This is a genomic window from Providencia sp. Marseille-Q8014 (assembly GCF_965112055.1).
In genome coordinates this window covers 1960830-2018500 of the sequence record NZ_CBCOPT010000001.1, presented here as the reverse complement: position 1 = coordinate 2018500, position 57671 = coordinate 1960830, and the positions used below count along the sequence as shown (strand labels likewise).

The 57671-nt window shown below is 41.3% G+C and carries 53 protein-coding genes, 1 pseudogene and 1 riboswitch (1 of these 55 only partly in view); of the genes and pseudogenes, 35 read left to right on the top strand and 19 right to left on the bottom strand.

Annotation, left to right across the window (positions count from 1 at the left end; translation table 11 throughout):
* Positions 1-294: 294 nt before the first annotated feature.
* The gene (locus ACWPW6_RS08835; protein WP_154624983.1) at positions 295-588 is read right to left on the bottom strand and encodes a DUF7677 family protein; all 294 of its coding nucleotides are present in this window, start codon (positions 586-588) and stop codon (positions 295-297) included.
* A 9-nt stretch (positions 589-597) separates the two neighbouring features.
* Entirely contained in the window at positions 598-1488 is an 891-nt protein-coding gene (gene ypfJ, locus ACWPW6_RS08830) for a KPN_02809 family neutral zinc metallopeptidase (RefSeq protein ID WP_154624984.1), read from the bottom strand.
* A gap of 389 nt (positions 1489-1877) precedes the next feature.
* Here ypfJ and ACWPW6_RS08825 point away from each other — a divergent pair, with 389 nt between their 5' ends.
* From ACWPW6_RS08825 to ACWPW6_RS08800, 6 genes and pseudogenes are all read left to right on the top strand, one after another.
* On the top strand, positions 1878-2321 hold the full coding sequence (locus ACWPW6_RS08825) for a PPC domain-containing DNA-binding protein (protein ID WP_163861460.1): 444 nt from the start codon (positions 1878-1880) through the stop codon (positions 2319-2321).
* Between the two features lie 30 nt (positions 2322-2351).
* Entirely contained in the window at positions 2352-2933 is a 582-nt protein-coding gene (locus ACWPW6_RS08820; RefSeq protein WP_154624986.1) for an ECF transporter S component, read from the top strand.
* Between the two features lie 2 nt (positions 2934-2935).
* Positions 2936-3640: an energy-coupling factor transporter transmembrane component T gene (locus ACWPW6_RS08815; RefSeq protein WP_250000419.1), complete on the top strand. Its 705-nt coding sequence runs from the start codon at positions 2936-2938 to the stop codon at positions 3638-3640.
* The gene (locus tag ACWPW6_RS08810; RefSeq protein ID WP_250000417.1) at positions 3631-4473 is read left to right on the top strand and encodes an energy-coupling factor ABC transporter ATP-binding protein; all 843 of its coding nucleotides are present in this window, start codon (positions 3631-3633) and stop codon (positions 4471-4473) included. The genes ACWPW6_RS08815 and ACWPW6_RS08810 overlap by 10 nt, the downstream gene beginning before the upstream one ends.
* Before the next feature lie 70 nt (positions 4474-4543).
* A pseudogene (locus ACWPW6_RS08805) lies at positions 4544-5296 on the top strand (energy-coupling factor ABC transporter ATP-binding protein); the annotation flags it as partial.
* A gap of 83 nt (positions 5297-5379) precedes the next feature.
* Positions 5380-5799 carry a hypothetical protein gene (locus tag ACWPW6_RS08800; protein WP_250000413.1) on the top strand — a complete coding sequence of 140 codons (420 nt, stop codon included), beginning with the start codon at positions 5380-5382 and terminating at the stop codon, positions 5797-5799.
* Between the two features lie 60 nt (positions 5800-5859).
* Here the strand turns inward: ACWPW6_RS08800 and purC are convergent, their stop codons facing one another.
* The 3 genes from purC to dapA form a co-directional block, all read right to left on the bottom strand.
* Positions 5860-6573 carry a phosphoribosylaminoimidazolesuccinocarboxamide synthase gene (gene purC / locus ACWPW6_RS08795; protein ID WP_154624991.1) on the bottom strand — a complete coding sequence of 238 codons (714 nt, stop codon included), beginning with the start codon at positions 6571-6573 and terminating at the stop codon, positions 5860-5862.
* Positions 6574-6993: 420 nt separating this feature from the next.
* Positions 6994-8043: an outer membrane protein assembly factor BamC gene (bamC, locus tag ACWPW6_RS08790; RefSeq protein WP_154624992.1), complete on the bottom strand. Its 1050-nt coding sequence runs from the start codon at positions 8041-8043 to the stop codon at positions 6994-6996.
* A 16-nt stretch (positions 8044-8059) separates the two neighbouring features.
* A complete protein-coding gene (dapA, locus tag ACWPW6_RS08785; RefSeq protein ID WP_154624993.1) occupies positions 8060-8968 on the bottom strand; it encodes a 4-hydroxy-tetrahydrodipicolinate synthase in 909 nt (302 codons plus the stop codon).
* A gap of 273 nt (positions 8969-9241) precedes the next feature.
* Between dapA and ACWPW6_RS08780 the strand changes: the two genes are divergently transcribed.
* Together ACWPW6_RS08780 and bcp are read left to right on the top strand one after the other, a co-directional pair.
* Complete coding sequence (locus ACWPW6_RS08780) at positions 9242-9799, top strand: glycine cleavage system transcriptional repressor (RefSeq protein ID WP_154624994.1); 558 nt, start codon at positions 9242-9244, stop codon at positions 9797-9799.
* Positions 9800-9813: 14 nt separating this feature from the next.
* Entirely contained in the window at positions 9814-10284 is a 471-nt protein-coding gene (gene bcp, locus ACWPW6_RS08775) for a thioredoxin-dependent thiol peroxidase (RefSeq protein WP_154624995.1), read from the top strand.
* Between the two features lie 393 nt (positions 10285-10677).
* On the opposite strand, the gene ACWPW6_RS08770 is transcribed toward bcp, so the two are convergent.
* Together ACWPW6_RS08770 and ACWPW6_RS08765 are read right to left on the bottom strand one after the other, a co-directional pair.
* A complete protein-coding gene (locus ACWPW6_RS08770; protein ID WP_154624996.1) occupies positions 10678-11199 on the bottom strand; it encodes an O-acetyl-ADP-ribose deacetylase in 522 nt (173 codons plus the stop codon).
* A gap of 10 nt (positions 11200-11209) precedes the next feature.
* The gene (locus ACWPW6_RS08765) at positions 11210-12283 is read right to left on the bottom strand and encodes an AI-2E family transporter (RefSeq protein WP_154624997.1); all 1074 of its coding nucleotides are present in this window, start codon (positions 12281-12283) and stop codon (positions 11210-11212) included.
* A gap of 138 nt (positions 12284-12421) precedes the next feature.
* Between ACWPW6_RS08765 and bepA the strand changes: the two genes are divergently transcribed.
* Positions 12422-13885, top strand: a complete 1464-nt coding sequence (bepA, locus tag ACWPW6_RS08760) for a beta-barrel assembly-enhancing protease (protein ID WP_154624998.1) — start codon at positions 12422-12424, stop codon at positions 13883-13885.
* Positions 13886-13898: 13 nt separating this feature from the next.
* On the top strand, positions 13899-14255 hold the full coding sequence (gene arsC / locus ACWPW6_RS08755) for an arsenate reductase (glutaredoxin) (RefSeq protein WP_154624999.1): 357 nt from the start codon (positions 13899-13901) through the stop codon (positions 14253-14255).
* 33 nt (positions 14256-14288) lie between these two features.
* Here the strand turns inward: arsC and hda are convergent, their stop codons facing one another.
* From hda to upp, 3 genes are all read right to left on the bottom strand, one after another.
* Positions 14289-14996: a DnaA inactivator Hda gene (gene hda / locus ACWPW6_RS08750; RefSeq protein WP_196713477.1), complete on the bottom strand. Its 708-nt coding sequence runs from the start codon at positions 14994-14996 to the stop codon at positions 14289-14291.
* A gap of 116 nt (positions 14997-15112) precedes the next feature.
* Positions 15113-16414, bottom strand: a complete 1302-nt coding sequence (gene uraA, locus ACWPW6_RS08745; RefSeq protein WP_154625001.1) for a uracil permease — start codon at positions 16412-16414, stop codon at positions 15113-15115.
* A gap of 64 nt (positions 16415-16478) precedes the next feature.
* Entirely contained in the window at positions 16479-17105 is a 627-nt protein-coding gene (gene upp / locus ACWPW6_RS08740) for a uracil phosphoribosyltransferase (protein WP_154625002.1), read from the bottom strand.
* 438 nt (positions 17106-17543) lie between these two features.
* On the opposite strand from upp, the gene purM reads away from it, so the two are divergent.
* The 15 genes from purM to fbaB all read left to right on the top strand — a co-directional run bounded on the left by purM (position 17544) and on the right by fbaB (position 41093).
* Positions 17544-18584, top strand: coding sequence for a phosphoribosylformylglycinamidine cyclo-ligase (purM, locus tag ACWPW6_RS08735; protein ID WP_163861446.1), 1041 nt, complete (start codon positions 17544-17546; stop codon positions 18582-18584).
* On the top strand, positions 18584-19219 hold the full coding sequence (gene purN / locus ACWPW6_RS08730; RefSeq protein WP_154625004.1) for a phosphoribosylglycinamide formyltransferase: 636 nt from the start codon (positions 18584-18586) through the stop codon (positions 19217-19219). The genes purM and purN overlap by 1 nt, the downstream gene beginning before the upstream one ends.
* 269 nt (positions 19220-19488) lie before the next feature.
* Positions 19489-20076, top strand: a complete 588-nt coding sequence (speG, locus tag ACWPW6_RS08725; protein WP_154625005.1) for a spermidine N1-acetyltransferase — start codon at positions 19489-19491, stop codon at positions 20074-20076.
* A gap of 54 nt (positions 20077-20130) precedes the next feature.
* Positions 20131-22200 carry a polyphosphate kinase 1 gene (gene ppk1 / locus ACWPW6_RS08720; RefSeq protein ID WP_154625006.1) on the top strand — a complete coding sequence of 690 codons (2070 nt, stop codon included), beginning with the start codon at positions 20131-20133 and terminating at the stop codon, positions 22198-22200.
* A gap of 4 nt (positions 22201-22204) precedes the next feature.
* The gene (gene ppx, locus ACWPW6_RS08715; RefSeq protein ID WP_154625007.1) at positions 22205-23734 is read left to right on the top strand and encodes an exopolyphosphatase; all 1530 of its coding nucleotides are present in this window, start codon (positions 22205-22207) and stop codon (positions 23732-23734) included.
* 178 nt (positions 23735-23912) lie between these two features.
* Positions 23913-25373 (top strand): magnesium transporter, encoded by a 1461-nt coding sequence (mgtE, locus tag ACWPW6_RS08710; RefSeq protein ID WP_154625008.1) that lies wholly within the window; start codon positions 23913-23915, stop codon positions 25371-25373.
* Positions 25374-25968: 595 nt separating this feature from the next.
* Complete coding sequence (locus tag ACWPW6_RS08705) at positions 25969-27324, top strand: MFS transporter (RefSeq protein WP_154624051.1); 1356 nt, start codon at positions 25969-25971, stop codon at positions 27322-27324.
* A gap of 271 nt (positions 27325-27595) precedes the next feature.
* Positions 27596-28834, top strand: coding sequence for an MdtA/MuxA family multidrug efflux RND transporter periplasmic adaptor subunit (locus ACWPW6_RS08700; RefSeq protein ID WP_154624052.1), 1239 nt, complete (start codon positions 27596-27598; stop codon positions 28832-28834).
* Positions 28834-31956, top strand: a complete 3123-nt coding sequence (locus ACWPW6_RS08695) for an MdtB/MuxB family multidrug efflux RND transporter permease subunit (RefSeq protein WP_163861440.1) — start codon at positions 28834-28836, stop codon at positions 31954-31956. The genes ACWPW6_RS08700 and ACWPW6_RS08695 overlap by 1 nt, the downstream gene beginning before the upstream one ends.
* Complete coding sequence (gene mdtC, locus ACWPW6_RS08690; RefSeq protein WP_250000411.1) at positions 31956-35030, top strand: multidrug efflux RND transporter permease subunit MdtC; 3075 nt, start codon at positions 31956-31958, stop codon at positions 35028-35030. Before ACWPW6_RS08695 ends, mdtC begins: the two co-directional genes overlap by 1 nt.
* A 9-nt stretch (positions 35031-35039) precedes the next feature.
* On the top strand, positions 35040-36434 hold the full coding sequence (baeS, locus tag ACWPW6_RS08685) for an envelope stress sensor histidine kinase BaeS (protein ID WP_163861434.1): 1395 nt from the start codon (positions 35040-35042) through the stop codon (positions 36432-36434).
* Positions 36431-37126, top strand: coding sequence for an envelope stress response regulator BaeR (gene baeR, locus ACWPW6_RS08680; protein ID WP_163861431.1), 696 nt, complete (start codon positions 36431-36433; stop codon positions 37124-37126). The genes baeS and baeR overlap by 4 nt, the downstream gene beginning before the upstream one ends.
* A 146-nt stretch (positions 37127-37272) precedes the next feature.
* Positions 37273-38652, top strand: a complete 1380-nt coding sequence (gene trhP, locus ACWPW6_RS08675; RefSeq protein WP_154624056.1) for a prephenate-dependent tRNA uridine(34) hydroxylase TrhP — start codon at positions 37273-37275, stop codon at positions 38650-38652.
* A 439-nt stretch (positions 38653-39091) separates the two neighbouring features.
* A complete protein-coding gene (gene yegS / locus ACWPW6_RS08670; RefSeq protein WP_163861426.1) occupies positions 39092-39997 on the top strand; it encodes a lipid kinase YegS in 906 nt (301 codons plus the stop codon).
* 46 nt (positions 39998-40043) lie between these two features.
* Positions 40044-41093, top strand: a complete 1050-nt coding sequence (gene fbaB / locus ACWPW6_RS08665) for a class I fructose-bisphosphate aldolase (protein ID WP_154624058.1) — start codon at positions 40044-40046, stop codon at positions 41091-41093.
* Positions 41094-41300: 207 nt separating this feature from the next.
* On the opposite strand, the gene thiD is transcribed toward fbaB, so the two are convergent.
* Positions 41301-42098, bottom strand: a complete 798-nt coding sequence (thiD, locus tag ACWPW6_RS08660) for a bifunctional hydroxymethylpyrimidine kinase/phosphomethylpyrimidine kinase (protein WP_250000409.1) — start codon at positions 42096-42098, stop codon at positions 41301-41303.
* A gap of 51 nt (positions 42099-42149) precedes the next feature.
* A riboswitch (TPP riboswitch) is annotated at positions 42150-42240 on the bottom strand.
* 259 nt (positions 42241-42499) lie between these two features.
* On the opposite strand from thiD, the gene pagP reads away from it, so the two are divergent.
* Positions 42500-43075: a lipid IV(A) palmitoyltransferase PagP gene (gene pagP, locus ACWPW6_RS08655; protein ID WP_154624060.1), complete on the top strand. Its 576-nt coding sequence runs from the start codon at positions 42500-42502 to the stop codon at positions 43073-43075.
* Positions 43076-43149: 74 nt separating this feature from the next.
* Here pagP and ACWPW6_RS08650 read toward each other — a convergent pair whose 3' ends face one another.
* From ACWPW6_RS08650 to mgrB, 3 genes are all read right to left on the bottom strand, one after another.
* A complete protein-coding gene (locus tag ACWPW6_RS08650; protein WP_154624061.1) occupies positions 43150-43566 on the bottom strand; it encodes a GFA family protein in 417 nt (138 codons plus the stop codon).
* Between the two features lie 52 nt (positions 43567-43618).
* Positions 43619-45001 (bottom strand): amino acid permease, encoded by a 1383-nt coding sequence (locus ACWPW6_RS08645; protein ID WP_196713165.1) that lies wholly within the window; start codon positions 44999-45001, stop codon positions 43619-43621.
* Positions 45002-45198: 197 nt separating this feature from the next.
* Positions 45199-45309, bottom strand: a complete 111-nt coding sequence (mgrB, locus tag ACWPW6_RS08640) for a PhoP/PhoQ regulator MgrB (protein ID WP_257759835.1) — start codon at positions 45307-45309, stop codon at positions 45199-45201.
* Positions 45310-45928: 619 nt separating this feature from the next.
* On the opposite strand from mgrB, the gene ACWPW6_RS08635 reads away from it, so the two are divergent.
* The 3 genes from ACWPW6_RS08635 to brnQ all read left to right on the top strand — a co-directional run bounded on the left by ACWPW6_RS08635 (position 45929) and on the right by brnQ (position 48926).
* Positions 45929-46312: a helix-turn-helix domain-containing protein gene (locus ACWPW6_RS08635; protein WP_154624064.1), complete on the top strand. Its 384-nt coding sequence runs from the start codon at positions 45929-45931 to the stop codon at positions 46310-46312.
* A gap of 252 nt (positions 46313-46564) precedes the next feature.
* Positions 46565-47380 (top strand): sugar-phosphatase, encoded by an 816-nt coding sequence (gene yidA, locus ACWPW6_RS08630; protein ID WP_196713166.1) that lies wholly within the window; start codon positions 46565-46567, stop codon positions 47378-47380.
* A gap of 214 nt (positions 47381-47594) precedes the next feature.
* Positions 47595-48926 (top strand): branched-chain amino acid transport system II carrier protein, encoded by a 1332-nt coding sequence (brnQ, locus tag ACWPW6_RS08625; protein WP_250000407.1) that lies wholly within the window; start codon positions 47595-47597, stop codon positions 48924-48926.
* A gap of 29 nt (positions 48927-48955) precedes the next feature.
* Here the strand turns inward: brnQ and yddG are convergent, their stop codons facing one another.
* Together yddG and ACWPW6_RS08615 are read right to left on the bottom strand one after the other, a co-directional pair.
* Complete coding sequence (gene yddG, locus ACWPW6_RS08620) at positions 48956-49882, bottom strand: aromatic amino acid DMT transporter YddG (RefSeq protein WP_154624067.1); 927 nt, start codon at positions 49880-49882, stop codon at positions 48956-48958.
* Positions 49883-50031: 149 nt separating this feature from the next.
* On the bottom strand, positions 50032-51489 hold the full coding sequence (locus ACWPW6_RS08615) for an alanine/glycine:cation symporter family protein (RefSeq protein ID WP_196713168.1): 1458 nt from the start codon (positions 51487-51489) through the stop codon (positions 50032-50034).
* 647 nt (positions 51490-52136) lie between these two features.
* On the opposite strand from ACWPW6_RS08615, the gene ACWPW6_RS08610 reads away from it, so the two are divergent.
* Positions 52137-52373: a DinI-like family protein gene (locus tag ACWPW6_RS08610; RefSeq protein ID WP_154622807.1), complete on the top strand. Its 237-nt coding sequence runs from the start codon at positions 52137-52139 to the stop codon at positions 52371-52373.
* Positions 52374-52743: 370 nt separating this feature from the next.
* Positions 52744-53118, top strand: a complete 375-nt coding sequence (locus ACWPW6_RS08605; RefSeq protein ID WP_154622806.1) for a hypothetical protein — start codon at positions 52744-52746, stop codon at positions 53116-53118.
* 70 nt (positions 53119-53188) lie between these two features.
* On the opposite strand, the gene ACWPW6_RS08600 is transcribed toward ACWPW6_RS08605, so the two are convergent.
* Complete coding sequence (locus tag ACWPW6_RS08600) at positions 53189-53563, bottom strand: hypothetical protein (protein ID WP_154622805.1); 375 nt, start codon at positions 53561-53563, stop codon at positions 53189-53191.
* Between the two features lie 329 nt (positions 53564-53892).
* On the opposite strand from ACWPW6_RS08600, the gene ACWPW6_RS08595 reads away from it, so the two are divergent.
* Together ACWPW6_RS08595 and ACWPW6_RS08590 are read left to right on the top strand one after the other, a co-directional pair.
* Positions 53893-54114, top strand: coding sequence for a HEAT repeat domain-containing protein (locus ACWPW6_RS08595; RefSeq protein WP_154635549.1), 222 nt, complete (start codon positions 53893-53895; stop codon positions 54112-54114).
* A gap of 306 nt (positions 54115-54420) precedes the next feature.
* A complete protein-coding gene (locus tag ACWPW6_RS08590) occupies positions 54421-54762 on the top strand; it encodes a hypothetical protein (RefSeq protein WP_154623412.1) in 342 nt (113 codons plus the stop codon).
* Between the two features lie 57 nt (positions 54763-54819).
* Here the strand turns inward: ACWPW6_RS08590 and ACWPW6_RS08585 are convergent, their stop codons facing one another.
* Positions 54820-55323: a DUF1543 domain-containing protein gene (locus tag ACWPW6_RS08585; RefSeq protein ID WP_154623413.1), complete on the bottom strand. Its 504-nt coding sequence runs from the start codon at positions 55321-55323 to the stop codon at positions 54820-54822.
* 271 nt (positions 55324-55594) lie between these two features.
* On the opposite strand from ACWPW6_RS08585, the gene ACWPW6_RS08580 reads away from it, so the two are divergent.
* Positions 55595-56746 carry a pyridoxal phosphate-dependent aminotransferase gene (locus ACWPW6_RS08580; protein WP_163861413.1) on the top strand — a complete coding sequence of 384 codons (1152 nt, stop codon included), beginning with the start codon at positions 55595-55597 and terminating at the stop codon, positions 56744-56746.
* 331 nt (positions 56747-57077) lie between these two features.
* Here the strand turns inward: ACWPW6_RS08580 and ACWPW6_RS08575 are convergent, their stop codons facing one another.
* Positions 57078-57422, bottom strand: coding sequence for a DMT family protein (locus tag ACWPW6_RS08575; protein ID WP_154622869.1), 345 nt, complete (start codon positions 57420-57422; stop codon positions 57078-57080).
* Positions 57423-57583: 161 nt separating this feature from the next.
* On the opposite strand from ACWPW6_RS08575, the gene ACWPW6_RS08570 reads away from it, so the two are divergent.
* A protein-coding gene (locus ACWPW6_RS08570; protein ID WP_195848151.1) for an N-acetyltransferase crosses the window boundary here: on the top strand, positions 57584-57671 show its start. Its footprint extends 401 nt past the window's final position; 88 of the gene's 489 nt are visible here — the first part of the coding sequence; it begins with the start codon at positions 57584-57586; the stop codon falls past the right edge of the window.

Sequence of the window (57671 nt, the reverse complement as noted above, 5' to 3'; positions counted from 1 at the left end):
CTATCCATTCGTTATTGGTGTTTTTATTTAATAATGTACCTTAGCATTGTGGCTGACTAACCTGCGACTTTAGGCCCCAAACCTCTCCTCTAACGATGAGTTTTTGCTCATGGCCAGTTTTAGGTAAATCAATAGAAAATGTTAACATCCCCTCAGATGAAAAATCTTGCATCGTATAATGCGTTTTCGCTAACGCATGATTCAATCCTATACATAAGCAAATAGTAGTTATCGTACACTTTAGCTGTGGCACTGAAACCTCTCTCAAGGGGGTTTTAATAATCCATTCAGTGCTTAATATAAAGCGACTTCCCACTCTTCATAGGGGGGTTCCACATTAAAGGATGCATCACAATAACTGCGAATATAATCAGTTGCTCTTTTTTGTGCGTGAATAAAATTCAAAACTTCCCCTGCTTCATCAATTTCAAGGGTATTGATAAAAATAGCGTAGGCTTGTTCAATTGCACTGGGCTCTTCACCATAAAGAGATAAGTAATCAACCCCCTCAAGCATAACGTGTGAACCACTGGCCATAAAATAACTAAACGTCCTTATGGCGCTGCTAACACTTTCACTAAGTTTCATCCACTCCCCTTAAATGTTGTTTTTAGCCGAAAAGGTGTTACAACTGTTGATATCTCCCGTTTCAAACCCTTTTTTAAACCAAAAATAGCGTTGTTGAGACGTGCCATGCGTAAAGCTGTCAGGGATAACACGACCTTGACTTTGTTGTTGCAGCCTATCATCACCAATGGCTTGCGCGGCATTCAACGCCGATTGCAGATCCCCATCATCTAATATGCCTTCTTTGTCCATATTATGTCCCCAAACTCCCGCAAAACAGTCGGCCTGTAACTCAAGTTTGACAGATAATTTATTGGCTTCTTTTGTGCTCATGCCTTGCTGTAATCGTCTCACCTGCTGCTCAATACCTAATAAGTGTTGGACATGATGACCAATTTCATGAGCGACAACATACCCTTGTGCAAATTCACCACCCGCACCTAATTTAGTTTTCATGTCATTATAAAATGAGAGGTCGATATACACTTTACTGTCTGCTGGGCAATAAAATGGGCCCATAAAGGCTTTACCTTGACCACATGCTGTTGAGGTGCCGTTGCGATAAATAACGAGCTTTGGCTGCTGATACTGTTTACCTAATTTTTTGAATTCTGACTGCCATATGTCTTCAGTGGAAGCCAGCATCACTGACGTAAAATCTGCCAGCTGTTCTTCTTGTGGACTAATCGCTCTTTTTTGTGCTTGCTGAGATGATGGGTTACTAATAGGTTCACCTGTAATTAAACCTGTCAGGTCAACACCATAGTAACCGGCGACCACAATAACAATCAGGATCACAAGGCCACTTTTTCCGCGTAAAGGAATACGCATTCCACCACCAGTATTGCGATAATCACGAGGGGTATTTTCGGATCGTCTATCCTCGATATTGTTACTACGACGACGGTCTTGCCAACGCATCGTTACCTCCATAATGAGTTAATAAATTGTTAACCCGTAGTTTAAACCTAAAAATGGCATAACTTGATTAATTATTTTTATTTGCACATCGTCATCACACGCAAATAGATAAATGAGCCCACTGAATTAACACAGATATTCACGATATTAACCTTACAAATAAAATGGTTATATTACCTCTTAGACGTTTATTCTTTACTTAACATAAATTAAGCCTACTTTTAATCAAACGATCACGATAAAACACTTTGTTGCTGATATCTCATTGATTGTTACTTACAATACCAGCAGATAACTATAAAATTATTATAATTAACTTTATCACTGCGTTTCTATTAATAGAAAAACCATATCATATTCAAATTATAAGTATATTTAGGATCATAAGCATGAATGCAGCTCGGCTTCCATCTTCTGGCGCGCGTTATTTCGCCCTTCGCTTGCAGCCAGACGATGATGTCATTCCAACATTACGTAATTTTATTCAACAAAATCAATTGAAAGCCGCTTTTATTGCGGGCTGTGTTGGTAGCTTAACCCAAGTTAATCTACGTTTTGCAGGAAGAGAAGAAACCCAGCAGATCATGGGTAAGTATGAAGTCGTTTCTCTGATCGGCACCTTAGATGCGACGAGTGAACATTTGCATTTAGCTATCTCAGATGAAAATGGTCATGTTCAAGGTGGGCATATGATGAACGGTTGTACCGTGAGAACAACCTTAGAATTAGTCATTGGAGAGTTAGATAACATCACCTTCACTCGAGAATATTGTCAATTATCCGGTTATGACGAACTCGTTGTTACCCAACGCCACAACCATCATGATAAATAACGGGTTAATCCACTAAGGATCGAAATTTCCATGTCTAAATCACCTATTCTTTCAAGTCGTACTTTGGTACTTATTGTTTTTTCAATCGCCATTAATATGTTAGGTGGACAAATCAGCTCCATGATTAAGCTGCCTATCTTTCTTGATTCGATCGGCACGTTGATCTGTGCATTGTTAGCCGGACCATGGATTGCGGTATTAACAGGGTTATTAACCAATTTATTATGGGGATTGCTAAGTGGCCCTATTGCAGCAGCATTCGCACCCGTTGCTATGATGATAGGTCTTAGTGCTGGTTTGCTCGCTCATGCAGGGCTATTCCGTACATTACCGCGCGTTATTCTGTCTGGCGTGATTATTACATTGGCGTTGATGCTAGTTGCCGTACCAATTCGTACCTACCTGTTTGCTGGCACAACGGGTAGCGGTGCGGATTTCTTTGTCGCTTATTTCCATGCTGTTGGGGAAAACTTACTTGAGTCTGTCGCTATTACTGTCTTAGGTGCCAATATCGCGGATAAAATTCTTTCTGCATTAATCGCTTGGTTGTTAGTACGCCGCTTACCGTTACGTGCACAACAGAATTTTCCGCATATGGCTCGAGTCAGATAAGTATGCACCCTTTTACGTCGCTAACATTATGGCTTTGGTTGAGTATCAGCGTAGTGCTGCTGCCGTTTGGCTGGCCATTAATCACAATCAGTTTAGCCAGCTTCGCTGCTTTGCTGATTTGGCGACAGGCTCGCTATCGTTGGCGGTTTGTGTGTTGGTTTATGCTACCAATGGCGTGTGGCTTATGGTTGATCCATGGCGGATGGCTAGCCTATTGGCTGACTGGTGAATTTACAACAACACCCCAGCAACAAAAAGCGCTTACTTTATGGTTTCAACTATTCGCCATTATGAGTAGCGCACAGCTGTGGTTACAATACGTACCAACTGAAAAATTTATTCGAGCACTGTTCGCCAGCCGATTGCCCAGCAGCTTTTCATATTTATTCGCTGGGCCATTACTCTTTTTGGAACAATTACGTCAGCAATTAGCGAGCATTAAGGAAGCTCAGCTCGCAAGAGGCGTTCCCCTTGATGGTCATCTTTGGCAACGATTGATTTCATTACCTGCTTTATTATTGCCTCTCATGACTCAAACATTGAGTGAGATGGCAATTCGTGGCGCGGCATTAGATATGCGAGGCTTTCGTTCTGTCAGTCATCGCACAACTCTAGATGCCCCTAAAGACAGTACGATGCAAAGTGTTTTCCGTTATAGCCTTCTAATGGTCATTGTCATTGAAGGAGGGATCCGCTGGTGGTGGTAAATTTACAGCAATTGGTTTTCATACCTAGCAATACCGAGTTTTCTCCTCTCGGACCTGTCGACATCCAATTGTCCGCAGGTCAGTGGCTTGCGGTATTTGGTGGTAATGGTAGTGGCAAAAGCACGTTAGCTCAGCTTCTTTGCGGTTGGTTTCCTGAGCTGCTCACAGGCAAGCTTGACGGTGTCGCTGAAGTCTTATCACAACCAATATCGAATAACCATTTGGCTGCACTCAGTAGCCAAAGGCAGTTGGTTCAACAAGCACCACAACTTCAATTATCAGGATGTGGATTTAGCGTAGAACAAGAAATTGCCTTTGGCCCTGAAAACCTTGGATTACCTGAAGAACAAATTAGACAACGAGTCTATGACGCTATGCGGTTAACTCATAGTGAGAGACTTCGTGACCGCCACCCAAACTCTTTATCAGGAGGAGAAGCGCAACGTGTTGTGATTGCCTGTGCCCTTGCAATGCAACCTAAACTGCTCTTATTGGATGAAGCCTTCAGTCGTTTAACGCCAAAAGCCACACAAACCATGTTACTCAACTTAAAACAGTATTCTCAGCAAACAGGTTGCAGTGTGATTTTATTCGAACGTAACCTGCTTCCTGCGATCAGCTTTTGTGAACAATTAATGTTATTAGCGCATGGCAAGGTGATTGCTAGCCATGACAAAACGCGTGTTTTTACTGCGGCGCAACCGACTATTAATATGCCTGATGCTTGGCGTGTTTTGGGTCACTTAATGAAGCAAAACCATTGGCAAGCCGCACTCCCAACTGACGATAACGCTTTGCTGAATGCCTTTAAGGATTACCATGATAGTCGTTGATAACCTAGAATACCGTTGGCCTAATGCCATGCATGCGACGATCTCTCAATTGACACTCACGATAAATACTGGTGAAAGTGTTGCACTCGTGGGGGATAATGGCGCTGGCAAATCAACACTATTGCGGCTTGTTGCAGGATTATTACGTCCAACACAAGGACAAATTCAGGTTAATTGTCACAAGCTTTCAGCGCTCAACGCCATGCAACGAGCCAATCAAATTGGTATTTTATTTCAAGAAGTTGAAAAGCAAATCTTTCATAGTCGTGTGAAAGATGAAGTTGCCTTTGGGCTTCGTCGTCAGAAATTATCTCAACAAGAGATTAATGAACGCACCCTAAAAACACTGAAAAGTGTTCATCTGCAAGATGTGGCAGATAGCCACCCTCTCGATTTAAACGCGGGTCAACGACGAATGGTTGCCGTCGCCTGTTTGAGTGCTGTTGCCCCTAAAATTCTCTTATTAGACGAACCTACTCGTGACTTTGATGCATGTTGGTTGAGCCGTTTTGAACAGTGGCTCGCCTTACAGCAATCGATGGGAACAACAATACTTGCCATTAGCCATGATCTTGATTTTGTCGCACGTAATTTTAAGCGAGCTATCCACTTATCTGCGGGAACCGTGATTGCTGATGGCCCTCCGGAACATACGTTATGCCACCCTGATTTACAGCCTGATTTGGTCTTACCCGCCCCAACACTTTATTCATTGAGCAATGCACTTGGTCTTGAACGAGAAAACGATCCTAAATGTTGGGCTAACAAATTTATTGCCAAGTCATCGACATTTATCGGTACTCACGTGATTTCGATTGATTAAACGACGCCAATATTCATAAACTGTCCACGCTGGCTAGCCTAAAAATAATAGCTTTATTCCCATTCAATAAGACGGAGAACATTATGCACACGATTAAAGCTATCTATGTAATATTTATTCTAGCATTTTCCCTTGTGGGCTATGCTTCAACAAACCCATTAACGGCTATCACCGCTGGCATGACGCCACAACAAGTGGTCTCTATTATGGGATCCCCTGCTGACTCAGCGACACAGCAAGATGCCACTCTACTGCTCTATACAAAACATTTTACAATGACGTCTTCCACCTCCTTCACCATCCAACATTTTATTTTTATTGATAATAAACTAGTAGAGTATGGTGAAAAGAATGAAAAAATGCGCCAGACGGCCTTTACACGCCACCCAGCGGCTGAGCAGCTAAAATTATGGCTATCCGAACAAGGTAAACCCGTTAACCTATCAGCGACAGCGGGCTGCCAACGGTTAAATCAACAATCTAATTGCACGAATCAACAATAAATCCCCAAAAAAAAGTCGCTCTTATATGAGCGACTTTTTAGTGACGGCTTTAATTGTTCATTAATCGAGTTCTACGCCAATACGACGAGCCACCTCTTCATAAGCTTCAATCAAGCCACCAAGGCTTTGACGGAAACGGTCTTTATCCATTTTATTTAAGGTTGCTTTATCCCATAAACGGCTACCATCTGGAGAGAACTCATCGCCGAGAACTACTTGACCTTTAAATAAGCCAAATTCAAGTTTAAAATCAACCAAGATCAACCCTGCATCGGCGAAAATCTTTGATAATACTTCATTCGCTTTATAACTTAAGCGCTTCATTTCCGCCAAGTTTTCTTTGTTTACCCAGCCAAAAGTTTCACAATAGGACTCATTAACCATTGGGTCATGTTTTGCATCATCTTTTAAGAATAAGTCAAACAGTGGCGGGTTTAACACCATCCCTTCTTCAACACCAAGACGTTTAACCAAAGAACCGGCTGCTCGGTTGCGAATAACACACTCTACCGGCACCATATCCAATTTTTTGACTAGTGCTTCAGTATCAGAAAGCAACGCTTCCATTTGCGTTGGGATACCGGCTTCTTCCAGTTTGCTCATAATAAAATGGTTAAACTTATTGTTTACCATCCCTTTACGCTCGAACTGCTCGATTCGCTCTCCATCGAGTGCTGATGTATCATTACGGAATTCCAGAATTAAAAGGTCAGGATCCTCAGTGGTATAGACCGTTTTCGCCTTACCACGATACAACTCAGCTTTCTTTTGCATCTTACACACTCCAGAGATGGGATTATTCAATTAGGATATCAACCTGCAAAATGACACCCGCAGATTCAGATAAGTAACCGCAGAAGGGGTTAAATCTGCTCTCTACCGTTACTTATCTGCTCTGTTTTGATAAGTGATTGAATAAATGCATCTAATTCTCTAACTAACTGATATTAAATATTTTATCTACCTCACCTATTTATGATAATAAAATTCACGTGTAGACGCAAACGATTACTTAAGCTTAAACACTGGTTTTTTGTCCATTGACAGCGAATTTTAAAATTCAGGTTTTAAAGAAGTCATCAAGGTGGCTCTTTTTATGCCGTTGACCATGAAGAGAGTTAAGACAGGATTGTGAGTTATAAAAAAAGCCGTGACCCAATATCGCTGGATCACGGCTTGATAAGTCAGAAAAAATTACTTATTACCCACTTTACTGAAAGCGGCTTTCAAGGCAGCAACCATATCATCATTTTGTTTCTGAGTTAATGGTACACCTTTGGTGTTGATAAACTGTAGGCTACTACGGTTATTCAAATCACCCACTTGAATTTTATAATCTGCTTCAGGAATGGAAGGATCATCAATACCTAAATTCTGCCATTCGGAACTACTTAGCCCCTTATAGGTGACCATAACAGAACCATTTGAACGGCTACGGTCACCCACCTTCATACCAACGCTTTCGAGAGTACGTGGTAAACGTTCCCAAACTGCATCAAATGGCGCACGTACGATAACCACAGGTAAACCTGTAGAATCACTACCTGATTGAACATCAATGATGCCATAAGCACTTTGAATGCTGTTTTTATTCGAGGTATCACGTAGTGCGTACAGGCTCTCAGTTAATTCATTCAACAATAATTTATTGTAACGCTGAATTTCGGCCTGATCGTTAATCGACTCGGTACCTTGGCGCAAGCCTAAGTTGGTGACAGTCAATGCGATCATCCCGCCTTGCGGCTGAACAGTCACTTTATGACGACTTTCTAACGGAACATCTTCGTCTGCACGTTCCCATTTCACCCAATCGGTTTCAATCGCGTGCGAACCATCATCCTTAGAAGAAACAGGAATATTACGTTGTTCCAAAATCATTGCGACTTGTGACCAAAGCGCACTATTTTCAGGTGTATTCTCAAGCAACAAACGGCTTGCTTCAGCGCTATCTTCAGTACGTGAACCCGCGAGTTGCGAGATAGACAATACTGGAGGGCGAATATCAAGTGCTTTACCTACTGGGCCCGATGAGGTGACTTTAGGGATTTCATATTCACCATTTTGCAATGGTAATGTCATTCCCTGAGGTATATTTAACACTTTCAATGGCGCGGCATCGAGATAGTCTTCGTTACCGCTGACCTGACGTTTATAGCGCTGATCGCTGGAGCAGGCTGCCAGTAACACAACGAGTGACAGGCCAGCAACCTTCATAACCTTCGATTTTTGCAATAGTGTTGCCATTAAAATTCCCTAAATTTTACAGTAACCCAGCGAGTTTCAGGGCTTCTTCCACTTTTTGTTGACCGGCTGCGGTTAACGGTGTCATTGGTAACCGTAATGTATCGTCAGCAATCAAGCCAAGGCGGTGGCAGCCCCACTTCGCTGGAATTGGATTAGGCTCAACAAATAACTGATGATGCAAACCCATCAGACGTTTGTTTAATTCACGAGCCTCAGTATATTTGCCCGCAAGCGCTAAGTCACACATTTTTACCATTTGTGCGGCAGCAACGTTAGCAGTAACAGAAATAACGCCCTGACCGCCCAACTGCATGAAGTCAAGTGCGGTTGCATCATCACCAGTGAGCAGAACAAAATCGTCATTAACCAGTTCTTTGATTTGATGAACCCTTGCTAAGTTCCCTGTCGCCTCTTTAATTGACACAATATTCGCCAATTTAGCTAAGCGCCCCACTGTTTCTGGTAATAAATCACATCCTGTGCGTGATGGTACATTATAGAGAATTTGAGGCAAGCTCGTGTTTTCTGAAATTGCTTTAAAGTGTTGATACAAGCCTTCTTGTGAAGGTCTATTGTAATACGGTGTCACTGTCAGGCAGGCAACCACTCCGGAATGTTCAAACTCTCTTGTCAACGAGATAGCTTCTGCGGTCGCGTTCGCCCCTGCTCCAGCAATAATAGGAATACGCCCATCGGCAAGTTCCAACGTGGTGTGAACGACTTCAACATGTTCTTTATGCGTTAAGGTTGCCGACTCACCTGTGGTCCCAACAGAGACAATGGCGGAGGTACCGCTCTCAACATGGTAATCAACCAATTTTTTCAAGCTTTGCTTATCCAAACGCCCATTTGAATCCATTGGTGTAATTACTGCAACAATACTGCCAGTTAAAAACGCTTTATAGTTTGTGTTTGAATGAGACATAGCTATACCCCCTAAATAGTTTAGTCTCCATGGTACTTTTTCATTTGAAAGAAGAAAACCACCCAACCACAGGTTTTTAATGAATTTTGTTAATACCGCCATGAATAACTTAAACAGAAGTAATAATTCTCGATCATTCTTCGCAAGAGTGAATCTGCCTACTTGGCAGATTCTCATTTTTATGGTTTCCTTACCGATATCAACAAGCAGATTTTATGCTTGGAATCTTGAAGCTAAAAAGTGAATCTGCCAATTAAAAATAAGGAACAGACTTTGCCTAAGACAGAACAGCAATTTCTTGTGATTACTGCGCTAGGAACCGATCGTCCGGGCATTGTGAATACTATTACACGTCTTGTGAGCGAGTGTGATTGCAATATTGAAGACAGCCGTTTAGCCATGTTTGGTAAGGAATTTACCTTTATTATGATGCTTTCCGGTAGTTGGAACGCGATAGCCCAAATTGAAGCTATTCTACCGCTGAAAGGGGCCGAACTTGATCTGTTGATTGTGATGAAGCGTACGCAAAGTGTACAAACAACCGATTATCCATCAACAGTCACAGTGAACGTTATGGTTGATGATGCACCGCGTATCGTAGAACAATTTACGAATTTATTCACAACTCAACAATGTAATATCGCGGAGCTTGTGTCAAAAACACAACCCGCAAACAATGGCATGCCGGCTCAGCTCGAAATTCAAATTACAGCGCATCATCCATTGGATGATAATGGCATAATTATAAAGAATAAATTTCAACAACTATGTACAATACTCAATGCAAAAGGCAACATAAGCATTGTTAATAATCCTAAAATGCAGAGTTAACGGAGATATATGTAATGAACCCATTGAAAGCCGGTGATAAGGCGCCTCAATTTAGCCTTCCTGACCAAGATGGTGAAATCATCAATCTTTCAGATTATCAGGGTCAACGCGTATTAGTTTACTTCTACCCTAAGGCCATGACCCCAGGATGTACAGTCCAAGCATGTGGTCTGCGTGACGAAATGGATACACTTAGACAAAAGGGTGTTGAAGTTTTAGGCATTAGCACAGATAAACCCGAAAAATTGTCTCGTTTCGCTGAAAAAGAAATGTTGAACTTCACACTGCTCTCAGATGAAGATCATCAAGTTTGTGAACAATTTGGTGTTTGGGGTGAAAAACAGTTCATGGGGAAAACTTATGATGGCATCCATCGTATTAGTTTCCTTGTTGATGCAAATGGAACTATTGAACATGTATTCGATAATTTCAAAACCAGCAATCACCATGAAATTGTTCTCGAATACATAAATAGTCACGCTTAATATTTTACCTGATAGGGTTGTTAAGCTTTACACAACCCTCTCTTCTTTCTCCTGCAACCTTAATCCTACCGCGCAAAAGACAGGACAATCAAAAACTAACGATGATTGTTCATCTGAACAGTACCAACACCTCTATTCTTCGCTGAACGCGAAACAAAGATAGAGACAGCTTATTGCTATGATATTCAAATTCATCCCATTCATGTTCCGGCATTATCGACAGAGAGGACAAGACAATGAATCTCGATGAATAGCCAACCAAACAACAAAAATAAACCGGTTACTGCTCCCGTTGGAGCAATAACCTCGTCAGCAAGCGTAACTCGATATAGGTTAATCTAAGCCAGATTGAACCGATAAAATCATGAACAATAACGCTTCCACAATCCTGTTTTATTGTTGCAGTTGCTGTTGATATAAATGGTAATTTTCTGCATCGAAGCACATGAAAATGACTTTCATCGGCAACGCATGAGCGGCAAGGTAATTTACGACAGTTTCGCAAGCAACCTGTGCAGCTAATGCCTTAGGAAAACCATAGATCCCAGTGCTAATATTGGGAAATGCGATAGTCGCGACCTTATACTGGCTGGCCAATTGTAAGCAGGATAAATACGCATTTGCTAATACCTGTGTTTCACCGTATGTTCCGTCTTGCCATACCGGCCCTACCGTATGAATAACATATTTAGCAGGCAAACGACCCGCTGTCGTTATAACTGCATGCCCAGGTTTACACCCTCCCTGTTTAGCTCTAATTTGGCGGCATTCATCAAGAATTGCACTGCCTCCTGCACGGTGAATAGCGCCATCGACGCCACCACCGCCTAATAAAGAACTATTCGCTGCATTCACGATAGCATCGACGGTAACTTTAGTGATATCACCTTGTTGTAACTCGATATTAGCCGGCATTGTCGCCCCTTTACTCCAGTTTAGCTTGGTTTTCCGTTGTTTCTTCAGGCCAGACGTTAATCACCGCTTTGATCAATGTGGCTAACGGTATCGCAAAAAATACGCCCCAAAAACCCCATAATCCCCCAAAAATCACTACCGATAATATAATCACAAGCGGATGAAGATTCACGGCCTCAGAAAAGAGTAGCGGAACGAATAAATTACTGTCTAACCCTTGAATAACAAGGTAAACAATGATTAGCGACCAAAAATCACTGCCGATCCCCCATTGAAACAACGCCACAAGAACCACTGGGATGGTTACCGCCACGGCACCAATGTAAGGGATCAATACCGACACCCCGACCAGTACCGATAATAACACCGAATAACGCAAGTCAAAGTAAGCGAACCCCGCATAGGTACAAACGCCAACAATGATCATCTCAGTGACTTTACCACGTAAATAGTTGGTAATTTGTTGGTTCATTTCTATCCATACTTTCCCCACCAATAAACGGTTTCGTGGAAGGACTTTTTGGACACTATTAATGATTTTTTGTTTATCTTTTAATAAGAAAAATGTCATTAGAGGCACAAGAACGGTATAAATAGCTAAAGTAAATACACCGATTAAAGAAGCCACCGACATTTTCACGACGGATTCCGCCATCCCTGACAAACGACCACGTAAATTATCAGCCATCATATCAATGATACCCGCGTCAACTAAAGCCGGATATCGTTCAGGTAAGGTTTGTGCGAATTCGTTAAAACGATTTACCATATTTGGCAAATCCCCTACCAGATTAATCCCTTGTTGCCATGCCGTTGGTGCAATAATTAAAATGACCATGGCACTAATTCCCGCAAACAAGGTCAAAATAATCGTAACCGCAACAACACGAGAGCAACCAATACGCTCAAGTAAATGTGTCGGCCATTCAAGTAAGTAAGCTAAGGCGATAGCGACCAACAACGGAGCTAATATATTGCTAAAGAAAAAGATGATACAGAAGCCAACAATGAGCAACGTAAACAACGCAACAGCCTGAGGATCAGCAAAGCGTCGCCGATACCATTGTAATAGCATTTCCAACATATATAGCTCCTTGGGAAGTGATGCTTTAAAGACAGTTCCTAAATTAGCGAAAATTATACCAATTAACAGACATTTCGATAGCTTTTGCTATCATGGATTAAGCTGAAAATTAATCGTTGTACGGGATGCAATTTTTTCATGAATAAAAAACTGAAAAATCCACTTCTAGTTTTATTGATAGCAGCGTGCGTCAACGGCGCGACATTCCCCGCATACAGTGCCGTTGAGGACACGCTTCCAGACATCGGTACGACCGCTGGCGGTACGCTGAGTATCAACCAAGAAATTATTATGGGTGATGCGATCACGCGCCAAATTCGTGCAAGTACCCCGTTGATATATGACCCTCTCCTCAATCAATACATCAATAAGCTCGGTATGCGATTAGTCAAAAATGCGGATTCCGTTAGAACACCTTTTAAGTTCTATTTAGTGAATAATCCGAACATTAACGCTTATGCCTACTTTGGTGGTAATGTCGTATTGCATTCAGCACTTTTTCGTTACAGCCAAAACGAGAGTCAACTTGCCTCTGTGATGGCTCACGAAATCTCTCACGTGACGCAACGCCACCTTGCACGTATGATGGAAGACCAAAAAAGTACCACACCGCTTGCTATAGCTGGCACTATTGGTTCACTCTTATTGGTCATGGCAAACCCACAAGCCGGATTTGCGGCCTTAACAGGAACAATGGCCGGCGTTCAGCAAGGTATGATCAGCTTTACTCAAGCTAACGAGCAAGAAGCAGACCGCATCGGCTTACAAACACTAAGACGCGCAGGCTTTGACCCTCATGCTATGGCTGACTTTATGCAAACCATGTCAGACCAAACTCGTTACATGTCAAAGCCACCTGAAATACTGTTAACGCACCCATTACCCGATAGCCGTTTAGCGGATGCGCGTAACCGCTCTAATCAGTACCCCAAACTCACCGTACCGTCTTCCGATGATTTTATGTATGCACGAGTGCGTATCTTATCAATGTATACAGCGGGACAACAGCATGCCCTTGACCAAATTCTTGAAAATTATAGTCAAGGCACGGCGCAAGAACGCATGGCCGCGGACTACGGTAAAGCATTAAAATTATCACAAGATAAAAAATATGCTGAGGCAACTAAAATCATGGCGAGTTTGCTGGAAAAACAACCCGATAACCCATGGTTTATCGATAGTATGACCGATTTAGATATTGAACAACGTCGTTCATCCCAAGCCGTGACCCGCTTACAAAACGCATTGAAAAAATCGCCTAATAACCCTGTATTACAAATTAACCTTGCCAATGCGTTAATTAATAATAAACAGTATCAAAATGCGAGTTCTTTGCTGAATAAATATACATTCAATAATCCTGACGACCCAAATGGGTGGGATCTATTAGCAGAAACGTCCGCCAAACAAGGCAAACGGAATGAAGAGCTGGCCGCCTATGCGGAAGGAATGGCATTACGGGGTAACTATGATAATGCGATCAATTATCTTAGCGAAGCCAGCCGTAAAAGTCGTTTAGGCAGCTATGAACAGCAACGCTATGATGCACGTATTGATGAATTAAGAAAGTTACAATTAAGAGACAGTAAAGCCAAACCGTAAGGAAATGATGACCATGACGGACACAATAACCATTTATCATAACCCACGTTGTTCTAAAAGCCGTGAGACCCTAGCCCTATTAGAATCCAATGGGGTTACACCGACTATCGTCGAATACTTGAAAAATCCACCTAGTGTTTCTCAACTAAAACAATTGTTAAAGGCGTTAGGCTTTGCAGATGCTCGCCAACTCATGCGCACGAAAGAAGAGTGCTATAAAACGCTAAATTTAGGGGAAACCACTTTAACGCAAGAACAACTCATTCAAGCCATGCATGAAAACCCAAAACTGATTGAGCGCCCTATTGTTGTCAAAGGCAAACAGGCAAAACTAGGACGTCCACCCGAGCAAGTCCTTGAGCTTTTATAAGGATACAAAAAAGGCAGCTAAGAGGCTGCCTTTTTATAACTGGAGGATATCTTTGACAAAAGGAATTGTCAGTTTACGTTGTGCAACAATTGATGCATGATCCAGTTTGTTCAAAATATCAAATAACGTCCCCATTTTTCTGTCTAGACGTTTTAACACAAAGCGACATACATCTTCTGGTAATTCAAAACCACGCATCCTAGCGCGTAGCTGCAACGCACAGATTTTGTCTTCATCACTCAGTGGATGCAGTTTATAAATTTGCCCCCAATCTAGACGAGAAGCTAAGTCAGGAAGAGAAAGTTCAATTTGCCTTGGTGGCCTATCACCTGTGATCAACAAGCAGGTACGACCGATTTCTAAAATACGGTTATACAAATTAAAAATCGCCATTTCCCATTCAGGATCACCCGCAATACACTGAATGTTATCGATACAAACCAAAGAAAGGTGTTCCATACCTTCCAAAACTTCAGGAACAAAATAGGCACGTTTATCGAGTGGTACATACCCTACCGCCATATCTTGTTCGGAAAGTTCAGCGCAAGCGGCATGCAATAGATGGCTTTTTCCTCCACCTTCACGAGACCAGTAATAAATATAGCTACCGTGGGGTTGATTAATGGCGAGTTTAATCGCAGACAACAACGCTTCATTTTCGCCTGCATAAAAGCTAGCAAACGTTTCATCATCAGGTAGATAGAGTGGTAGTGAAAGTTGCGATGGCGTGTTCAGAAGCACCTCTGGCTGTGCAAAACAATTAACAGTAGAAAGTTTACCATAAATTTCAAGCATAAATGAACAAGAAGAAACTCAATTGCCGATGCTTTCATCACATCGGCAATTGCAGATTGCTTTTATTTCTTAGACTGGTGAGTCTCTATTTCTTCAAGGTCTGACGTTACAAATTGTTTTTCAGGGCGCACAAAAGTAATAAAACGGAATACTAAAGCCATCACAATACCAACAATTGTTGCTAAGGCCATGCCTTTCAGTTCCGCTTGACCGATATGGATCACCGCCCCACTGACACCAATGATTAAGATGACAGAGGTTAGGATTAAGTTTTGCGGTTTATTATAATCAACCTTCGAGTCAATAAGAACACGAATACCGGACGCTCCAATGACACCATAAAGTAATAATGAAACCCCACCCATAACAGGTACTGGCACTAGCTGAATCGCAGCGGCTAATTTACCTACACACGAAAGCAAAATAGCAATCACAGCCGCACCACCGATAACCCACGTACTGTAAACCTTAGTAATTGCCATGACCCCGATATTTTCACCATACGTGGTATTCGGTGTTGAGCCAAAAAAGCCAGAAATGACAGTAGAAAAACCATTTGCAAACATAGAACGGTGCAAACCAGGATTTTTCATTAAATCACGCTCAACAATATTTGCCGTCACAACTAAGTGACCAACGTGCTCAGCAATGACAACTAACGCAGCAGGTAAGATAGTTAAGATAGCGAACCATTCAAAACGTGGTGTATAAAAAGTCGGTATTGCAAACCATGGCGCTTCAATGACAGGTGTAAAATCGACAATCCCCATAAAATAAGACAACGCATATCCCGCCAAGAAACCAATTAAGATAGGAATAATGGATAAAAAGCCGCGGAAGACAACAGCACACAACACGGTCACCACCAGTGTGGTAATCGAAATGATTAAGGTACTTGAATCGACTGGAGCGCCTTCTTTAGGCAACAAACCCGCCATTCCCGCGGCTGTTTGTGCTAATTCGAGGCCGATAACCGCAACAATGGCGCCCATTGCCGCGGGTGGAAACATAACATTTATCCAACCTCGACCCGCAACTTTGACAATTAACGCCACAATACAGAATAAGACACCACAAATAATAAAGCCGCCTAATGCCAATTCATAACCAAGAGGTAGCAAAATCATCACGGGTGAAATAAAAGCGAAACTGGAACCTAAATACGCAGGGATCTTCCCTTTACAGATAAATAGATAAAGTAAGGTGCCAATACCGTTAAACAACAAAATCGTTGCTGGGTTAACACCAAATAAAATAGGTACAATCACTGTCGCGCCAAACATGGCAAATAAATGTTGAAAACTTAGCGGTATGGTTTGTAGTAGTGGTGGCCTTTCTTCAACACTAATCGCACGACGTGTCATTTTTTCATCCCCTTAATGCATTTTTATCATCAAAAAAAAGCCGACTTCTAAAGTCGGCTAATTATTATTTAGTACCAAATATCTTATCGCCAGCATCACCTAGCCCAGGAACAATATAGCCATGTTCATTTAGGTATTGATCAATGGACGCGGTATAGAGCTCGACATCTGGGTGAGCTTCTTCAAGTGCTTTAATCCCTTCAGGTGCTGCAACCAGCACTAATACTTTAATTGATTTACAGCCCGCATTTTTCAACAGGTCGATCGTGGCGATCATTGACCCACCCGTTGCCAGCATTGGGTCAACCACCAAAGCCATACGCTCATCAATATTGGAAACTAATTTTTGGAAGTAAGAGACAGGTTTAAAGGTTTCTTCATCACGATACACACCGACAACACTGATTCGAGCGCTTGGAATACTTTCTAGAACGCCATTCATCATGCCGATACCTGCACGGAGAATAGGTACAACAGTGATTTTTTTCCCTTTAATTTGCTCTATTTCTACAGGACCACACCAACCTTCAATGGTAACTCTCTCAGTTTCTAGGTCAGCGGTTGCTTCATAAGTTAGTAGGCTACCAACCTCTGAGGCCAGTTCACGAAAGCGTTTAGTGCTTATATCATGATCTCGCATCAGGCCGAGTTTATGTTTAACGAGAGGGTGTTTTACCTCAACGATCTTCATGGAATTCTCCTACTATTTTAGACGTCAGCGCACAAAAAAATCGCGGGATTATACCTCTTTTTATGGAAGATGCCACTATGCCATGTTTGATTGATGTCAAAACAATCAGAAATAGCTTATTTTTAAACTCACCATTTCACTCAATATGCCAATAGCACATTCCACTACCTTGAACCGAATAACCGCATGCATGCAATGAAATATATTCAATAAAATCACAATGTAAAATTATAGATGCTCAATCGCATTTTACCTTATGTAAACGGTATAAATATTTGCAACAAGCATTCCCCCATAAACACTAAAGCTTAATTTCGCTACGATAAAAAACACGATGATGATTTCATTCATAAAGCTATCGCAAACGTTTGCTTAGCCTGTTAGAATAGCGTTTATTGAAGTCTATTTTTCCAAAACACAATTGCCTTGGGGGCCGTAGTGACTGATAAAACCTCTCTCAGCTATAAAGATGCCGGTGTTGACATTGATGCAGGTAATGCATTGGTTGAACGTATTAAAGGCGTAGTGAAAGAAACTCGCCGACCAGAAGTTATGGGAGGATTGGGAGGGTTTGGTGCGTTATGTTCCCTGCCACAAAAATACCGGGAACCTGTGTTAGTTTCAGGTACAGATGGCGTTGGTACTAAACTGCGCCTTGCAATGGATTTAAAACGCCACGACACGATCGGCATCGACTTGGTCGCTATGTGCGTTAATGACTTAATTGTACAAGGTGCCGAACCGCTATTTTTCTTGGATTATTACGCAACAGGCAAGCTGGATGTTGATACCGCAGCAAGTGTGATCACAGGTATCGCAGAAGGTTGTAAACAATCAGGTTGTGCCCTTGTCGGGGGAGAAACCGCGGAAATGCCCGGTATGTACCACGGTGAAGACTATGATGTTGCTGGATTCTGCGTTGGTGTTGTTGAACGTTCCGAGATCATTGATGGTAGCAAGGTTAGTGCCGGTGATGCACTGATCGCATTAGCATCAAGTGGCCCCCACTCTAATGGTTACTCATTAGTACGTAAAATTCTTGAAGTGAGTCAAACCGACCCAGAATCAACAGACCTTGAAGGTCAATCACTGGCTGACCACCTATTAGCACCAACTCGTATTTATGTAAAAAACGTCCTTGAGCTGATTGAAAAATGTGATATCCACGCAATCGCACACATCACTGGCGGTGGTTTCTGGGAAAATATTCCTCGTGTATTGCCTGAAAATACACAAGCACAAATTGATAAAGCGAGTTGGCAATGGCCTGCGGTATTCAATTGGTTACAAAAAGCAGGCAGTGTGACAGATCACGAAATGTATCGCACCTTTAACTGTGGTGTCGGCATTATTATTGCCTTACCACAAAATGACGTTGATGCGGCACTCACGCTGCTCAACGGTTTAGGTGAAAAAGCATGGCAAATCGGTTCTATTGCTCAGCTTCCTGCGGGTGAAGAACAGGTTGTTATCCGCTAATGAAAAAAATTGTTGTTCTTATTTCAGGCAGCGGCAGTAATTTACAATCGCTGATTGATGCGACGTCCAATGGCCTTCAGGCGCAGATAGTGGCTGTCATCAGTAATCAACCCGATGCTTATGGGTTGATTCGTGCACAAAAGGCAGGGATCCCTGCCTTAACGCTAAGTGCAAAATCATTGGCAAGTCGTGAAGAATATGACGCTGCATTGATGGCAATGATGGATGGATATCAGCCTGATTTAGTGGTGCTTGCTGGGTTCATGCGCATCTTAACGGCGGACTTCGTGAAACATTACGCGGGAAAAATGCTGAATATTCACCCTTCTCTATTACCGAAGTACCCCGGATTACATACCCACCGCAAGGCAATAGAGAACGGCGATAGCGAACATGGGACTTCCGTGCATTTTGTCACTGAAGAGCTAGACGGCGGTCCTGTGATATTACAAGCCAAAGTGCCTATTTTTGCAGAGGATAGTGAAGAAGCGGTTGTAGAGCGAGTGAAAGCACAAGAGCACAATATTTATCCACTTGTTGTGCAATGGTTTATCGATGACCGTTTAGTCATGAAAGATAATCTTGCTTATTTAGATGGTCAATGTTTACCACCACAAGGCTATGCAAATGAATAGCCTAATCACTGTCCAACGCTAGACCATGACATTCACTAAGGGCAAAGAGAGATCTCTGCCCTTTTTGTTGGATAAGCCACTCTATCCGCGACAAAGTGCGTTAATCTTCACCACTTAGTAGAGCCTCCTGCTTTGTGTCATTATTTTATCGTAAATTAGTGGTATCCTTATTGGTTAAGAGTGAAAATAATTCGTGGCATTTATTTGTCTTTATGACTTAAAAATATCGATAGTAGATGCGTATCTTTTAAATAGAATTGAGGTGTTATATGACGACCGGGCAAGTTCATCCGTTTAGGTTGCGCCCACTTGAACGTGAAGATTTAGCGTTTATCCATCAACTTGATAATAATGCCAGTGTAATGCGTTACTGGTTTGAAGAGCCTTATGAAGCTTTCGTTGAGTTGAGTGATCTCTATGATAAACATATTCATGACCAATCTGAGCGGCGCTTTATTGTTGAAAATGACAGTGAAAAAGTTGGCTTAGTGGAATTGGTTGAAATCGATTATGTTCACCGTCGTTCTGAGTTTCAGATTATCATTGCTCCGAGCCACCAAGGCCATGGCTACGCAACACGTGCAGCTAAACTCGCAATGGACTATGCTTTCTCTGTTCTCAATTTATATAAACTTTACCTCATCGTGGATAAAGAAAATATCAAAGCTATCCACATATACAATAAACTGGGCTTCCATACGGAAGGCGAGCTTATCGATGAGTTTTTCGTCAATGGTCGCTATCATACCGCGATCCGCATGTGTATTTTTCAACACCAATACTTTGCAAGCAAAGCTCAGTCTGCAAACCCTGAAAGTGTTGTTAATCCACATGCCACAATTAAGCAGCACGTTTAAGGTAAGGTAATTATTCATCCTTAAGTTTATCTATTCCTACAATATGGAGCAACGATGTCCCAAGAACGTCTATACCACGAAAAAGAGCTAAGCTGGCTTGCTTTTAACGAACGGGTTTTACAAGAAGCAGCAGATAAGCGAAACCCTCTTATCGAGCGTATGCGTTTTTTAGGTATTTATTCCAATAACTTAGATGAATTCTACAAAGTCCGTTTTGCCGATGTAAAACGTCGTATCTTAATTAACGAAGAGCGCGGCTCCGCCAGCGGCGCTCGTCATTTACTTAAACGTATTCAAAATAAAGTTGCTAAGCAGGATCAAGAGTTCGATATTTTGTACAACGACCTCTTGCTTGAAATGGCTCGCAACCAAATTTTCTTAATTAACGAACGGCAAATATCCCCTCGCCAACAAATTTGGTTACGCCAATATTTTCGTCAACACTTGCGTCAACATATTACGCCAATCTTGATTAATCCCGATACTAACTTGGTGGAGTTCTTAAAAGATGACTACACCTACTTAGCTGTTGAGATTATTAATAGCAGTAATGTGCAATATGCTCTCTTAGAAATTCCGTCAGATAAAGTTCCTCGGTTTGTTAATCTGCCACCCGAAATGCCAAAACGCCGCAAATCGATGGTTCTGATTGATAATATTTTACGTTACACCTTGGATGAAATTTTTAAAGGATTCTTTGATTACGACGAATTAAATGCGTATTCCATGAAAATGACCCGTGATGCAGAATATGATATCGCGACAGAAATGGAATCAAGTTTACTTGAAATCATGTCATCAACACTCAAACAGCGGCTCACGGCTGAGCCTGTGCGTTTCGTCTATCAGCGTGATATGCCTGACGAAATGGTCGCTGTACTACGTGAAAAATTAGGTTTATCGAATGACGACTCCGTGATCGCTGGCGGCCGTTATCACAATTTTAAAGATTTTATTAATTTCCCTAATGAAGGAAATAAAAGTCTACTCAATAAACCTTTACCTCGGCTGCGTCACCGCTGGTTTGACAATTTCCGTAACGGCTTTGATGCCATTCGCGAACGGGATGTTTTGCTCTACTACCCTTATTATACTTTTGAGCACACATTAGAACTGTTAAGACAAGCTTCTTTTGACCCGAGTGTCTTATCAATAAAAATTAATATTTATCGTGTTGCCAAAGACTCACGCATTATTGATTCCATGATCCATGCGGCCCATAACGGTAAAAAAGTCACGGTGGTGGTTGAGTTACAAGCCCGCTTTGACGAAGAAGCCAATATTCACTGGGCCAAGCGACTCACAGAGGCTGGGGTACACGTTATCTTCTCGGCTCCTGGCCTAAAAATTCATGCCAAGCTATTTATTATTTCACGCATGGAAGAAGGTCAAATTATTCGATATGCCCATATCGGAACAGGTAACTTCAATGAAAAGACGGCTCGTCTTTATACCGACTATTCATTACTCACTGCGAACGAGCAAATTACCAATGAAGTTCGCCGCGTGTTTAGTTTTATTGAAAACCCATACCGTCCTGTCACTTTTGACAATTTAATGGTTTCACCACAAAACACACGCCTCAAGCTCAATGAACTCATTGACCAAGAAATGGCGAATGCCCAAGCCGGTTTACCAAGCGGCATTACGTTAAAAATCAATAATTTGGTTGATAAAGAGCTGACCGACAAGTTGTATGACGCCTCCAATGCTGGCGTCAAAATTCGTTTATTAGTCAGAGGGATGTGCTCACTCGTTGCTGGGCAACCTGGGTATAGTGAAAATATTCAAGTCACCAGTATTGTTGATCGCTTTTTAGAGCATGACCGTGTTTATGTATTTACGAATGCAGGTGATGAAAAAGTCTTCATTTCATCGGCTGACTGGATGACCCGTAATATTGATTATCGGATTGAGGTGGCCGTCCTCCTAGTGGACAGTCGACTGAAACAGCTAGTTTTAGATATCCTTGAATTACAATTTAACGATACCGTTAAGGCGCGTTATGTTGACAAAGATCTCAGTAATCATTATGTTCCCCGCGGTAATAAGCGCAAAATTCGGGCGCAACTTGCTGTTTATGACTATTTGAAATCACTAGAAACGCCTGAGACAAGGTCTTAATACTATGCCATTAACTGATATATCAACCCCTAGGCCTCAAGAGATCGCAGCGATTGACCTTGGTTCAAACAGCTTTCATATGGTGATTGCGCGTATTGTTAACGGTGCTCTACAAATACTGACGCGTTTAAAACAACGCGTGCATCTTGCCGATGGTTTAAGTGATACAAATGAACTGAGTGAAGAAGCCATGGAACGGGGCCTTGCCTGCCTTGCGTTATTTGCAGAACGCCTACAAGGCTTTACGGAAGAAAACGTCTGTATCGTAGGCACCCACTCTTTACGTGTTGCCACAAACGTTGAAGAGTTTTTGAAACGAGCCAAAAAAATCATCCCTTATCCAATTGAAATCATTTCTGGGCAAGAAGAAGCGCGTCTTATTTTTATGGGGGTAGAACACACCCAGCCCGAAAAAGGACGCAAATTGGTTATTGACATTGGAGGCGGTTCTACTGAATTAGTGGTAGGTGAACGTTTTGAACCTCTTTTAATCGATAGCCGTCGAATGGGTTGTGTGAGCTTTGCGCGAAATTACTTCCCGAATGAAGTCATTAGTTCAGAAAACTTCAATCGCGCCTATCTCACGGCTTGTTTAAAGCTTGAGCAGACCGCCAACAAGTTTAAACATATGCACTGGGATGTGGCGATGGGTGCTTCAGGGACAATCAAAGCAGTACATGCTGTGATTGTCGAGATGGGCGAACGTGACGGTATTATTACCCGCGAACGGCTCGAAAAGATTAAGCAAATGGCGCTGAAGTATAAAACTTTTTCAGCTGTTGCAATCCCTGGTCTCTCGACTGAGCGCAAACACGTGTTTGTTCCTGGCTTAGCGATACTCTGTGCTGTTTTTGATTCATTAGATATTAAAGAGTTACGGCTTTCCGATGGGGCGCTACGTGAAGGTGTACTTTATGAAATGGAAGGACGTTTTCGCCATCAAGATATCCGCCAACGTACGGCCTTGAGCCTTGCAGAACACTATAATATAGATAGAGAGCAGGCGCGGCGCGTGTTAAAGACGATGGAGGAGCTATATCATCAGTGGGCTCAGCAAAATCCCAAGTTAGCCAATCCGCAACTTGAATCCATTTTAATTTGGGCTGTGATGCTGCATGAAGTTGGCCTGCACATTAATCAGAGTGGTCTACATCGCCATTCCGCTTATATTCTACAAAATACCAATTTACCGGGGTTTAACCAAGAACAGCAAACTCTATTAGCGACGCTTGTACGTAACCACCGACGTGTGATTAAATTCGATGATATACCTAAGTTTAATTTATATAAAAGAAAACAATTTTTACCATTGATACAAATTTTACGGTTATCCATACTATTAAATAACCAAAGACAATCCACAACCATCCCATCATCATTACGCTTAGAAACCGATGATGGACACTGGACACTATACCTACCTGCTCAGTATTTGTCGCAAAATGCTTTGATGCAGCTTGATCTCGAAAAAGAGAGCGCTTACTGGGAGGATGTGCCCGGCTGGAAATTAGATATACGCGAAGAATCTAATTAGTATAACGACCGTGAATACTGTCTCCCTAAGATAGGGTTCTAGTTAGTTTTACGTTAATTTGCCTTGATTGTTGATATTTATTTGGGTTAACGATCAATAAATGGCAAAATATACGTGTTTTTTCGCCAATGGATCCACACAGGTACGCCAAGTACCCGTCATTGTTTTAAGGATTAAAATGTCACAACCTGCTTCCTCAATCGATGCGGTACCAACAATCAATCCGCATTCTCAGAAACTGGCTCACATCCGCCAGCAGATTCTGACGCTATTTTTGGATGATGAAGAATTTGTCCAAACGCTTGTCGAACATGACCAACACGCTATCTTAAGCGATAAGGCTCTTAGCGAAAAAATCAATGCAGTCAAAGAACTCCTCATTGATTTACACGCCGCCGATATTGCCGATATTTTAGAGATGTTACCTTATGATGAGCGTCTAGCGCTATGGCGTCTCGTCGATAACACGGAACGTGGTGAAGTGTTAGTCGAGGCTTCTGTCGCCGTTTGGGATAGCCTGATCAAGGATATGTCTGACAGGGAATTACTTCGCGCTGTTGCTAACTTACATGTTGATGAACAAGCGTATATTGCAGAGCATTTACCACAAGATACCATGCGTAGGCTACTCACCTACCTTGACCCAAGCTTACGAAGTCGTATTCGTGAAGTTCTGCAATATGCAAAAGACAGCGTCGGACAAATGATGGATTTTGAGTTCGTCACTGTCCGCCCCAATGTCACTTTAAAAACAGTTCAACGTTATCTCCGCCAACGTGGAAAAATCCCTGAGGCAACAGATAAAATTTTCGTCGTCGATAGTCATAATTATTTGCAGGGTGAACTCCCCCTCACGACGATATTAACGCAATCACCAGAGCGTATTGTCGCTGATGTCATGAAAACAGACACGGTCACCTTCTTACCCGATGAAAAAGGTGAAGATGCAGCCAGTGCGTTCGAACGTTATGACTTGATTTCAGCAGCTGTTGTCGACAGTAACGGCCTATTGATGGGACGGTTAACCGTTGAAGATATCGTTGATAATTTAAACGAAGAGAATGACAACAGTATCCGTCGCATGGGGGGGTTGAGCCCAGAAGAGGATGTGTTTGCCCCTGTTGGTCAAGCGGTGAAAACGCGTTGGACTTGGCTTGCCATTAACCTTTGTACGGCATTCATTGCATCTCGTGTTATCGGTGTCTTTGAGGACACGATCTCCCAACTAGTCGCCTTAGCGACCTTAATGCCTATCGTTGCCGGAATTGGAGGCAATACAGGTAACCAAACCATTACTATGATTGTGCGTGCAATCGCACTTCACCAAATCCAAACAGGTAGTTTCTCATTCTTAATGTTGAGAGAACTGGGGGTTGCCTTTATTAATGGTGTCGTTTGGGGGGGAATTATGGGGGTGATTACCTATTTCCTCTATGGTGACCTCGCAATGGGCGCAGTCATGACATTAGCAATGATCCTCAACTTGCTGATGGCGGCCATTATGGGCGTTCTTATCCCATTGATTATGCTCAAAGTGGGTAAAGATCCGGCTATCGGTTCTAGTGTTATGATCACTGCAATTACCGATACTGGTGGTTTCTTTATCTTCTTAGGTTTAGCAACGCTGTTTTTGGTTTAATCCCTTTTGGCATACCCAGAAAATTACACTCTGGGTATGCCAATTATAATACTTAGCCTACCCCATTACTCACATTATTAATTTCAAACTCTCTCCCAATAATTACACGCTTTTTGATTGTTTTTTATTTTCTCGCATTTTACGACGCTGTTGATTGTCATTATTGAAATAATTCATGACAAATAATGAAATTAATTATTTGTGACTGGATTGATGAATTAATCAACAAAAATAGCAATAAATCGCCTTATTTTCTCTTAATTCAAAAATGAGAATATATGATCTGCTGCAAAAAATTATTTATTAACATCATATAATGTGATTGTTTTGCGCGATGAAATATATAATTAAACAAAGATATATAGTTAGATTATTCATCTTGTTTACAGAGTTGCAGTTTACAAAATATGGAATTTTCTGCTATAAATGAGTGTATGCATAAAGATACAGCGTATTAACTAGGTTGTTCCATCCAAGGTTTTATACCACTTATCTGCACACATCTAATATTATTTACTGTCTACGACAGTAAATTTAGCGGTTATTCCGAATTTAAAATAAAAAAATATATTCGGTATTTGAAAAGGATAATATTATGACATCGCAAACAACCAGCCAGCCCTCGGCAAGGCCTTTGAGAAAAGAAGATTATAAAACATTAGGGTTGTCATCTTTAGGTGGAACCCTTGAATTTTATGATTTCGTCATTTTCGTCTTTTACGCGAAAATTATTTCTCAGCTATTTTTCCCTGGTGATAATGAGTTTTTAGCTCTGATGGCAACACTAGGTTTGTTTGCTGCGGGTTATCTTGCTCGCCCGCTTGGTGGCATTATCATGGCGCACTTTGGCGATAAAATCGGTCGTAAGAAAATGTTTACTCTTAGCATTTTCTTAATGGCCTTCCCAACCTTTGTCATTGGTTTCTTGCCTACCTACGCCACAATTGGCGCCGCTGCACCATTATTGCTTCTGTTGATGCGTATTATGCAAGGTGCGGCTATTGGTGGTGAAATGCCAGGCGCATGGGTATTTATTGCGGAACATACCCCCAAACAACGCTATGGCCTTGGCGTCGGTACTTTAACATCTGGTATCACTGGTGGCATCTTATTAGGCTCCATTGTCGCCATCATTATTGAACGTAGCTATAGCGCTCAGGAAATTCATGATTTCGCATGGCGTATTCCCTTTATTCTTGGTGGTGTTTTTGGCTTTATTTCCGTTTATTTACGTCGTTTCTTAGAAGAAACCCCTATTTTTAAAGAACTGGCGGCAAAAAAAGCGTTAGCAAAAGAGTTACCTGTTAAAACGGTGATAAAATCGCATAAACAAGCATGTATGATCACTGCGGCACTGACTTGGTCATTATCTACCGCTATCGTTGTGACCATTTTGATGACCCCTGATGTTGTGCTTAAAGGCCTTTACCAGATCGACCGTGATATCGCACTGCAAGCAAACTGCGCTGCAACTTTAACATTAACGTTAGGCTGTATCTTCTGGGGTTGGTTTGGCGATAAAATGGGTACCCGTGCCTCAATGACCTTGTCATGGGGGGGGTTGGCCGTCACTGCCTTGTATTTTTATTCGTCTTTATCCACGGATATTGCAGCCTCAACATTAATATTTAACTATGCCTTGATGGGCTTTTTTGTGGGGGCTATCGCGACTACCCCTATTATCAGTACTCGCGCATTTCCACCTGAAATTCGTTTTTCGGGCTTATCATTTGCCTATAACGTGGCTTACGCCATCTTTGGTGGATTAACGCCTATCTTAACTGGAGCATGGTTACAACAATCTCATATGGCGCCAGCGTATTATGTGGCGGGAGTCTCTTTATTAGCCGTTGCTGTTGCTTACCTGCCATTAGCTTGGAAAGGATGGACCGCCAACAGCGAAGCAGAACAGAATAAAGTTGGCGCATTAAACACCAGCGCATCACGCTAATGTGACCCCCTCTGTTATGTTATTTGTTTATAAACCTGTGGTTGTTAATCGTCACAGGTTTTTTTATACAATTTAATCTGCTAACCTGCTTATTCTGCACACTAGTTGACGTTTTTTTCATATTTCCTTCATTTTTACGTGTAACCCCCACGTTAAACTATTAACATAACGCAACTGACTAATTTTTAACTATATAGCAGATGCATATCTGCGACTTTGTCCTTCTAATGTGATGTTTTTCTACTTGTTGTTGAGCTAAGCGAAAATTTAAATGAATAAACAAAAACGCCGTACTACATTCACCCGTTCAGCCATTTTCGTTGCCGTCATAATCGCTGCCGGTGCAGGTTGGTATTTTTATTCGCAAGAAAACCCTTCCAGTACCACGCAAAATAATTCCAATACCCCGCGGCCGACACGACCTAGTGGAATGCCAAATCGCATGCTCGCACCTGTTCAATACGCTAATGCGGTGGAAAAAGTTGTTCCTCGTTACTTAACTGGCCTTGGCACTGTTCAGGCTGCAAACGTCGTCACTGTCACCAGCCGCGTTGAAGGACAATTAATGTCATTGCATTTTACTGAAGGCCAACAAGTGCAAGCGGGTGATTTACTTGCTGAAATTGATCCGCGTCCATTTGAAGTACAATTAGCACAAGCCGAAGGTCAGCTTGCTAAAGATAAAGCAACTTTGGCGAATGCTCGACTAGATTTAAGCCGTTATCAAAAATTAGCCAATACGAAGGTTATTTCACAACAAGAACTCGATAATCAGCGAGCCTTAGTGTTACAAGCAGAAGGCAGTATTAAAGTCGATCAAGCATCTGTTGATAACGCAAAATTACAGCTCACTTACAGTAAGATCACCGCCCCAATTTCAGGGCGCGTCGGTTTAAAACAAGTCGATGTAGGTAACTTCATTTCAGCTGGCAGTGCAACTCCTCTGGTCGTGATCACACAAACTCAACCTGCTGATGTCATATTTGCCCTGCCTGAAGGCGATATTCCTGCGGTTCAAAAAGCCCAATTATCCGGTCAAAAAGTCAAAGTCGAAGCGTGGGATCGCAATAATATTGCGATGATTAGTGAAGGCTACCTCTTGAGCACCGACAACCAAATAGACCCAGCCACCGGCACATTAAAAATGAAAGCCCGTTTCACGAACGAGTTACAAAGCTTATTCCCTAACCAATTTGTCAATATCAAAATGCAGGTCGAAACACTGCAAAATGCCGTTGTCATACCGACTGCTGCTTTGCAAATGGGGAATGAAGGCCATTATGTTTGGGTATTAAGTGATGATAACCATGTGAGTAAAAAATCCGTCACTGTTGGAATGCAAGATAGTCATCAAGTCGTGATTGAAAGTGGTCTAACCGCGAATACAAAAGTGATTACTGACGGTGTTGATCGTTTAACGGATGGTACCAGCGTTGAGGTCGTGAATAGTGAAACGGTCGCAAAATCAGCCAAACCGCAAAAAAATAAAAATACAGCGGAGAAAGCCTGATGCAGCCAGGGATCCAAAAAGGTGGCGGCCCTTCTCGTCTATTTATTCTACGTCCCGTCGCCACAACCTTATTTATGGTCGCGATCTTACTCGCAGGGATTATCGGTTATCGTTTTCTCCCTGTATCTGCATTACCTGAAGTGGACTATCCAACGATTCAGGTCGTGACGCTCTACCCTGGCGCTAGCCCTGAAGTCATGACATCGGCGGTAACTGCGCCGTTAGAAACACAATTTGGGCAAATGTCAGGTCTTAAGCAAATGTCTTCACAAAGTTCAGGCGGCGCTTCAGTGATCACACTGATGTTCCAGCTCACTTTGCCATTAGAGGTTGCAGAGCAAGAAGTTCAAGCCGCGATTAATTCAGCGTCCAGTTTATTGCCCTCTGATTTGCCCTATCCGCCAATTTACAACAAAGTTAACCCTGCTGATCCACCGATATTAACACTTGCGGTAACTTCAGATGCGATGCCTCTAACGCAAGTACAAGATATTATTGAAAACCGTATTGCTCAGAAAATATCTCAAGTCAATGGTGTCGGTCTTGTGACACTGGCAGGTGGACAACGCCCAGCGGTTCGTGTCAGTTTGAATCCACAAGCAATGGCAGCAAAAGGCTTAGACAGTGATACTATTCGCACTGCGATCAACAATGCCAACGTGAACTCTGCAAAAGGGAGTTTCGATGGCCCTACCCGAGCCGTCACCCTATCAGCCAATGACCAAATGAAGTCACTGGATGATTATCGTCGTTTAATTGTTGCTTTCCAGAATGGGGCGCCGGTACGACTTGGTGATATAGCGACAATCGAGCAAGCCGCAGAGAATGCTTATTTGGGTGCTTGGGCCAATACGCAACAAGCGATTGTCATTAATATTCAACGCCAACCTGGCGCTAATGTTATCGAAACGACAGATACTATCCGCAATTTACTGCCTGAATTAATCGAGACACTGCCTAAATCAGTGGATGTTAAAATCTTAACGGATAGAACTAGCACGATTCGAGCCTCTGTCAACGATGTGCAATTCGAATTAATGCTTGCTATCGCACTGGTTGTCATGGTGATCTACCTGTTCCTTCGTAATGGTATCGCCACGTTAATTCCCGGTATTGCCGTTCCGCTTTCCTTGGTAGGCACCTTCGCCGTTATGTATTTTTGCGGTTTCTCCGTCAATAACCTCACATTAATGGCATTAACTATTGCCACAGGCTTTGTCGTGGATGATGCGATTGTGGTCATTGAGAATATTTCCCGTTATCTCGAACAAGGGGATAAACCCGTCGTAGCAGCCCTAAAGGGAGCCGGTGAAATCGGGTTTACCATCATTTCACTGACATTCTCGCTCGTGGCTGTTCTGATCCCGTTACTGTTTATGGGGGATATCGTTGGTCGCTTATTCCGTGAATTTGCTATAACCCTTGCAGTTGCTATCCTCATCTCTGCCGTGGTTTCATTAACACTCACCCCAATGATGTGTGCGCGTTTATTAAAACCCGAGTCAGAACATAAGCATAATCGCTTTGAAATCGCTTGTGAGCGTTTCTTCGATAGCATGATTGCAGGTTATGCAATTTGGCTCAAACGTGTATTAAATCATCGTTGGTTAACACTTTCTGTGGCTATCGGTACCTTGGTTCTAACTGTATTACTGTATATGTGGATCCCAAAAGGTTTCTTCCCATTACAAGATGGTGGGATTATTCAAGGTACCATTGAAAGCCGTCAATCGATTTCATTTGCAGCAATGTCGCAAAAACAGCAAGAAGTGGCCGAAAAATTATTGGCAGATCCGGCGGTCGACAATATCACGACTTATGTGGGCGTCGATGGAACCAATGCAACACTGAATAACGGACGTATTCAAATTACCTTGAAACCATTAGACGAGCGCCCTGATCGTGTAAGTACCATTATTCCGCGCTTGCAACAAATAGCGAATACTGTCTCAGGCGTCAATTTATACTTGCAACCGATGCAAGACCTCACTATCGATACACAATTAGCGCGGACGCAATATCAATTTACCTTGCAAGCCAGCTCTTTGGATGAGCTAACTTTATGGGTGCCTAAATTACTGGCGGAATTAAAACAACAACCTGAATTAGTGGATGTCAGTAGTGACTGGCAAGACAAAGGGTTAGTTGCCTACGTTAATGTTGACCGAGATACAGCAAGTCGTTTTGGTATTAGCATGTCAGCTATCGATAATGCCTTATATAATGCCTTCGGTCAGCGCATGATCTCAACCATTTACACCCAGTCTAACCAATATCGTGTCATTCTGGAGCATAATACACAAACCCGTGATGGCATCGACGCATTAAATGATGTTCGTCTGAAAGGAACTGATGGCGCAATAGTTCCATTGAGTACCTTAGTCAACATTCAGGAAGGTTATGGCCCGCTAGCCATCAATCATTTAGATCAGTTCCCAGCGACAACATTCTCGTTCAACCTTGCTGAAGGTGCCTCTCTAGAATCAGCGGTAAATGCCGTCAAAAACGCTGAGGCACAAATTGAAATGCCTAAATCAATTACCACCCAATTTCAAGGCGCTACACTCGCTTTTGAAGCGGCGTTAAGTAGTACCGTTTGGTTGATTGCCGCGGCGATTGTCGCTATGTATATCGTGCTAGGTATTTTATATGAAAGCTTTATTCACCCGATTACAATACTGTCAACGCTTCCAACCGCGGGGGTGGGTGCATTACTTGCCTTAATGATGGCAGGCAGTGAACTCGATGTGATTGCGGTGATTGGTATCATATTGCTGATCGGGATAGTTAAAAAGAACGCTATCATGATGATTGACTTTGCTCTTGCAGCTGAGCGCCAGCAAGGCATGTCGCCTAAAGAGGCTATCTACCAAGCTTGCTTATTACGCTTCCGCCCAATACTCATGACAACCATGGCCGCATTACTGGGGGCATTACCTCTCATGTTGAGCTCAGGGGTCGGCGCAGAGCTACGCCAACCACTGGGGATTTGTATGGTGGGAGGGCTAATTATGAGCCAAATCTTAACCTTATTTACGACGCCTGTAATCTACCTGTTATTTGATAGTCTTTCCAATAACTTAAAAGCTCGTCGTCAAAGCCGTAAACAACAGGTGTCATAATGAAGCGTTTCTTTGCACTGTTCATTAGCCGCCCTGTAGCGACCACATTGATTAGCGTCGCCATTTCGCTATGTGGCACGCTGAGCTTTATTTTCTTACCTGTTGCCCCGTTGCCGCAGGTTGATTACCCCGTGATAAACGTGACAGCGTCACTTCCAGGCGCCTCTCCTGAAACAATGGCCTCTTCTATTGCGACCCCTCTTGAGCGTTCATTAGGGAGTATCGCGGGTATTAGTGAGATGACCTCCAGCAGTGCACTGGGTCGTACGACAATTACATTAGAATTTAATCTTAATAAAGATATCAATAATGCAGCTCGTGAAGTGCAAGCGGCGATTAATGCAGCACAAAACCTGTTGCCAAGCGGTATGCCAAGCAAACCTAGATACTATAAATCGAACCCATCCGATGCTCCCATCATGATTTTGACATTAACGTCAAAAACCCTGAGTACGGGAGAGATTTATGATATTGCATCAACCCGTTTATCACAGCGTATCGCACAAATTGAAGGCGTGAGTGAAGTTTCTGTTGGTGGGGGTTCGCTGCCTGCTGTTCGAGTTGAACTCAATCCAACGGCCTTGTTTAATCAAGGTGTATCGCTTGATAAAGTGCGTTCGGCGATAAGCAGTGCCAACGTGCGTCAGCCTCAAGGCTATATCAATGATGATGACAAGCGCTGGCAAGTGCAAACCAATGATGAATTAAAGAAAGCCGCGGATTATCGCCCCATTATTGTCCACTATCAAGATGGCAATGCCGTCAAATTAAGTGATGTCGCCAACGTTAAAGACTCCATCCAAGATGTGCGTACCGCAGGTATGTCTGGAGGAGAACCCGCTGTATTGATTGTCATCCGTCGTGAAGCGGGGGCAAACATTATTGAAACGGTTAATCGAATTCGTGCTGAACTGCCCGAATTTCAAAATATGATCCCCGCAGCAATTGATTTAAAAGTCGCGCAGGATAGAACGCCAACGATCCGTGCATCCCTGGTTGAAGTTGAGCGCGCACTCATCATTGCAATCGCTTTAGTTATACTTGTCGTGTTACTGTTTCTACGCTCAGGCCGCGCAACGCTAATACCCGCAATTGCGGTACCTGTTTCCTTAATTGGCACCTTTACTGCCATGTATCTTTGTGGATTCAGTTTAAATAATTTGTCATTGATGGCACTCACCGTTGCAACCGGTTTTGTGGTAGATGATGCCATTGTGGTACTCGAAAATATCTCACGTCATATTGAAAATGGCACTAAACCCTTTATTGCCGCGGTCAGAGGGGTTAGCGAAGTCGGATTTACCGTTGTTTCCATGAGTGTTTCCCTTGTTGCCGTATTTATTCCGTTGCTTTTAATGGAAGGATTGGTCGGGCGTCTATTCCGTGAATTTGCTATCACACTCGCCACCGCCATTGGCATATCATTGGTTATCTCACTGACACTCACACCGATGATGTGCGCCCATTTATTAAAAAAACGGATTATAAAAACCGACAAGCCTAATAGCACTCACCGTTATTTACAGCGGATACAAGAAAGTTACGGCGTCACGTTAAATTGGGTGTTATCACATAAACGCAGTGTGCTAGCGATTTTATTTGCGACAATTGGGCTCAATATCTATTTGTATATCGCTATCCCTAAAACGTTTTTTCCTGAGCAAGATACGGGGCGTTTACTCGGTTTTGTTCGTGCTGACCAAAGTATCTCATTTCAAGCGATGAAAGAAAAAATGACGCGCTTTATGCAGCAAGTCAAAGCTGATCCTGCCGTCGAAAGTGTCACAGGTTTTACAGGCGGTAGTCGCGTGAATAGTGGTTCTATGTTTATTTCTTTAAAGCCACTCGATGAACGCACAGAGAGCGCCAATGCGGTCATTAATCGATTGAGAGCTAAGTTAGCCAAAGAACCGGGCGCTAACTTATTTATGATGCCAGTACAAGATATTCGTGTTGGTGGTCGGCAAGCAAACTCCAGCTATCAATTTTCGCTATTGGCCGATGAACTCAATGCCCTACGCGAGTGGGAGCCCGCAATACGTAAAGCTATTGCAGACCTTCCTCAAGTCACCGATGTGAACTCGGATAAGGAAGATAAAGGCGCTGAAATGGCTATGACCTATGATAGAGATTTAATGGCTCAATTAGGTATCGATGTCCGGATTGCTAATGACCTGCTGAATAACGCTTTTGGTCAGCGTCAAGTTTCCACCATTTATGAGTCCATGAACCAATATAAGGTCGTCATGGAGGTTGCTCCTGAGTACACTCAAGATGTCAGCTCACTGGATAAGATGTTTGTTATCAATAGTAACGGTGAAGCGATACCATTGTCTTATTTCGCTCGCTGGCAACCTGCAAATGCACCATTAAGCGTAAACCATCAGGGCCTATCGGCATCCTCAACCATTGCCTTCAACGTCGCTGAGGGGTATACCCTTGAAGAGGCTATTTCAGCAATCGAAAAAACAATGACAGCGCTTGGCGTCTCCTCCACGGTTAGAGGGACGTTTGCAGGCACGGCTCAAATATTTCAAGACACTCTAAAATCACAATTATTTTTGATTTTTGCCGCGATTATCACCGTATACTTAGTGTTAGGTATCTTGTATGAAAGCTATATTCACCCATTAACCATCTTATCGACATTGCCTTCGGCTGGTGTTGGTGCTTTACTCGCTTTGGAGCTATTTAATACCCCATTTAGCCTAATCGCGCTAATCGGGATCATGCTTCTCATCGGTATAGTGAAGAAGAACGCCATTATTATGGTTGATTTTGCAATCCAAGCTCAACGTAATGAAGGTTTAACGGCCCGTGACGCTATTTTCCGCGCCAGTTTACTCCGTTTTAGGCCTATTTTAATGACTACGCTTGCAGCAATCTTTGGCGCCCTACCACTCGCGTTAGGAAGTGGTGATGGTGCAGAGTTACGTCAACCATTGGGTATCACGATTGTGGGTGGCTTGGTGATGAGTCAGCTTCTCACCTTATTTACCACACCCGTCGTGTATTTATGCTTTGATCAACTCAGACAGCGTTATAGCAAAAAAGCAGTAACGCTTACTCATTAAGGCAACATAATGAAACTGAGATTTAATAGTGTCAGCACCCGATTGTTTTTGGCCATTTTTGCCACCTGCATACTGCTTGTTGTTATCATGCACCAAGGTGTGCGCATGAGCTTTCAACATGGTTTTATCGATTATATTCGCGAGAATGATCAACAGCGTACTGAACTTATTGCCGATGCTCTTGCTGAACAATACGATGAAACCGGCAGCTGGCGTTTTTTAATACGGAATGAACGTGCCTTTTTTCATATTTTACGCAGCATAGAACATCACCAACGTGCCCTTCCTCCTACCAAACCAAAAGGTTGGCGTTCTTATTTTTGGGTTTACGATAGCCAAGATCAGTTGATTTTAGGCCGTGATGTTCCTTTACCGGATGATGTCATCCGTCAACCAGTCGTCACATCCAATGGCAAGACTGTGGGTTGGGTGATTGCCAGTAGTGGCGATGGTATCAGCAGTGAAATTGACCGCCGCTTTGATGAACAACAGATGCTAACCAGCTGGCTAATTGCAGGATTATCTTTAGTTGTTGCCTTAATCGCGACTCTTTTGTTAGCAAGAGGCTTTTTAAAACCCATTAAACGGCTTTTATATGGGACTAATCAGCTTGCTAATGGTGATTTTTCAATCCGTGTTGCGGAAGTCGGCCACGATGAACTGGGGCAATTAGCGAAAGATTTTAACCATTTAGCTTCAACCCTTGAAAAAAATGAACAGATGCGTCGCGACTACATGGCGGATATCTCTCATGAGTTACGAACGCCATTATCCGTCTTACAAGGTGAATTAGAAGCGGTACAAGACGGTGTTCGTAAAGCCACCCCTGAGACCATTAATTCTTTACTCGCAGAAACGCAAACATTGATTAAACTCGTCAATGATTTGCATCAACTGTCTCTGTCTGATCGTGGTTCATTAGTGTATCGCATACAGTCTGCGGATATTATTCCATTAATTGATATGACGATTGGCCAAGCCCATTGGCGACTTGAAGAAAAACAGTTAACCGTTGAGGCCAATTTACCTCAGCAGCAAATCATTAATATCGATCCTGACCGTATCCTACAGCTCTTTTATAATTTAATGGAAAATAGCCTACGCTATACCGACCCTCTCGGTAAAATAGTGATTCGAGCCACTGTTGAAAATGACCAGTTTTCCCTTTATTGGGAAGACAGTGCTCCGGGGTTAACGGCACAGCAATGTAGCCACCTGTTCGAACGCTTCTATCGCGCTGAAGAGTCTCGTAGCCGTGCTAGCGGCGGCTCTGGCCTAGGATTGGCAATTTGTTATAATATTATAGAAGCCCATAAAGGAAGCATACATGCTAGCCCTTCTTCTTTAGGTGGCGTATGCATTGCTATCCATTTACCGCTTAATCAAAAGGAAAATGAGCAGTGACAGTATTAGAAACTTCAAGTGCCAATGTATTGGTTGTTGAAGATGAGCCAAAACTTGGACAACTACTGTACGATTATCTTCACGCCGCTGGGTACCAGCCTTCACTGCTACAAAGGGGTGATGGCGTCGTTGATTATGTGCGACAACATCAGCCGGATATTATCCTACTTGATTTAATGCTGCCGGGTATGGATGGATTGAGCATTTGCCGCGAACTGCGGAAGTTTTGCGAAATACCGATTATTATGGTGACGGCAAAAACCGAAGAGATCGACCGTTTATTAGGTCTTGAAATCGGTGCTGACGACTATATTTGTAAGCCTTTTAGCCCTCGCGAAGTGGTGGCACGCGTGAAAACTATCTTACGACGTTGTCAGCGTCTCCCCATCTCCGATAAAAGCAAGACACAACTGGTCATCGATGAAAATGCTTTTCAGGTTCGCTACGGCGAACAGCTGTTAGAATTGACCCCCGCTGAATTCCGTCTACTGAAATTCTTGTCTGATAACGCCGGAACCGTTTTCTCTCGTGATCAGCTACTTGATATTCTTTATGATGACCATCGTATTGTTACCGATAGAACGATTGATAGCCATGTGAAAAACTTACGTCGTAAACTTGAATCCCTCGACAGTGAAAAAACGTTTATTCGCTCTATTTATGGTCTTGGTTATCGGTGGGATGAGGTCTAGCCTTATTCATTGATGCAGGTCAGTTAGACTTACTTTTTGTGGGGAATATTTTGATTTCCTGAAAAATCGCGCTAAAATCAGCTCCCTTTAAAATACTTATCCTCTAAAGGGTAAGTCCTGACTTGACATCAGACAGAGAACCAACCATGTTTACACCAGAATTATTATCTCCAGCAGGTTCGTTAAAGAACATGCGTTACGCCTTTGCTTATGGTGCCGATGCCGTTTATGCGGGACAACCTCGCTATAGCCTGCGCGTACGTAACAACGAATTCAACCATGAAAATCTCGCTAAAGGGATCCAAGAAGCCCACGAGTTAGGTAAGAAATTCTATGTTGTTGTTAACATCGCGCCGCATAATGCCAAACTCAAGACTTTTATCCGTGATCTCACTCCTGTCATTGAAATGGGACCAGATGCATTGATTATGTCTGACCCTGGCTTAATTATGATGGTACGTGAAGCCTTCCCTGACATGGATATTCACCTGTCCGTGCAAGCAAACGCCGTTAACTGGGCATCGGTAAAATTCTGGAAGCAGATGGGATTAACGCGAGTGATCCTATCGCGTGAGTTATCCCTTGAAGAGATTGCTGAAATTCGTAAGCAAGTGCCTGATATCGAATTAGAAGTGTTTGTTCATGGTGCACTTTGTATGGCTTACTCTGGCCGTTGTCTTCTTTCAGGTTATATTAATAAACGTGACCCCAACCAAGGTACTTGCACCAATGCTTGCCGTTGGGAATATAAAGTCGAAGAAGGTAAAGAAGACGAGGTTGGCAATATCGTCCACATGCATGAGCCTATCCCTGTCAAAAATGTTGCCCCTACGTTAGGCGAAGGCACCCCAACGGATAAAGTATTTATGATTGAGGAAGCAAAGCGTCCAGGTGAATATATGACCGCCTTTGAGGACGAACATGGCACTTACATCATGAACTCGAAAGACTTACGTGCTATTGAACACGTCGAAAATCTAACAAAAATGGGTGTTCATTCACTGAAAATTGAAGGACGTACAAAGTCATTTTATTATTGTGCACGTACGGCGCAAGTTTATCGTCGTGCTATTGATGATGCTGTTGCAGGCAAACCTTTTGATCCTACCCTTCTTTCAACCTTAGAAGGCTTAGCTCATCGCGGCTACACGGAAGGCTTTTTACGTCGTCATACTCATGATGCTTATCAGACTTATGAGTACGGTTACTCAGTTTCAGAAACGCAGCAATTTGTGGGCGAATTCACAGGAAAACGCGTTAATGGACTTGCTGAGGTTGATGTAAAAAATAAATTCAGTGTTGGTGATAGCCTAGAATTAATGACACCCGCAGGCAATATTGTGTTCACCCTTGAGACGCTTCATAACCGTAAAGGGGAAGCAATTGAAGTGGCACCAGGAAATGGGCATATTGTGTACCTTCCTGTTCCCGATGATGTTGAACTCGATTTTGGTTTATTGATTCGGAATCTGGCAGGCACCACAACACGTTCACCTCATCAGCCAGAAATGACAACTACTGCTTAGTTCAGACACTTACTTATCTATTCTGATTATAATGCTAGATATCAATAATTTAATTTATTGATTTTCTAGCATTTTTTATTTCCTCAATTTATATTATTTCCTTATAAAACAGGATTATCAATTGATAATCATTCTCATAAATAATGATTCTCCGTGAAAATGTATTTAATATCCATTTTTATGCAATAGATCACAACAATTAGCTATTCAATGTCGTATAGTCACAATCGAAAATGAAGAACTAGAAAGTCATAAAATAAGACTAGGAACCACCTCCTTGGCTGGCTCAATCTCCCTTGAGCTAGCCATTTCTTTTTTTACCTCTGCGAACTCCCCGTTAATTATACTTATTTTAGCCATGTGATTATTTAATAGTTGCCACTACCCCAACTATCGGGTCTATACTTTTATCACTCTTTTTTTCATTACAAGGATCAAAATGGCTATCGATAAGCTTCATCGCGCACTCGTTATTCTTAATGGCAAACAAGCAGCCAATCCTGAACTCAGAAAATCAATCTATCAACTACGTGACGAAGGTCATACGATTTGGGTGCGTATCCCATGGGAAAACAGTGAGTTACCTCTTTTTATTGAGGAAGCCATAAAGCAAGGCGTAGAAACCATTATTGCAGGCGGCGGTGATGGCACCATCAATGCGGTATCAAGCGCGCTAATGGCTTTACCTGACACACAACGCCCAGCTATGGGGATTTTACCATTAGGAACCGCGAATGATTTCGCCACTAGCGCTAATATTCCTATGGATATCCATGCGGCTTTAGCATTAGCAGTAAAAGGTAAAGCTTTTGCTATCGATATTGCTAGAGTGAATCATGATGCTTTTTTTATGAATATGGCCACTGGGGGATTTGGTACACGCATCACCACAGAAACGCCAGAAGCCCTAAAATCCGCTCTCGGTGGCGCGGCCTATGTGATTAACGGCCTATTACGCCCTGACACCCTAAAAACTGATACCTGTAAAATTGAAACTGAACATTTTAACTGGGAAGGCGAAACTTTAGTCGTCGCCATCGGCAATGGTAAACAAGCAGGTGGAGGTCAGCAACTCACTCCAGAAGCGTTAATCGATGATGGTAAATTGAATTTATTGATCGTGCCTGCGCGTGATGTGATACCCGCCCTACTGACGAATTTGTTCACCAATGACAAAAATCAGCATTTAATTGAAAAAACAACTTCTTGGGTCAAAATTTCATCCCCCCATGAAATGGTATTTAATTTGGACGGAGAGCCACTTTCTGGTGAAACTTTCACCTTTGAGTTACTACCTGAAGCGATCCACTGCCGATTACCGCCTCAATGTGGCTTGTTATCTTAAATTTAATGATTAACATCCCCTAGACTTTTGTTAAATGGAGGAAGTCATGACTGATATCGCCAAGCTGTTAGGTTCTGAAGCATCAACACTTCTTGACCATCGTTGCCAAACCATTCCCCGTGACAGCATTTATTTACCTGGTTCTGATTTTGTCGATCGTGTCATGATCGATAATAACCGCCCCAATAGCGTCCTTCGTTCAATGCAAACTTTATTTAATCATGGTCGCTTAGCGGGAACGGGTTATTTATCTATTCTTCCTGTGGATCAAGGCGTTGAGCATTCAGCAGCAGCCTCATTTGCCGCTAACCCCCTCTATTTTGATCCTAAAAATATTGTAGAGTTGGCCATTGAAGCCGGTTGTAACTGTGTTGCCTCTACCTATGGCGTACTGGCTGCCGTTTCCCGTCGTTATGCTCATAAAATTCCTTTTTTAGTTAAGCTCAATCATAACGAAACCCTTAGTTATCCAGCACAATATGACCAAACACTCTATGCAAGTGTCGAACAAGCATTTGAAATGGGGGCGGTTGCTGTAGGTGCTACCATCTACTTCGGTTCTCATGAGTCTCGTCGCCAAATTGAAGAAATCTCAGCGGCATTTGAACGGGCACATGAACTTGGTATGGTCACAGTTCTCTGGGCTTATTTACGCAACTCCGCATTTAAAAAAGATGGCGTTGATTACCATGCAAGTGCCGATTTAACAGGGCAAGCTAACCACATCGCGGCGACTATTGGCGCTGATATTGTTAAGCAGAAAATGGCTGAAAATAATGGGGGCTATAAAGCCATTGGATTCGGTCATACTGATGAGCGCGTTTATACCAAACTGACAACAGATAACCCAATCGACCTTGTACGTTATCAATTAGCCAACTGCTACATGGGACGTGCGGGCCTGATCAACTCCGGCGGCGCTTCAGGGCAAAATGATTTAAGTGATTCCGTTCGTACTGCTGTAATCAACAAGCGTGCAGGTGGTATGGGATTAATATTAGGCCGTAAAGCCTTTAAGAAATCGATGAAGGAAGGCGTCGAGTTAATCAATGCCGTGCAAGATGTTTACCTGAATAAAGACATCACCATCGCTTAAGCTTTATCTACCTAACGTCCTCTGATTGCAGGATAAAATTGTTGACAAAGCGGGATAAAAAACCTCTTTTCCCGCTTTATGTTATCAGGAAAAATGATACCCAATTTTCCTAATTGATTTTCAATCAGCATAGCCAATATGCCAGCAAGCACACTCTGTCAATCAGTAACATGGAACCTTCATAAGAAGACACTTTTGTGGTTCACCTTACCACCACGCATGAAAATGATGAACAGGTCCGATCCCTTCCCCCACCTCTAAGCTATCCGCATGCTCTAACGCCGCTTGTAAATATGCTTTGGCTTCAGGAATCGTTTGCTGCCAATTAGCAAATCGAGGCCTCAGTGCCGCTAATGCGGCAGACAGAGTGCAGCCTGTACCATGAGTATGACGCGTATTCACTCTTGGTGACGTAAAGCGCCACTCGCCTTCAGGAGTAATCAACCAATCGGGACTTTCACTGTCAGTTAAATGTCCACCTTTCATTAAAACCGCCTGACACCCCATTTCTAGTAATCGATGCCCTTGACTGAGCATGTGGGCTTCTGTTTTCGCGACTTGTTCATCTAACAATGCCGCCGCTTCAGGTAAGTTAGGGGTAATAAGTGAAACCAAAGGCAGAAGCTCACGTCGCATCGCATCAATTGCGTCAGGAAGTAATAATGGGTCACCACTTTTAGCGATCATCACCGTATCTAAAACAATATGAGGAATATGATATTGCTTTAAGGCTTGCGCCACGACAGCAATGACTTCTTGGTTGAATAACATGCCGATCTTAGCGCTATCAATACGCACATCACTAAGTACCGATGCGAGCTGCGCAGCAACAAACGTATCAGGTAATTCGTGAACTGATTGCACACCTCGGGTATTTTGCGCTACCAAAGCAGTCATTACACTCGTTCCATAAGCACCGAGTGCCGAAAACGTTTTTAAATCCGCTTGGATCCCAGCGCCACCAGAAGGGTCTGTTCCAGCAATGGTTAACGCATTGATTTTCATGAAATGTCACTCCTAAGCACAGCATAAGGAGTGGTCTATTGGAAGGTTTATCATTGACGCTTCCGACTTCCCTACGCTGGCATTATCCAGATCAGGTAATACGGGTGCTTCTCAGTCTTAAGCGACGCCCCGAGCCAAAAATACTGAATAAGTATCGCATTTTTTCTCGCAACAGACCAGCCTATCAGCCATAGCTTTCCTTACATGGCTGATTATGCAGAGACAATTAAGATAATGCCCAATATTAGGCAAATTCAATTAATGCTGTTATAACTCACCTATGTAAACTAAAATAATTAAAGTGTATAAGCATATTATCAGTCATGATAGTCGAGACTTATTACCCATATTTATCTACTTCAATGCCATCGAAACACGCATTAACCTGAATCGGATTTACAATGAGAGTTAATAAAAAATTGCAGCAAGTTGTAGGAGCATCAGCTTTAATGATGACTTCCATCTGCTTCGCGTCATCCACCAACACAGCTCAAGAGTCTGAGGGACTCTGGGATAAATTTACTCGAAATGTCAGTACTACTTGGGATTCGGATCAATACGACATCTATATTCCTGTTTTAACATGGCATAACCGGTTTACTTACGATAAAGAAAAAACCGACAGTTATAATGAAAATCCTTGGGGATTTGGTCTCGGTAAATATCGCTATGATGAAGATAATGACTGGCATGCCTTATATGCTATGGCGTTCATGGACTCACATAACAAAGTCGAGCCAATCGCAGGTTATGCTTTTCAAAAAATGTGGATCCCAGGCGAACTGGATGGTTTTAAAATGGGGGCAGGTTTCACGTTAAGCGTGACGGCTCGTGATGACTACTACTATATTCCATTGCCTCTACCACTCCCATTAGTTTCTATGGAATATGACCGATTAGCGGTTCAAGCCACTTATATTCCAGGAACTCATAATAACGGTAACGTGTTATTTGCCTGGCTTCGTTGGCAGTGGTAATCCGTATTATTCATTAAATAACAACAAAAGTGGTCAGCAACAGTATTCTGTTACTGGCCATTTTGATTGATGCATTATTTTTGATTCGTTGCTTTCCGATAAGTTAAATACCCAACAACACCACCACCGCCATCTTGCGGGTGATTTATGCCATCCATAACATTGACTGTTTCGAAATCAAAAGGCGAAACGCCTTCTAGGCAAGCAACATTCACGCCATATTGTTCAGGATTTGAGCGCCGTTGATGAAAGGTATAAATGCCACAAACAGAACAGAAGAAATGAGCAGCCTGCTGTGTGTTAAACCGATACTCGGTTAACTTTTGTTTGCCTTCAAGAATTTCAATACCAGATAATGGTGCAGAGACTGCAATTGCCCCTCTCATTCGGCAGTAGGAGCAATTGCATCGTCTTAGGGTATTCAATCCATCGGTGAGTGTTACTTTGAATTTAACGCTGCCACAATGGCATTGGGCAAATCGTGTCTCCATAAAGCCTCCCATCAATGAAATGAATAATTACATTAATTGATGTTGAAGCTAATTAATTAGCTGTCGATGCCTTGTTTTTTTCAGCTTCTTGTTTCTTCGCCCCAGAGAACTGATAACCAATCCATAGCACCGCAATCCATACTGGCATGATCAAGACCGAGATCCTTAGCCCATCCATCATTAAGATAATAATTAAAATCATCGCTAAAAAGGCTAAGCACAGGTAATTGCCGAATGGATACCAAATACTTTTAAACTTCGTTTCAATACCTTGTTTGTTCATTTGCGCTCTAAACTTTAAGTTAGAAACACAAATCATAATCCAGTTAAGAACCAGCGTTGTCACAACCAATGTCATCAGTAAAGCAAATGCTTTACCTTCCATGATAAAGTTGATCACAATACCGCCAGAAGTTGCAATACCCGATACGATCAGCGCCATGACAGGCACGCCACCTTTATTTACTTTCGCCATAAATTGAGGGGCATTTTGTTGTTGCGCTAAGCCATATAACATACGGCTTGTACAATAAGCTGCACTATTATACACCGAAAGAGCAGCGATCAAGATAATCACGTTTAATGCATTTGCAACCAGCATGTCACCTAATTCATGGAAAATTAAAACAAATGGACTTGTTTCACCATCTAGATTAACCCATGGGTATAAGGCCAGTAATACCGTTAGTGAGCCTATATAGAAAATCAGGATACGATAAACAACTTGGTTGATCGCCTTCGGAATACTTTTTTCAGGCTCTTCGGCTTCCGCGGCAGTGATCCCAACCAGCTCAAGGCCACCAAATGAGAACATAATAATGGCTAATGCCATTAATAACCCTATAAAATCATTAGCAAAGAAACCACCATGCTCCCATAAGTTAGAGATGCTGGCTTGTGGGCCACCTTTACCGCTCAATAATAAATAACAACCAAAGACAATCATCGCAATTACAGCAATCACTTTAATTAAAGCAAACCAAAATTCGGTTTCGCCATAAGAGCGCACATTGATTAAGTTGACCGCATTAACAGCAATAAAGAAAACAGCAGCAGAGACCCAAATAGGTAAGTCAGGCCACCAACGTCGCATATACTCCCCAGCTGCGGTCAGTTCCGTCATCCCTACGAGGATAAACATAAACCAGTAATTCCAGCCAGACAAGAAGCCTGCAAAACCGCCCCAATACTTAAACGCGAAGTGGCTAAATGAACCTGCAACAGGCTCTTGAACAATCATTTCCCCTAACTGACGCATAATCAGAAAGGCGATAAAACCACATAATGCATACCCTAGTAATACAGAAGGCCCCGCCATCTTAATCGTTGTGGCTATTCCAAGAAACAACCCTGTACCTACGGCGCCCCCCAAAGCAATCAATTGGATATGCCTATTCTTTAATCCACGCTTTAGCGTCTGCTGCTCTTGCGCCATAACTTTACCCTTATCATCCTATGTATTTGCTTGTTATCTCTAATTATTGAGCAAATCATACACGTTTATTTGAATTTTATTATTAACACTATCTCAATACCTACTCTGCCCTATTATGAGCATTTAGCATATTAAATATTGAGGTTACGTGACAAAAATTGCAGAAGGAGCACATTATGACGCATAAAAGAATAAATTCAAAACGGTAACCAGTCAGTGACTCCGCAGATACCATATATAAAGTTTTCGCCGCCTTGGTCGCAAAGGCTATCCATCGCTAAAAGATATAAGAAAATGCAGGTTATCACGATGCAAATACCGATCACCAATTTGTATTTCAACTATGATCTCCCTTAAAAACGGCGTAATACATATTACTTTTCATGGTGTTATAATTAATTCACTCTCGAGTAAGGTGATATAGCTATCTGTCGATGATGGTTAACATAAAATGTTACATCAGTCATTCAAGTAAAGTTTGAGGAAAATAAGCAATTTCCATCCATTTTTGTATTTATGCTCAATTTTCCAACTAATCGTTAAAAACCCAGTTTGATTGACTTTTTTTTCATCAATTCAATGGCTATTCCGCACAACCAGCCTTTGTCATAAACAAATGAAGTTGTGTATACTTCAGCTACTTTATTAAGGGCTATCAGAAGTTAATGTTTATTTTTCAATCATATTGATAAATATTCTGCTCGCCGCTTCATCAATAATGATAGACAAATAGTTTTATACGGGTTCGTCATACCGTGCTAGATTGGTCACGAATGACCCCTACGGAGTTCGGGTATACATGTTTTACTATTGTTCTTTATTACATAATTGAGGAATAATGCTTTAATTAACTCAATTCGACAGAACAACTGTACTTCGAACAAAATTTAACGCCAAAAGGTCAACGACCTCAGTAATTAAATCGAGATGCCACAAGACAACCACTTAGCACTTGTTTATGCCCTAAGCAAATGGATTGAAGAACATTTAGGCCGTGTTATCCATTTAGAAGAGCTTGCTGCCTACTCAGGCTATTCGCTTTGGCATATGCAGAAAATTTTTAAAGAAGTCACTGGAATTTCATTGGGTAAGTATATTCGCCAACGCCGACTTGCTGGCGCGGTAAACCTGTTGAGAAACAGCGATCAGTCTATTTTCGATATTGCACTAGACTTTGGGTTTGGTTCACAGTCGCATTTCACCTACATGTTCCGTAAAGAATATGGCATCACGCCATTTGATTTTAGGCAAAATGTTGATATTGATTTAGACGTCAAAGAACCATTACATTTAGCGAACCACCGTGAGTGAAGATGCCTTATTGGCATTGAAGCTATCACGTCTCTTCACGCATTCAATGCCATAAGCCATTGTCACTTTAGTAATTTTATATTATCAGCGCACCCGAACTATCCCATAGCGACGAGGCAAGTCCTTGGGATAACGCATTCAATATGCAAAACCATCTTACACATTTATCGTCACCACTCTTTTTTAGCTAATTTACATTTTTTGTAAATAGAGTAAGGTATTTCAATTAAATATCATTAATCGGAGGCGTTGATGTCTATCAAACTGGTAGCGATTGATTTAGATGGTACTTTACTCAACTCTCAGCACCAAATTACACCCGCTGTCAAAGATGCCGTCATTCAGGCTAAAAATAAAGGTGTTCGTGTTGTACTCGCATCTGGACGACCATTTTCTGGGATATCCCCTTACCTTAAAGAGCTCGGGCTAGATAACGCATCTGATTACTGTATTAGTAATAATGGGAGTGTCATTCATCAAGCCAATGATGGTACTCATTTAATTGAAAACTTACTTGATTTCGCTGATTACCAATATTTTGTCTCCCTTGCTAACGATGTGGGTGTACATATGCATGCGCTTGCACAAAACACCATGTTTACAGCGAATCGTCATATCAGCCATTACACGGTCCACGATGCCTATCTGACCAATACACCTCTTGTATATTGCCCTGCAAATGAAATGGACACTGACCTGAAATTTACAAAGTTCATGATGGTCGACCAGCCTGAAAAGCTCAGTATCGGTATCGGTTATATTCCTGAAGACGCTTTTGAAAGTTACTCTTTAATGCATACAAGCCCTTACTTTTTAGAAATCTCGAACAAAACAGCCAGTAAAGGCGCGGCATTACAATTGATTTGTGAGAAACTCGGCATCACACCCGATAAAGTCATGAGTATTGGTGATCAAAATAACGATGTGCAAATGCTACAATATGCCAAAGTACCTGTCGCGATGGGAAATGCGATTGATAATGTTCGAAACATCGCAAAATTTGTTACAACAACCAATAATGAAGATGGTGTTGCTGTTGCACTAAATAAATTTATCAACCACCAATAATCTGTTTGGCAGTGAACTTCACTGCCAAATGAAGATATACCACAAAATAATACCATTCATTTACGTATTACCCTCTTAGTTTCGCTGCTGTTAAAAATATAATTCAACAGCAAAACCTTACTTACCTCTCTAAATTTGATACTATCTGCCCCCTTAAAAATACTGTAATACTAAAATATTCATTGCAAAATAAACATTACAAACAGGTAGTAAAATGTTTTCAACTAAAGATATGGTAATTCTTGGGATGATGGTCTTCGCGCTGTTTTTAGGCGCTGGCAACATCATTTTTCCTCCAATGGCAGGCTATCAGTCCGGTACCGATTGGCTTAGTACCTCGCTCGGTTTTATTATCACAGGTGTTATTCTGCCTTTCATGACACTGGTCACTGTCGCCGTTAAAGGCAGAGGAGAAAGACTGTCCGTTGATTTACCCAAATGGGTCGCTGTTATTTTTTGGGTTGCTCTGTACTTAATTGTTGGCTCCACTTTTGCCATGCCTAGGGTAACAAATACGGCATTTGAAATGGGCTTTATCCCTTTAGGATTTGTTGAAAAAAGTACAGCATCTCATTTGACCTTTGCTTTGATTTTCAACGTTTGTTCGCTGTTTTTCATGCTTAAGCAAGGTACGATGATCAGCGCTATTGGCAAATTCATGACACCGGCTTTGCTTGTTCTCTTAGTGGTTGTGGGTATCGCTGTCGTTGTGGAGCCGCTGTCTCCAATTAATGCCCCCGTGAAGCAATATGCGGATTACGCCTTCTTTGGCGGTGTTATTGATGGCTACCAAACTATGGATGTATTGTCCGCAATGGCATTTGGTGGGATCGTAGCTCGCGCATTAGCCTCGAAAAAAATCACTGAACCTCGCCAAGTTGCTTTTATCACCATTAAAGCCGGTTTAATTTCCGTGAGCTTACTGGCGGCTCTCTACATTTGTTTATTCTATCTTGGTGCGACCAGTGAAGTTGTCGCGAATACCGCGACAAATGGTGGGCAAATCTTCTCACGCTACGTTGATGCACTGTTTGGTTCAATTGGCACATGGATTATGTGTGGCATTGTTTTATTAGCCAGTATGACAACACTGGTTGGTGTTACTAGCGCATGTGCGGACTATTTTGCGACCTTCCATCATCGTTTAGGCTATCGTTTTTGGGTCGTCTTTTTCACACTACTCACGACCATTGTTTCAACCTTTGGCCTGGATACGCTGTTAAGAGTCACTATCCCTGCTCTACTGATGATTTACCCGTCGTCAGTGACGATTGTGTTCTTGCAATTTGCTCGACGTTATATGGCGGCACCAAGAGTATCTTATGGCATCACAATTGCCGTTATTGTCTTCATGAGCTTGTTAGATACGCTCAACAATATGGCATTACTCAGCGAAGGCGTTAAACAATTTTTAGTGAGTCATTTACCGCTGTTTGAACAAGGTATGGGCTGGCTAATACCGGGGATCATTGCTTTCATTATTTCTTTATTTATCGGAAAAATGTTTTCAGGTAAACCAGCGCAACTCAATGATGAACTTGCTTAATTAATCCGTTCACCTTTCTATAGCGCCCTCTATTTTTGTTGGGCGCTTTTCACTGAAACTTTGACAAGAGAAGCACGCCGAGTCGCTAAAAAACAAATTATTGACCCGAGTGTTACCATTACGACACCTTGCCAAAAACCTAAAGTCAATGTTGTACTTAATAGCATCGACGAAAAAGCGGTTGATATTACTGGGGTGAAGTAAGATAGCGTTCCTAAAAAAGCCACGTTGCCTCTAATCACGGCTAACGTCCATAAAGCATTTGCTCCACCTGTCGCTAATGATGCAATCACGAGTAATAAAATACTTGATAACGAAATATGAAAATGTTTATCCGGTTCAAATGCAAACAGTATCCATAATCCCACGGCTGTCAATAGAAAAAACAGCACCATTCCGTTGTGCCCACCTGAAATACGCTTCGTCACATTACTGTAAAACGCCCAAAGAATCGCCCCAACAAAAGCTAAAAGATAACTGACAGGGTTGCTTGAAATATTATTCGCTATAGCTTCAATAGAAATAGGTTGATCACCGGAAATAACCCAAATTAAACCTGCAAACGCTAAGCACAGCCCAATACCAAGAAGCAAGGTAAATCGTTGCCGATTAAAAAAGACAGCTAACGCAATTGTAAAACTTGGCCATAAATAATTCACCATACCGAGTTCTATCGCTTGTTGGCGGTCTCGCGCTAACCCTAATGCAAGCACAAAACAGATTTCATAACTGACGAATAACAACGTGCCCCAAATTAAATAGCGTTTAGGATAAAGGTGAATTTTGGGCAACCCCATGAATAAAACCAAAATCACTGTTCCTAAGCTGTAAATTAATGCCGCCCCGCCAACAGCACCAAAATTTTCACTCGCACTGCGTACTAACCCTACGATTGTGCTCCACAGTAAAATCGAGACCACACCATAAAATGTTGCTGCATACCGCTTTAAATTCATTGTTTTCTCGGTTGGATAATTGCCTTGTTCACCTATAAGAAAAACCTTAAAGCTCAAACAATTAGAAAGCAAGTATTATTAATACTGTTTATATAATAGAAAACACAATAAGAGCCAGTGTTAAAAACATGACTCTTATTGTGTAATGATTAGACTGATTGTTTATCAACCCACTGTTGCACTTGTTCTTTTTCCCAAATACCTTGTTCAACTTGGGACTTTAATTCTGGATGCTGGTCAATATCGAATGTCGGTATTCCCCCCGCTTTTCTTTGTCGATCGTAATCCTTAGCCAACTTAAAGGCTATTCCTGATAACAGTAAAATTGCAATTAAATTAGTTATTGCCATCAACCCCATCGATAAGTCAGCCATTTTCCAAATAAGCGGCATTTCCGCTAACGTCCCAAACATCACCATCGCTAATGCTGCCAAACGCAAAATAAATAAGCTAGTCGTGTGATTATTTTCTAAAAATATCATATTGCTTTCTGCATAAGCATAATTGGCAATAATAGAGGTGAATGCAAAAAAGAAGATAGCAATTGCAATAAATGTCGACCCCCAACTCCCCACAACTGACGATAAGGCAAGCTGAGTTAACTCAATCCCATTAATCTTTTCAACTGGATTGTCAAGAACACCAGAAGAGAGAATGATGATGGCTGTCGCGCTACAAATCACGATTGTATCCATAAAAACACCAAGCATCTGCACATAACCTTGTGATGCGGGATGCGGTGGATATGGTGCTGCTGAAGCGGCAGCATTCGGCGCTGATCCCATTCCGGCTTCATTCGAGAATAAACCGCGCTGAATCCCCTGTGTCATAGCTTGACCTACGCCATAACCAATTGCTCCTCCAGCAGCTTCTTGTAATCCAAAAGCATTACGGATAATTAGCATGATGACATCTGGTAGCCGCTCTATATGATGACCGAGAACCCAAAATGCAAGTATCAAATACGCTAACGCCATAATCGGAACAATAAACTCAGCAACCTTTGCAATTGATTTTAATCCGCCAAATATGACAACACCACTCATCACGACAAGGGCTATACCAACATATAGAGGGTTAAAATCAAATGCTACAGCCGTTGCTTGTGCGATAGAGTTCGCCTGAACGGCATTGAATACCAACCCAAATGCAATAATTAAAAAAATAGAAAAGAGAACGCCCATCCAGCGAAGATTTAACCCTTTTTGCATATAATAAGCAGGGCCACCGCGATAATTTCCTTGGTCATCTTTCGTTTTATACAATTGTGCAAGTGTAGATTCAATAAAGGAAGTTGCCATTCCTAGCATCGCCACAACCCACATCCAAAAAATAGCACCTGGACCACCCGCCGTTATCGCAATAGCGACCCCCGTTAAATTTCCGGTTCCCACTCTTGCGGCTAAGCTGGTACACAAGGCTTGAAAAGAAGATATCCCCGCTTTACTGGACTGGTTGCTATTTTTTAAAACACCGAACATATGACCAAAATGGCGAAACTGGATGAATCCTGTTCGAAGAGTAAAGTAAATACCCACACCAAGTAATAAATAGATGAGGAGAGAGCCCCAAACAATGTTATTTAGATAATTTACAATTTCTACCAAACTATTCTCCTTATATGAATATATAAATAAAGATTATTGTTTATATAATGATAGCCTTTTGATATTCCATCTCTCAGGCATACAAAGTTCACGATATAAACTCACTTTTTATAGCGCCCCTAATTAAATACAGAACAAAGGATCATAAAACTATATTTTTTTATCTTTTCTGTAAAACATTTTCTGTATTGAGAATATGTTAGATCAAATTTTATTATCGCCACGCTTAACACCCTTGGGTTAACCACAATTATTATTAATATTTATCAATAGATTACAAAGCAGCCCAACCAATCATAGAAAAGTTAATCAATTGATTTTTTATTCTGCCAACACCTTATCTTATTTGCATATATAATAATCATATTCTCATATTAATGACTGTAATAAAATGAACTTACTATATTCCTGAATATAGTTATTCAGCTAATAAGGCCAATAAATCTATTTATCAATAATGCTAATTTTTTATTCAATCATTTGTTATTTGGTATGAACGCGAACACTCATGGGAGAGTGTTGATAAAATACGCGCCTGAACCTATCCGAAAATAATCGAAAAAAGACAATGATAAATAGCCATTGCTTCTATTAGTGCAACACAATAAACTTTACAGCTAAATCGTAACCCTATTGAAGGTTAAAAAATGAAAATCACCATTAAAATCTCTGATGATGCAGTATCTAAAAACCTCTATGATGCCTTTACCGCTGAATTACGCGCTAGAGTGTTAGAAGTCTACCCAGGTAGTGACCTATATATTGTTCATGACAGTGGTGCGACAACATTCGACACTTCAGGTTTTCATGATGATAAAGAAGCACATATTGTTCTCCATGAACTGGTTGAAGATGTTCTTCATCATGGCCATTGGTCAAAATAATTATTTTTGACTCATGCTTACCGGCCTTTAATTTAAACGTTCACGACATTTGAAGGCCGGTGAACAATATCTATCCTATTTGATTATTCCTCTCATTTTTAATTCTGATCAAGATCATGTTTGTAGCAATCTAACCTGCTTAAAAAGCGAAACGCCTTTTCTTTCCACCGCTATATGATAGATTATATAACGTAATTTTCATTTACATTGCTTTTGCTCATTATGGCAGCCAGTATTTTTACTGGCTCTTTTTTGTTTCAAAATGCGAAAAGATACGTAAACTAAGACCTTTTCAGCCTATTCTGCTATAGTTTCAGTTCGTTACCCTATAAAGTTAAATCTCATTTAGTGTAAAACTAGAGGTACTGCCATGAAACGTCTTTTACTTGCTGTATGCTTTGCCCCTGTCATTGCTATGGGTGCTAATGAACCACTTAACATTAGCCAAATTGCCAATGACTACTGTGATATCACTGGCCAAGCGCTTAACGATGCTTATCGTTCAGATAAAAGCAGCAATGAATTAGCAATAAATACACTTAGCCAATTAAAGAGCAAAAATGTTGATCTTGCCAAATTAGAGACTAACGAAGCTGATTTGCAAAAAAACTTAGATGTCGCAATCAAAGCAGTCCGTGATAATAAAAGTCAATTTAAAAACCAAGATGAATTTACCGCATCGCTAAATGACTCTATTTCAGCGTGTAAGATCCAAACTGAATTGCTTCTAAACAAAGCCAAATAATCATCAATATAAAAATGCGCTCAATATTTGTTCAGATAATATTGAGCGCATTTTATCGACGCTTTCTGATTTACTGTTGTTTCTCTTGGCAGATACCGGTTATTGCTGCTTGGTTTGCTTCAGTATCACTCAATAATAATTGATTGTATCCAGAAAATTTCCCATCACGCACATCAATATTCGCAACAAAAGGCAAAGCTGAACTGTTATCATTCAGTTGATACATACCACACACGCGAACGCCTTCCCCCTCTTTATAGTGATTCCGCTTCACCACCTTAACATCCTTGAAGGTCACTTTCTGTTGTGAAGGCAACTTTTGTTCAACAAGTTGCTGAGCCATTTTTTGAATATCTGCATCATTTATTGATGTAACATATTGATATATAAAGCCAGCAATAATAATCAAGATCACAATAAACAGTTTGGTTTTTACACGTTTCAACAGATAACCCTTCTTTGCGTTTACTTTTATCTCTAATTATAACTGTATTAAATGGGGGAAAGTGAACAAAATGAGTCAAATTTACGCTTCATTAAATTTGGTTCCATTCTATCCCTCAATGGGATAACAGACCTTTATTTTGGTTATCTTTATGATAGATATATAGTTAAAATAAATTATTTGAAAAGATATTTATATAAAAATAAAAAATAAACTTTAATATTCTTTTTTTATTAATTTTCATTATATATTAATAAAAAAAACATTTTCAATTTTCACTCTCAACATTATAATCCAGAAACAATTCTCATTTAACCAACATAAACCAAATGAAAGAAAAAATAGTGAAAAACTTAGTTGACCTCACCTATGGCTCAAATAATGATGTTAAAATCGCGGCTATCAATGCATTAGGTGATTATAAATGCTCAATTGAACAACAAGAAGCTATTAATAGATTACTAGTTCTATGTGATGACTATAATAAAGATATCGCCATAGCCTCTATTAGTTCATTGAGTAAACTCGCCAAGTTTTTCACTGACTTATAGCAAAAAAAACAAAAACCATTGATTTTAAAGGAAAACATTGGGTTTATTTATATTATATACTATCGCTACGACCTAAGATTGATATCAAAAAATAAATTTCTAAATTAACAAACTGTATTTTTTATAATAAAAAATACACCTTAATCACTTTATTTTAAAAACTGAAACAGTTTCTTTTCATTGTGAATAAAATAAGAGGGATTTTGATGAAATTATGATTTATACCTCCATTTAGGTAAATATGATTGAAATAATAAATAAAAGAGCCACAATAATCATTAATAGATACCCAATAGGAGTATAATTATGAATTATCTTAAACCTCTTTTAATTTCAGCAAGCCTATTTGCCGTAAGTTTTACAACTTTTGCATATAACAATAATTATTGTGATGGCACTTGGCATAGAGGCAGTTATCACAATCAACAACAATATAATAATCGTCCTTGTGATGGTCCTCGTCACTATACTCATTCAGGGCGACATAATGGCATGATGCAGTACTCAACCTCAATTCAAACAGCGCAACCCTCTGAAACACTGAAAAAAATTGCGGAAGATACGCCTAAAGGAGAAAATGGTAAGCAATACCTTATTCGTGTTTCCGTTATCGAAGTTTTAAATAACGACTCTTCTCAAAATCCATAATTCAATCAGGGCAGCAAGACTGCCCTGTTCAGTGACAAAATGACAGTCACTAAAAATTTAAATCCCTATTGGCTGATAACCTTGCCATTCAGGTTTAAAATGTTCACCGTTTGGTTGCTCAACTAAATGTATGTAATACTCACCCACCTGATTGAGCAATAGACAATCATCAACATCCTTTAAATTATCTTTATGCTGCTGCTGACAATTAACTAAAAGTGAATGAATCGCTTTTTGCTTTGCAGCGCTTGCTGATTCTGCAACAAACAAATCAAACTCATGGAGTTCCGCTAAAGTAGATGATTGATATCCTCCAACATTAACAAAATACAACCGCTGTGAACTTACAGAAGGTTCGCGACTTAACTCAATTCTATAGCCATCCACCCAATCAATAATTGCATAGCCATCAATGTGGACTTTATCCTTATCACCGAACCACGCTTCCCTTAATGCTGGCCATGCATCTGTTGCTTGTTGAGCGACAACAAATTGCACATCATGCACTTCAATATTTGATTTACCTGCATTTCCACCAATATAAAACATAAATAACTTCATTTTGTATTCCGACTTTATCTTCCAATATCGATATGTAATTTATTACACATCGATATAAATTCAAAGTAAAAAAGCCCAGTATTTTGATAAAAACAGTAATGAATACTTTTTCATATTTATCATATCGTTATATATCCACCCCGTATCCACACACCTATGTTCATGCATAGAAATGAATAAAAACGCATTTTTTTTAAATAATTATTTACAAGTAAACAATTAACAATTATAACTAATCCAGTTTGTACTATTTCTATTGTAAGGAAACACCATGGATCGTCGTTCTTTTCTAAAAACAAGCTCAATTATCATGGGCGGATTGGCTAGCACAACTTTATTAAATCAAGCAATCGCTGAAACCAAAAGCCCTCTTGTACTTGATGCTCAACACCCTTTACTGCTCAATTTTAACGAGAACTCGTTAGGCATGTCCCCGAAAGCGAAAGATGCCGTTGTGGCCGCTTTACCGAACTCTTTTCGCTATCCAGATAGCGCTCGCGCGGAACTGATTACCGCTATTGGGCAACAGTACGCTTTATCTGATAAACATGTTTCTCTTGGGAACGGTTCTTCAGAAACAATTCAAGCCGCCATCGCTATGCTGGCAGCACAAGCACAAAAACAAAATATCAACTTTCAACTTGTTACACCGGATCCAACCTTTAATTATGCTGAGCTATACAGCATCCCACTCGGTGGAAAAATTACTAAAGTGCCGTTAAAAGAAGACCTGACTTTTGACCTGCAAAAGATGGAACAGCTAGCAAATGAGTTTGATGGATTGTCTATTATCTACATCTGTAATCCAAATAACCCAACAGCAATGATCACCCCTGCCAGTGAATTAGCAAAATGGATTAGTCATGCTTCAGAAAAACAATTTTTTATCCTAGATGAAGCCTATGCTGAGTATGTGGAAGATCCTAAATTTACCACTGCAATTGAACTGGTTAAACAAGGTCACAAAAACCTTATCGTGACACGTACATTTTCTAAAATTTTTGCTATAGCGGGACTTCGAGTCGGCTACGGAATCGCTAACCCAGAAGTCATTGCAGCCATTGATGCATTTTTGTCTATAGATAATACAAATACAGCAGGGGCAGTTGCCGCACTAGCTTCATTGAAAGATAAGCCATTTATTGCATATAGTCTGAAATCAAATAATTTATCCAGAAAAATTGTTGAGACTGCATTAAATGAATTAGGAATTACCTATGCGCCATCTCAAGCTAATTTTCTTTTCCATAAAGTAAAAGGTGATGTAAAAACTTATCAGCAAAGAATGGCAGATGCCCATGTGATGGTAGGCCGAGAATTTCCACCAGCATTAGGATGGAGTCGTTTAACATTAGGTACACCTGAAGAAATGGAACAATTTGTTATTATATTAAAACAGTTCCGCGAAAAAGGTTGGGTATAGTTTAAATTGCTTCCCCCGCATACTAGGCGTATGGGGGGATTAATGAAATACATCACAGAACAACAAACTCATTTCACATCCCATTAGCCCATACTCAAACCCAGACTTTTCTAACACTCATCCCAGAGTCCACTCAGTCAATCCGTCATTCAACGTTATACAGCAACGCTTATCACTTTATTTTGTTCCTGTAATGGTCAGCAAGGTATAACACTTCTCTCTTGCAACGCTATCCCTCTTTCCTTCATGTTATTCAACATCATACTCAAGCTTAACTTGTTAGCCAATATCGCACATTTCTCATGACACAGAGCGCTTATTAAGCAAGACGTCAGAATGGACCTTTAAAAATAAAGAATGCGCCAGCAAAAATCAGAAGAAAACCAATAATATGGTTAATTGTGATACTTTCGCCTAAATAGAGAACTGAAAAAATCACAAACACACAGAGTGTTATCACCTCTTGCATTGTTTTCAGTTCCGCAGCACTGTAATACTGGTGCCCAAGGCGGTTAGCAGGCACAGCGAAGCAATATTCGACAAGTGCGATTAGCCAACTAAAAAAAATAATGCTATACAATGGTTTATCGGTAAACTTTAGGTGTCCATACCACGCAAACATCATAAAAACATTCGAAATAATGAGCAATAAAATAGGATAAGATTTAGCAAGCATTTTAAAATAACGGGTAGTAAATAATGATGACATTATGCTGAGAATAACAATAAAATCTATAACAATCGATTTTCACATCATCATAAAAAAGCCATTTCAATCATCTTATTTCGATAACTCCTGCTATATTAATCATTATTCAAATCGTCTTTGGAGAAAACATGCCTATTCAATATCGTTTAATGCAGATAACCGATTGTGAAAATGTTGCTCAATTATTACAAGCTAATTCAGAATCTCAAGGCGGTG

Coding starts and splice junctions, on each gene's coding strand:
- ACWPW6_RS08835 (WP_154624983.1), bottom strand. CDS start 588: ATGAAACTTAGTGAAAGTGTTAGCAGCGCCATAAGGACGTTTAGTTAT.
- ypfJ (WP_154624984.1), bottom strand. CDS start 1,488: ATGCGTTGGCAAGACCGTCGTCGTAGTAACAATATCGAGGATAGACGA.
- ACWPW6_RS08825 (WP_163861460.1), top strand. CDS start 1,878: ATGAATGCAGCTCGGCTTCCATCTTCTGGCGCGCGTTATTTCGCCCTT.
- ACWPW6_RS08820 (WP_154624986.1), top strand. CDS start 2,352: ATGTCTAAATCACCTATTCTTTCAAGTCGTACTTTGGTACTTATTGTT.
- ACWPW6_RS08815 (WP_250000419.1), top strand. CDS start 2,936: ATGCACCCTTTTACGTCGCTAACATTATGGCTTTGGTTGAGTATCAGC.
- ACWPW6_RS08800 (WP_250000413.1), top strand. CDS start 5,380: ATGCACACGATTAAAGCTATCTATGTAATATTTATTCTAGCATTTTCC.
- purC (WP_154624991.1), bottom strand. CDS start 6,573: ATGCAAAAGAAAGCTGAGTTGTATCGTGGTAAGGCGAAAACGGTCTAT.
- bamC (WP_154624992.1), bottom strand. CDS start 8,043: ATGGCAACACTATTGCAAAAATCGAAGGTTATGAAGGTTGCTGGCCTG.
- dapA (WP_154624993.1), bottom strand. CDS start 8,968: ATGTCTCATTCAAACACAAACTATAAAGCGTTTTTAACTGGCAGTATT.
- bcp (WP_154624995.1), top strand. CDS start 9,814: ATGAACCCATTGAAAGCCGGTGATAAGGCGCCTCAATTTAGCCTTCCT.
- ACWPW6_RS08770 (WP_154624996.1), bottom strand. CDS start 11,199: ATGCCGGCTAATATCGAGTTACAACAAGGTGATATCACTAAAGTTACC.
- ACWPW6_RS08765 (WP_154624997.1), bottom strand. CDS start 12,283: ATGTTGGAAATGCTATTACAATGGTATCGGCGACGCTTTGCTGATCCT.
- bepA (WP_154624998.1), top strand. CDS start 12,422: ATGAATAAAAAACTGAAAAATCCACTTCTAGTTTTATTGATAGCAGCG.
- arsC (WP_154624999.1), top strand. CDS start 13,899: ATGACGGACACAATAACCATTTATCATAACCCACGTTGTTCTAAAAGC.
- uraA (WP_154625001.1), bottom strand. CDS start 16,414: ATGACACGTCGTGCGATTAGTGTTGAAGAAAGGCCACCACTACTACAA.
- upp (WP_154625002.1), bottom strand. CDS start 17,105: ATGAAGATCGTTGAGGTAAAACACCCTCTCGTTAAACATAAACTCGGC.
- purN (WP_154625004.1), top strand. CDS start 18,584: ATGAAAAAAATTGTTGTTCTTATTTCAGGCAGCGGCAGTAATTTACAA.
- speG (WP_154625005.1), top strand. CDS start 19,489: ATGACGACCGGGCAAGTTCATCCGTTTAGGTTGCGCCCACTTGAACGT.
- ppk1 (WP_154625006.1), top strand. CDS start 20,131: ATGTCCCAAGAACGTCTATACCACGAAAAAGAGCTAAGCTGGCTTGCT.
- ppx (WP_154625007.1), top strand. CDS start 22,205: ATGCCATTAACTGATATATCAACCCCTAGGCCTCAAGAGATCGCAGCG.
- mgtE (WP_154625008.1), top strand. CDS start 23,913: ATGTCACAACCTGCTTCCTCAATCGATGCGGTACCAACAATCAATCCG.
- ACWPW6_RS08705 (WP_154624051.1), top strand. CDS start 25,969: ATGACATCGCAAACAACCAGCCAGCCCTCGGCAAGGCCTTTGAGAAAA.
- ACWPW6_RS08700 (WP_154624052.1), top strand. CDS start 27,596: ATGAATAAACAAAAACGCCGTACTACATTCACCCGTTCAGCCATTTTC.
- ACWPW6_RS08695 (WP_163861440.1), top strand. CDS start 28,834: ATGCAGCCAGGGATCCAAAAAGGTGGCGGCCCTTCTCGTCTATTTATT.
- mdtC (WP_250000411.1), top strand. CDS start 31,956: ATGAAGCGTTTCTTTGCACTGTTCATTAGCCGCCCTGTAGCGACCACA.
- baeS (WP_163861434.1), top strand. CDS start 35,040: ATGAAACTGAGATTTAATAGTGTCAGCACCCGATTGTTTTTGGCCATT.
- trhP (WP_154624056.1), top strand. CDS start 37,273: ATGTTTACACCAGAATTATTATCTCCAGCAGGTTCGTTAAAGAACATG.
- yegS (WP_163861426.1), top strand. CDS start 39,092: ATGGCTATCGATAAGCTTCATCGCGCACTCGTTATTCTTAATGGCAAA.
- fbaB (WP_154624058.1), top strand. CDS start 40,044: ATGACTGATATCGCCAAGCTGTTAGGTTCTGAAGCATCAACACTTCTT.
- thiD (WP_250000409.1), bottom strand. CDS start 42,098: ATGAAAATCAATGCGTTAACCATTGCTGGAACAGACCCTTCTGGTGGC.
- pagP (WP_154624060.1), top strand. CDS start 42,500: ATGAGAGTTAATAAAAAATTGCAGCAAGTTGTAGGAGCATCAGCTTTA.
- ACWPW6_RS08650 (WP_154624061.1), bottom strand. CDS start 43,566: ATGGAGACACGATTTGCCCAATGCCATTGTGGCAGCGTTAAATTCAAA.
- ACWPW6_RS08645 (WP_196713165.1), bottom strand. CDS start 45,001: ATGGCGCAAGAGCAGCAGACGCTAAAGCGTGGATTAAAGAATAGGCAT.
- ACWPW6_RS08635 (WP_154624064.1), top strand. CDS start 45,929: ATGCCACAAGACAACCACTTAGCACTTGTTTATGCCCTAAGCAAATGG.
- yidA (WP_196713166.1), top strand. CDS start 46,565: ATGTCTATCAAACTGGTAGCGATTGATTTAGATGGTACTTTACTCAAC.
- brnQ (WP_250000407.1), top strand. CDS start 47,595: ATGTTTTCAACTAAAGATATGGTAATTCTTGGGATGATGGTCTTCGCG.
- yddG (WP_154624067.1), bottom strand. CDS start 49,882: ATGAATTTAAAGCGGTATGCAGCAACATTTTATGGTGTGGTCTCGATT.
- ACWPW6_RS08610 (WP_154622807.1), top strand. CDS start 52,137: ATGAAAATCACCATTAAAATCTCTGATGATGCAGTATCTAAAAACCTC.
- ACWPW6_RS08605 (WP_154622806.1), top strand. CDS start 52,744: ATGAAACGTCTTTTACTTGCTGTATGCTTTGCCCCTGTCATTGCTATG.
- ACWPW6_RS08595 (WP_154635549.1), top strand. CDS start 53,893: ATGAAAGAAAAAATAGTGAAAAACTTAGTTGACCTCACCTATGGCTCA.
- ACWPW6_RS08590 (WP_154623412.1), top strand. CDS start 54,421: ATGAATTATCTTAAACCTCTTTTAATTTCAGCAAGCCTATTTGCCGTA.
- ACWPW6_RS08585 (WP_154623413.1), bottom strand. CDS start 55,323: ATGAAGTTATTTATGTTTTATATTGGTGGAAATGCAGGTAAATCAAAT.
- ACWPW6_RS08580 (WP_163861413.1), top strand. CDS start 55,595: ATGGATCGTCGTTCTTTTCTAAAAACAAGCTCAATTATCATGGGCGGA.
- ACWPW6_RS08575 (WP_154622869.1), bottom strand. CDS start 57,422: ATGCTTGCTAAATCTTATCCTATTTTATTGCTCATTATTTCGAATGTT.